We start from the raw sequence: 56568 nt of genomic DNA on the forward strand, positions 1-56568 counted from the left end.
CGAACGAATCCTGGGAGTGGGGCGGGGGCCTGTCAGCGTTGTGCGAGGGGGGAAGACCCCGGCCAGCACCGCCGACACCGTTTCGAAGTGGGCATCGCAGAACTGCGCCAGCAGCCGCGCCAGGGTGGTCTTGCCCACCCCGGGCGGCCCCCAGAAGATCATCGAATGCAGCGCGCCCTGCTCCAGCGCCTCACGCAGCGGCTTGCCGCGGGCCAGCAGGTGCTCCTGGCCGACGTACTCGTCCAGGTTGGACGGACGCAGGCGTGCGGCCAATGGCTGGGCAACAGGTTCGCTTCGAAACAGGTCCATGGTGCCTCTCGTTACTCCTGGATGACGTCAGCGCCTTCCGGGATCTTGAACTGGAACTTGCTCTGGGCGATCGGCTCGTTGGCCTTGACCCCGTTGAACAGGATGTTCGTGCGCTGGCCAACGCCGTCGATCAGTTGCATGTCATTGATCAGGCCGCGGCGGAACGACACGCGTAGCGAGTCGAACAGGGTGTCCTTGGTCTTGGGCTTGAGGGTGAAGTCCATGACTTCCCCCTGCTCCTTGGAGACGATGTCGAAGCTCTGGCTGATTTTCGATACGTCACCGGACAGCAGCAACGCCGGGGTCTGGCTCAGGCGCTCGTCGAGCTTCTTGACGGTGGCCTGCTCCAGGTCCGGGTCCCACAGGGTGACCTTCTGGCCATCGGACACCACCACCTGCTCCTGCGGCGCGTCGGTGTGCCAGTAGAACAGGCCTGGGCGCTTGACCGCCATCTCGCCGCTGGTCTCCTGCAGGCTGGTGCCACCGGCATCCAGGGTCAGCTGGGAGAAGCGGGCGGTGATGGTCTGGGATTTTTCCAGCAATTGGGTCAGGCGCTGGACATCCTGCTCGCCGGCATGGGCAGACAGGCTGGCCGCAGCCAGGGCAGAAACCAACAGCATGCGAATCGCGCGCATGGGAATCCTCATCGAACGTAGAGAAGCCGGGCGCCGCCGTTGGCGCCCAGCAGGAGTTTCATCAATCGCGCGGGCCGCCGGGGGCAATCACTTCGCGCGAACCGTTGCTGTTCATCGGGGTGACCACACCGGCCATTTCCATCGCCTCGATCATGCGGGCAGCCCGGTTGTAGCCGATCTTGAGCTTGCGCTGCACTGCCGAAATCGAGGCGCGGCGGCTCTCCAGCACGAACTGTACGGCTTCGTCGTACAGTGCATCGGTTTCCGCATCGTCGCCGTCACCACCGCCGCCACCGCCGCCCTCGAAGCCACTGCCGGCCTCCTCGACGCCATTGAGGATGTCGTCGTTGTAGTCCGGCGCGCCACGCAGCTTCCAGGCTTCCACCACGCGGTGCACTTCGTCATCGGAGACGAATGCGCCGTGTACACGGATCGGCAAGCTGGTGCCCGGTGGCATGTAGAGCATGTCACCGTGGCCGAGCAACTGCTCGGCGCCGCCCTGGTCGATGATGGTCCGCGAGTCGATCTTGCTCGACACCTGGAACGCCATGCGGGTCGGGATGTTGGCCTTGATCAGGCCGGTGATCACATCTACCGAGGGGCGCTGGGTAGCGAGAATCAGGTGGATACCCGCCGCCCGCGCCTTCTGGGCGATACGGGCGATCAGCTCTTCGACCTTCTTGCCGACGATCATCATCATGTCGGCGAATTCGTCGACCACCACCACGATGGTCGGCAGGGTCTTCAGCACCGGCGGCTCGTCTTCCATGCTCTCGCGGCGGTACAGCGGGTCGTGGATGACCTCGCCGGCCTCCTGGGCGTCCTTGATCTTGCGGTTGAAGCCCGCCAGGTTACGCACGCCCATGGCGGCCATGAGCTTGTAGCGCCGCTCCATTTCCGCAACGCTCCAACGCAGGGCGTTGGCGGCGTCCTTCATGTCAGTGACCACCGGGCACAGCAGGTGCGGGATGCCTTCGTAGATCGACAGCTCGAGCATCTTCGGGTCGATCATGATCAGCCGCGCGTCTTCAGGGCCGGACTTGAAGAGGATCGACAGGATCATCGCGTTCACCCCCACCGACTTACCGGAACCGGTAGTACCGGCTACCAGCAGGTGGGGCATCTTGGCCAGGTCGGTGATCACCGGCTTGCCGCCGATGTCGTGACCCAGGGCCAGGGCGACCGGCGACTTGGCTTCGTCGTACTGGGACGAGGACAGCACCTCGGAGAAGCGCACCATCTGGCGGTTCTCGTTGGGAATCTCGATGCCCACGGTGGTCTTGCCGGGAATCACTTCCACCACGCGCACGCTGGTCACCGCCAGCGAACGCGCCAGGTCCTTGGCCAGGTTGGCGATACGGCTGACCTTGACCCCTGCCGCAGGCTGGATCTCGTAGCGGGTGATCACAGGGCCTGGGTGGATCGAGTCTACCGCCACCTCGACGCCGAACTCCTTGAGCTTGATTTCCAGCAAGTGGCCGACACCGGCCAGGGATTCGGGGGAATACTCGATCTTCTTCTGTTCGGCCGGGTCAAGAATGGAAATGGACGGCAGCGTGCCCTCCACGGCGCTGTCGACGAACAGCGGCGCCTGCTTTTCCTTCATCACCCGCTTGCTGGGCTCAGGCGCCTTCACCGGCGTGGGCATGATCACCGGGGCCGGTTGCGTTTCGCGTTGCACCACGTGCTTGGTCAGCGCTTCGTCGCGCTCGATGATGCGCTCGCGGGCCTTGACCTGCTCGCGTTTGTCCACCACCACCGGGGCGACCACTTCATCGACCTGCTCGTCCACCTCGCGCAGTTGCGCTACCAGGCGCTTGCGCTCGTTGCGTGCCTCCCACCAGCGGTTGGCCGCACCCTGCACCAGCTCGACCAGGTCGAGGGTGATCTTGCCGGTGAGGTCCATCACCTTGAACCAGGACAGGTCGGTGAATACGGTCAGGCCGAACAGGAACAAGGCAATGAACATCAGCGTGCTGCCCTGCACGTTCAACAGGTTGCGCGCCAGGTCGCCAAGGCTCTCGCCCAGAGCGCCACCGGCCGAGAACGGCAAGGTCTCTGGCGGGTGGAAGTGGATGTGCGCCAGGGCCGCACCCGACAACACCAGGAACACCAGGCCGATCAGCCGCCAGGAGAACAGCCAGCCGCTCCACTGCCAGGGCTGGTGGCGTTCGCGGAAGATCTGCCAAGTCTTGATCGCCAGCAGCAACGGGAAGATATAGGCGAAGTAGCCGAGCACCATGAACAGGATGTCGGCGAAATAGGCACCGGCACGACCGGCGGCGTTCTGCACCTGGTCAATATTGCTGGTGTGGCTGAAGCTGGGGTCTTCCTTGTCGTAGGTCAGCAGCGCCATCCACAGGTACAGGCACAGCGCACCGACGGCGATCAGCGCGCCTTCCTTGAGGCGATAATGCAGTTGCTGGCGCCACAACGGCACGGGCAAGGGGGTCGGGGTTGCGGTGGATTTCTTCAAAACGCGTCTATTCCTGCGCTCGCTGCGCGTTAAATAGGGCCCAGGCCAATCGCCGACTGGCGAACCACTACTTTTAACATTACTGCCCACCTGCCGCCATGGCGGTACGCCGCATGGCGTATGAACGGAGGAGCGATTTCCATGGGTGCAATTTGAGCATGCATTTTGTTCTGTGACAAAGGCTTATGCTGTATTTTTGCACAGGTATGACAGCAAATGTCCGGGTTGGTGCCGGATGGTTAATGAATGTGTAGGAAATTGCCTTATTAGCAGTCAGGCCACGCAGTATCTGTCGTCAGAGCGAGCTTAGCCTCGGCACGCCAAGCCCTGCCACACAAGGCCAGGCGTTGACCTGCGCTCCCCCGCGCGCCATGCTGCCCTCTCCCCTCCCCCACCGCACGAAGACCATGCTCACCTGGCTGACCCGCGACTCACTGACCTTCCCGCCCCTGGAAAAAGCCTTGCACGACCCCAACGGTCTGCTGGCTGCGGGTGGCGACCTGAGCGCCGATCGCCTGGTACAGGCCTATCGACACGGCTGCTTTCCCTGGTATCAGGATGGCCAGCCGATCCTGTGGTGGTCGCCCGACCCGCGCACCGTGCTGTTCCCCCAAGAGTTGCACGTCTCGCGCTCCCTGGCCAAGCTGATGCGCCAAGGCCGCTACCATGTGAGTTTCGACACCGACTTCGAAGCCGTGATCGCCGCCTGCGCCGCACCGCGCGACTACGCCGACGGCACCTGGATCACCGACAGCATGCGCAACGCCTACTGCGAACTGCACCGTCGCGGCATCGCCCACTCGGTGGAGGTGCGTGAAGACGGCGAGCTGGTCGGCGGCCTCTATGGCCTGGCCATGGGCCGCCTGTTCTTTGGCGAGTCGATGTTCAGCCGCGCCGACAACGCCTCCAAGGTCGGCTTCGTAACGCTGGTGCAGCACCTGCAACAAGCCGGGTTCGAGCTGATCGACTGCCAGATGCCAACCCAGCACCTGCACAGTTTCGGTGCCCGCGCCATCAGCCGCGAACGCTTTGCCGAGTACCTGACCCGTCACCTCGACACCTCTTGCGACGTCACCTGGGTTCGCTAGGCGAGTTTCTGGAGCTGGCTTACACTTAAGACAAAGTCTCACCGAGGGGTTGATCATGACAGAGCTGGCGCGGTTGAAGTTCTATGCCACTCAGCCCCACTCCTGCAGCTACCTGCCGGACGAGCAGGCGACCACACTGTTCCTCGACCCTAGCCAGCCGATGGACGTGCACGTGTATGCCGACCTGTCGGAAATGGGTTTTCGCCGCAGCGGCGACCACCTGTACCGCCCCCACTGCCAGAACTGCAATGCTTGCGTGCCTGCACGCATCCCCGCCGCGCGCTTCATCCCCAACCGCCAGCAACGGCGCATCCTCAAGCGCAATGCCGACATCGCCGTCAGCGCCGTGCGCCCGGCGTTCAAGGAAGAATACTTCGAGCTGTACCGCCGCTATATCGAGCTGCGCCACGCCGATGGCGACATGTACCCCCCCAGTCGCGACCAATTCTCCACCTTCCTGGTGCGCGACCTGCCGTTCTGCTGGTTCTACGAGTTCCGCCTCGAAGGCCGCTTGCTGGCCGTCGCGGTGTGTGACCTGCTGCCCAACGGCCTGTCGGCGGTCTATACCTTCTACGAGCCCGACGAGGAGCGCCGCAGCCTCGGTCGCTACGCCATTCTCTGGCAGATTACCGAAGCCCTGCGCCAGAACCTCGACGCTGTCTACCTCGGTTACTGGATCAAGAACTGCAAGAAGATGAACTACAAGACCCAGTACCGCCCCATCGAATTGCTGATCAACCAGCGCTGGGTCAGCCTCAACTGAAAGCATTGGCTTGAAACACAATTTTCAGGCATAATCCACGCCACTTTTTTTGCCCGGTGCAGTCGCGCGTCGGGTCATCACTGGATACCGAGGGCTTTACTGCATGTCGAAAGAAGACAGCTTCGAAATGGAAGGCACTGTCGTCGACACCCTGCCCAACACCATGTTCCGCGTGGAGTTGGAAAACGGGCACGTCGTTACCGCGCACATCTCCGGCAAGATGCGCAAGAACTACATCCGTATTCTCACTGGCGACAAGGTCCGCGTCGAACTGACGCCCTACGACCTGAGCAAGGGCCGCATCACCTACCGTGCGCGCTAAGCTCAAGCCATAAAAAAGCCCGGCCAATGTGCCGGGCTTTTTTATGTGATGCACAAAGACAACAAGGGCCGCAAACGCGGCCCTGTTTGTTCAAGCCACCTCTGCCGTAGTCTCGAAGTCGAACACCAGCTCGCCATCGCGCAAATCGACATGCACCACGCCACCGTGCTCGGACAGCTCCCCGAACAGGATCTCTTCGGCCAACGGCCGCTTGATCTTGTCCTGGATCAGCCGCGCCATCGGCCGCGCGCCCATCTGCACATCGTAGCCCGAGGTCGCCAGCCAGCCGCGTGCGGCATCGCTGACTTCCAGCAGTACACGCTTGTCTTCCAGCTGGGCCTGCAGTTCGATGAGGAACTTGTCGACGATACTCTTGATGGTTTCGTGGCTCAGGCGGCCGAACTGGATGATGGTGTCCAGGCGGTTGCGGAACTCCGGCGTGAAGCTCTTGCGAATCACTTCCATGGCATCCGAGGCGTGATCCTGCTGGGTGAAGCCGATCGAGGCCCGCGCGGCGGTTTCAGCGCCGGCGTTGGTGGTCATGATCAGGATCACGTTGCGGAAGTCGGCCTTGCGCCCGTTGTTGTCGGTCAGGGTACCGTGGTCCATGACCTGCAACAGCAGGTTGAAGACTTCCGGATGGGCCTTCTCGATTTCATCGAGCAGCAACACGCAGTGCGGCTGCTTGGTGATGGCCTCTGTCAACAAGCCACCCTGGTCGAACCCAACGTAGCCCGGAGGCGCACCGATCAGGCGCGAGACCGTGTGCCGCTCCATGTACTCGGACATGTCGAAGCGCACAAGCTCCACACCCAGCGCCTTGGCCAACTGCCGCGCCGCCTCGGTCTTGCCCACCCCGGTGGGGCCAGCGAAGAGGAACGAGCCGACCGGCTTGTCCGGCGCCTTGAGGCCTGCACGGGACAGCTTGATGGCCGTAGCCAGCGAATCGATTGCCTGATCCTGGCCGAATACGGTCAGCTTCAGGTCGCGCTCCAGGTTACGCAGCAGCTCCTTGTCGGAACTGGTGACGTGTTTAGGCGGAATACGCGCGATCTTGGCAACGATGTCCTCGACCTGCGGCACATCGATGCGCTTGACGCGATTGGCCTCCGGCTGCAGGCGCTGATAGGCGCCCGCCTCGTCGATCACATCAATGGCCTTGTCAGGCATGTGCCGGTCATTGATATAGCGCGCAGCCAGCTCAGCGGCAGCGCGCAAGGCTTCATCGCTGTACTCGATGTTGTGATGGCTCTCGAAACGGCCCTTCAGCCCACGCAGGATACCGACGGTATCCTCCACTGAAGGCTCGGAAACATCGACCTTCTGGAAGCGCCGCGCCAACGCGCGATCCTTCTCGAAGATGCCGCGGAACTCCTGGAAGGTGGTGGAGCCGATGCAGCGAATGTCACCGGAAGACAGCAATGGCTTGAGCAGGTTGGAGGCATCCATGACACCACCGGAAGCCGCACCGGCACCGATGATGGTGTGGATTTCGTCGATGAACAGGATCGCCTGCGGACGCTTCTTCAGCTCGCCGAGCAGCGCCTTGAAACGCTTCTCGAAGTCGCCGCGGTACTTGGTGCCCGCCAGCAGCGCGCCGAGGTCGAGGGAGTAGACCACACTCTGGGCCAGCAAGTCCGGCACCTGCCCATCGACGATGCGCTTGGCCAGGCCTTCGGCGATGGCGGTCTTGCCGACACCCGCTTCACCCACCAGCAGCGGGTTGTTCTTGCGACGGCGCGCGAGGATTTGCGCAACGCGCTCGACTTCCTGCTCGCGCCCGACCAGCGGGTCGATACGCCCCGCGCGGGCCAGCTCGTTCAGGTTGCTGGCATAAGCATCCAGCGGGTTGCTCGAGGAGGACGCTTCGCCACCCTCCTCGTCCTGCATGTCCTGGTCGTTCTCGCCGTGCGGGCCATGGCCCGGCACCTTGGAAATACCATGGGCGATGTAGTTGACCACATCGATACGGGCCACGCTCTGCTGCTTGAGCAGGAACACAGCCTGGCTTTCCTGCTCGCTGAAGATCGCCACCAGCACGTTGGCGCCGGTCACTTCGCGCTTGCCGGAACTCTGTACATGGAACACGGCACGCTGAAGCACCCGCTGGAAGCCCAGGGTTGGCTGGGTCTCGCGGTCTTCATCGTGCACCGGAATCAGGGGGGTGGTGGAATCGATGAACTCTTGCAGGTCCATTGCCTTGGCCAGTACCGGGCTGATCGGTTTGATCTCGCACGGGGTGTTGAACATCATGTGCAGGAAGTTCTCCGCGTACGACAGGTCGTTGCGCGGGTACATCATCGGCTGGCCCATGGAGTACTTGTAAACCATCGCGGCCAGGGTCGGCATTTTAGCGACCAGGCGCACTGCGGAGATTTCGCGGTGCTGCGGGTTATTGATGTCCAGGGAGTCGTGGTAGAACGCCGACAGGGCGCCGACCACACCGCACATCACCGCCATCGGGTGAGCGTCGCGGCGGAAGCCGTTGAAGAAGGACTTCAGCTGCTCGTGGACCATGGTGTGGTTCTTCACGGTGCTGACGAACTGGGCCTTCTGCTCGGCATTCGGCAGTTCGCCGTTGAGCAGCAGGTAGCAGGTTTCGAGGTAGTCCGATTTTTCGGCGAGCTGTTCGATCGGGTAGCCGCGGTGCAGCAGTACACCCTTGTCGCCATCAATGTAGGTGATCTTCGACTCGCACGAGGCGGTCGCCATGAAGCCGGGGTCGAAGGTGAAGTGACCGGTAGCCCCCAACCCGCGGACGTCGATTACATCGGGACCAACGGTGCCGGTTAAAATGGGCAGCTCTACGGGGGCATTGCCCTCGATGACCAACTGCGCTTTTTTGTCAGCCATGTGGCCTCCTATTAATGCTTGAAATCATCAGACAGACCCCCCACGCAGGGCCCGCACCACTATAGAGGGATAAATTCGAATGTCAATTTGCCTAAAGGCTGCTTGAAACCCTCTGCAAGCCCCGGTTTTCCGTGAATTTTCCGGCCGTTTACGCCTTTTGTTCGCTAAAGGCAATGCGCTATTTGGGCGAGCCCTTCACGTTGTCATAAGCAGCCTAACTGTCTATACTCGGCAGCCGACCGCCAGGGGCTTGCAAGCCCGAACTGCTGGGGGTCGCCGTTCCCGGGTGGTGGGTACCTGACCAGTACACTAACCAACAACCTTGCCCTGTTCGCTAGGGGCTCTTCAGTGTGAAAAAAGCCGTGAAAAGCCAACGACCTGTAAACCTAGACCTAAGGACCATCAAACTCCCGATCACCGCTTATACCTCCATTCTTCACCGTATCTCCGGCGTCATCCTGTTCGTCGGTCTGGCTATCATGCTCTATGCACTGGGCAAGTCGCTGGGTTCGGAAGAGGGGTTTAGCGAGGTCAAAGCGTGCCTGACCAGCCCGCTGGCCAAATTCGTGATCTGGGGCCTGCTGTCCGCCTTGCTGTATCACCTGGTGGCCGGTGTGCGCCACTTGATCATGGACATGGGCATCGGTGAGACGCTGGAAGGCGGCAAGCTGGGCTCGAAAATCGTGATCGTCATCTCCGTGGTGGTGATCGTTCTGGCGGGAGTTTGGGTATGGTAACCAATGTCACGAACCTGTCGCGTTCGGGCCTCTATGATTGGATGGCGCAGCGCGTTTCTGCGGTCGTTCTCGCGGCTTACTTCATTTTCCTGATTGGCTACCTCGTGGTGAACCCGGGCATCGACTACGCCCAGTGGCACGCCCTGTTCTCCAATAACGCGATGCGGATCTTCAGTCTGCTGGCCCTCGTTGCCCTGGGCGCTCACGCCTGGGTCGGCATGTGGACCATCGCCACCGACTACCTGACGCCGATGTCGTTCGGCAAGTCGGCGACTGCGATCCGTTTCCTGTTCCAGGCTGTATGCGGCGTTGCGATGTTCGCTTACTTCGTCTGGGGTGTGCAGATTCTCTGGGGTATCTGATTCATGGCTAACATTCCAACGATTTCCTTCGACGCCATCATCATCGGTGGCGGCGGTGCAGGCATGCGTGCCGCACTGCAGCTGGCTCAAGGCGGCCACAAGACCGCAGTAGTCACCAAGGTCTTCCCGACCCGCTCGCACACTGTTTCCGCCCAGGGCGGCATCACCTGCGCCATCGCTTCGGCCGACCCGAACGACGACTGGCGCTGGCACATGTACGACACCGTCAAGGGCTCCGACTACATCGGTGACCAGGACGCTATCGAATACATGTGCCAGGAAGGCCCGGCTGCGGTCTTCGAGCTGGACCACATGGGCCTGCCGTTCTCGCGTACCGAAACCGGCCGTATCTACCAGCGTCCGTTCGGTGGCCAGTCCAAGGACTTCGGCAAGGGCGGCCAGGCTGCGCGTACCTGCGCGGCGTCCGACCGTACCGGCCACGCCCTGCTGCACACCCTCTACCAGGGCAACCTGAAGGCGGGCACCACCTTCCTCAATGAGTACTACGCCGTCGACCTGGTGAAGAACCAGGATGGCGCGTTCGTCGGTGTGATCGCGATCTGCATCGAAACCGGCGAGACCATGTACATCAAGTCCAAGGCCACCGTTCTGGCCACTGGCGGTGCCGGTCGTATCTACGCCTCCACCACCAACGCCCTGATCAACACCGGCGACGGTATCGGCATGGCCCTGCGTGCAGGCGTGCCGGTGCAGGACATCGAGATGTGGCAGTTCCACCCGACCGGCATCGCCGGCGCCGGTGTGCTGGTGACCGAAGGTTGCCGTGGTGAAGGTGGCTACCTGATCAACGCCCACGGCGAGCGCTTCATGGAGCGTTACGCGCCGAACGCGAAGGACCTGGCAGGCCGCGACGTGGTCGCCCGTTCCATGGTCAAGGAAATCATCGCCGGCAACGGCGTGGGTCCGAACAAGGACCACGTACTGCTGAAGCTGGACCACCTGGGCGAGGAAGTGCTGCACAGCCGCCTGCCAGGTATCTGCGAGCTGTCCAAGACCTTCGCCCACGTCGACCCGGTGGTCGCGCCGGTTCCGGTCGTTCCGACCTGCCACTACATGATGGGCGGCGTTGCCACCAACATCCATGGCCAGGCCATCACCATGGACGCCGACGGCAAGGACCACATCATTCCTGGTCTGTTTGCCGTAGGTGAAGTGGCGTGCGTATCGGTTCACGGTGCCAACCGCCTGGGCGGCAACTCGCTGCTCGACCTGGTGGTCTTCGGTCGCGCCGCCGGCCTGCACCTGGAAAAGGCCCTGAGCGATGGCGTCGAATACCGCGACGCGAGCGACACCGATGTCGACGTTGCCCTGAACCGCCTGAACAAGCTCAACGAGCGTACCAGCGGCGAAGACGTGGCAAGCCTCAAGCGCGAACTGCAAAGCTGCATGCAGAACTACTTCGGTGTATTCCGTACCGGCGAATACATGCAGAAGGGTATCGAGCAACTGGCAGGCCTGCGTGACCGCATCGCCAACGTCAAGATCAACGACAAGTCCCAGGCCTTCAACACCGCACGTATCGAAGCGCTGGAGCTGCAGAACCTGCTGGAAGTCGCTGAAGCTACCGCCATTGCGGCCGAAGCCCGTAAAGAGTCCCGCGGCGCTCACGCCCGTGAAGACTTCGAAGACCGTGACGACGAAAACTGGCTGTGCCACACCCTGTACTACCCGGGTGAGAAGCGCGTCGCCAAGCGCGGCGTCAACTTTGCGCCGAAGACAGTTCCTGCCTTCGAACCAAAAGTCCGGACTTACTAAGGGTGGCTGCTATGTTGAAAGTCGAAGTTTATCGTTACAACCCGGATACCGACTCGGCGCCCAAGATGGAGTCGTTCGACGTCGATACCGGTGGCAAGGACCTGATGGTTCTGGACGTACTGGCGCTGATCAAGGAAAAGGACGAGGGCTTCTCGTACCGTCGCTCCTGCCGTGAAGGCGTGTGCGGTTCCGACGGCATGAACATGAACGGCAAGAACGGCCTAGCCTGCATCACCCCGCTGTCGGGCGTGGTCAAGGGCAACAAGCTGGTGCTGCGTCCACTGCCAGGTTTGCCGGTAATCCGTGACCTGGTCGTCGATATGAGCATCTTCTACAAGCAGTACGAGAAGGTGAAGCCGTTCCTGCAGAACGATACGCCGGCTCCGGCCATCGAGCGTCTGCAGTCGCCGGAAGATCGCGACAAGCTGGACGGTCTGTACGAGTGCATCCTGTGCGCTTGCTGCTCGACCTCCTGCCCATCGTTCTGGTGGAACCCGGACAAGTTCCTGGGCCCCGCCGCTCTGCTGCAGGCCTACCGTTTCCTGGCCGACAGCCGCGACACCAAGACTCAGGAGCGCCTGGCGTCCCTGGATGACCCGTTCAGCGTATTCCGCTGCCGCGGGATCATGAACTGCGTGAACGTTTGCCCTAAGGGTCTGAACCCGACCAAGGCAATCGGCCATGTACGTAACATGCTGCTGCAAAGCGGCACCTGATTCAAAACGCTGTACCTGCAACAAGCCGAGGTGCGGGTGGTGTGCCCGCACTGCGGTAAACCCGAGCAAGGGCCCAAAAAGCCCGCGCTCATTACCTATGAAGATATGAGACCAGCAGGGGCTTCCGGGCTGGTACCCGGAAAATCTGCAGGATCCTCGGTGGCGTGGTCAGTCGCTGTTTTCGGGCTTTCCACCTGTGCTGAGGCGCTTGCCGATCCGTCCCCGAACGAGGGTGACCAAGCATGCAAGAAAGCGTGATGCAGCGCATGTGGGAAAGCGCCCACCTTTCAGGTGGTAACGCTGCATATGTGGAAGAGCTCTACGAGCTTTACCTGCACGACCCTAACGCTGTGCCAGAAGAGTGGCGCACTTACTTCCAGAAGTTGCCCGCCGACGGCAGCACCGCTACCGATGTATCGCACTCTACAATCCGCGACCATTTCGTACTGCTGGCAAAGAACCAGCGCCGCGCCCAACCGGTTTCCGCCGGGAGCGTGAGCAGTGAACACGAGAAGAAGCAGGTTGAAGTTCTGCGACTGATCCAGGCCTATCGGATGCGCGGCCATCAGGCTGCCACGCTCGACCCGTTGGGGTTGTGGCAGCGCCCTGCGCCTGTAGACCTGTCGATCAATCACTACGGCTTGACCAATGCCGACCTTGATACGACCTTCCGTGCCGGCGACCTGTTCATCGGCAAAGAGGAAGCGAGCCTACGCGAAATCTTTGAAGCGCTGCAGAAGACATATTGTCGCACCATCGGCGCCGAGTTCACCCACATCGTCGATTCCGAGCAGCGCAGCTGGTTCCAGCAGCGCCTGGAAAGCGTCCGTGGTCGTCCTGATTTCTCCGTCGACGTGCAAACCCACCTGCTCGAGCGCGTGACCGCGGGCGAGGGCCTGGAGAAGTACCTGGGCACCAAGTACCCGGGCACCAAGCGCTTCGGCCTGGAAGGTGGCGAGAGCCTGATCCCGATGCTGGAGGAAGACAAGCGTTCCGGCTCCTACGGCACCAAGGAAGTCGTGATCGGCATGGCCCACCGCGGCCGTCTGAACGTGCTGGTCAACACCTTCGGCAAGAACCCGCGCGAGCTGTTCGACGAGTTCGAAGGCAAGAAGATGAACGAGCTGGGCTCCGGTGACGTGAAGTATCACCAGGGCTTCTCCAGCAACGTGATGACCACCGGTGGCGAAGTTCACCTGGCCATGGCGTTCAACCCCTCCCACCTGGAAATCGTCTCGCCAGTGGTAGAAGGTTCGGTGCGCGCCCGTCAGGACCGTCGCAACGACACCGTGGGTGACAAGGTTCTGCCGATCTCCATCCACGGCGACGCAGCATTCGCCGGCCAGGGTGTGGTCATGGAAACCTTCCAGATGTCGCAGACCCGCGGGTTCAAGACCGGCGGTACCGTGCACATCGTGATCAACAACCAGGTTGGCTTCACCATCAGCAACCCGCTGGACGCGCGCTCCACCGAGTACGCCACCGACGTTGCCAAGATGATCCAGGCGCCGATCCTGCACGTGAACGGCGATGACCCGGAAGCGGTGCTGTTCGTCACCCAGCTGGCCATCGACTACCGCATGCAGTTCAAGCGTGACGTGGTCATCGACCTGGTCTGCTACCGTCGTCGCGGCCACAACGAGGCCGACGAGCCGAACGGCACCCAGCCATTGATGTACCAGCAGATCTCGAAACAGCGCACCACCCGTGAGCTGTACGCCGAGTCGCTGATCCAGGCCGGTCGTATCGACGCCGAGGGCGCACAGTCCAAGGTCGACGAATACCGCAACGCCCTGGACAACGGCCTGCACGTGGTCAAGAGCCTGGTCAAGGAGCCGAACCGCGAGCTGTTCGTCGACTGGCGTCCGTACCTGGGCCACGCCTGGACTGCGCGTCACGACACCCGCTTCGACCTCAAGACCCTGCAAGACCTGTCGGCCAAGCTGCTCGAGCTGCCGGAAGGCTTCGTGGTCCAGCGCCAGGTCTCGAAGATCTACGAAGACCGCCAGAAGATGCAGGCCGGTGGCTTGCCGATCAACTGGGGTTATGCAGAGACCATGGCCTACGCCACCCTGCAGTTCGAAGGTCACCCGATCCGCATGACCGGCCAGGACATCGGCCGTGGCACCTTCTCGCACCGTCACGCGGTGCTGCACAACCAGAAGGACGCCAGCACCTACGTGCCGCTGCAGAACCTGTTCCCGGGCCAGCCGCGCTTCGACCTGTACGACTCCTTCCTCTCGGAAGAAGCGGTACTGGCCTTCGAATACGGCTACTCCACCACCACGCCGAACGCGCTGGTGATCTGGGAAGCCCAGTTCGGCGACTTCGCCAACGGCGCGCAAGTGGTGATCGACCAGTTCATCACCAGTGGCGAGCACAAGTGGGGTCGTCTGTGCGGCCTGACCATGCTGCTGCCGCACGGCTACGAAGGCCAGGGCCCCGAGCACTCCTCGGCGCGTCTGGAGCGCTACCTGCAGCTGTGCGCCGAGCACAACATTCAGGTGTGCGTACCGACCACCCCGGCACAGATCTGAAATATCCTCAGGCAGGTGGTCGTTGACCTCCGCGTAAGTCAGGTAGCCCTGCTCACGACCGCGGGTGATCAACTCTTTGATACGAGATTGCTGTTGCGCTTTTCCGGACATAACACCCTATCCACTGAAGGTCTTGGCGGGCAAAAAACAAGCCGAGGATTATACCCGAGCATGGACCTCACGCGCCAGATGAGGTCGGGTTTTGTGCGGGAACATTGCGACTCAGCAGGGCAAGTAGCTGAGATTTCTCCTCTGTGCTCAATTCACTTTGACGTGCTTTGCGCATCAGATGTTCCAGGCTGCGCTCGCGCTGGCGAGCGGACAAGCTAGTTATAGTGTCGAAAAACTGTTGTTCAAGGTTATCGGCATCGATCAGCCATTCCTTCTCTGCCAGGGCCCGCAGCAGGCGGCCTTGGTCGGTGCCATGCCAGCGTGCGATCAACTGCATGGAGCTTAGCTGAGGATTCTTCTGCACGGCTTCGATCAGCGCGACCAGCAACTGGCTGTAGACGTGTTCTTCGTCGGCAAAGTGGCTGGCGTCATCCACCTTGCCGGCCAGCAGCGGATGGTGCAGCAGCGTGCGCAAGGCCGAGAGGGTCGGTGGCTCTACCGGTGCCGGAACCCGCGGCGGCGCCTCGCCGCGCTGGCCATCGCGCTGCCAGGGCTTGCCGCCTTTCTTGTCCCACGGCTTGCCGTCCCACTGTTTCTTGCCCCCACCCTTGTTTGGCGTCCATGGTCGTTGCTCTTGCTGAGCAGGGGCGTAGTCGTAGCTTTGTTCGCTGTAGTCGGGCGTGTAGCTGGCCAGGGCGTCGTAGTCCAGGCCGGGGTCGTAGTCCGGCACGCTGGGCGCTGGCGCCTGCTGGGCCAATTGCTCCATCTGCTGCGGGTCGAGCCCGGTAATTTCCCGCAGCCGATTGCGCATCAGTTGACGCAGGTTGGCGCCGGGGACCTTCTCGATCAGCGGTGCCGCCAGGGTCGCCATGTGCGCCTTGCCTTCCAGCGAGCGTGGGTCTGCCTCGTTGCCAAGCTGCTCGAAGAAGTAGTCGGCCAGGGGCTGCGCATGCTGGTTGATGCGGGCCTGGAAGGCATCGGTGCCCTCGGCACGTACCAGGGTGTCCGGGTCTTCGCCTTCGGGCAGGAACAAAAAACGCGCGCGGCGGCCGTCCTGCAGGTTCGACAGGGTGGCCTCAAGGGCACGCCATGCGGCCTTGCGGCCCGCCTGGTCGCCATCGAAGCAGAACAAGACGCTGGGCACCACGCGGAACAGGCGCTTGAGGTGTTCTTCGCTGGTGGCCGTGCCCAGGGTCGCCACGGCATTGCGCAAGCCCTGCTGGGCCAGGGCGATCACGTCCATGTAGCCCTCGACCACGATGATCTCGTCGAGGTTACGGTTGTTTTTGCGCGCTTCGAACAGGCCGTAGAGTTCCTGGCCTTTGTGGAATACCGGGGTTTCCGGTGAGTTCAGGTACTTGGGCTTGTCGTCGCCCAGCACCCGGCCACCGAAGGCGATGACCCGGCCACGGCTGTCGCGGATGGGGAACATCACCCGGTCGCGGAAGCGGTCGTAACGCTTGCCGCTCTCGGCGTTCTCGATCAGCAGGCCGGCGTCGATCATTACCTTCTGTTGCAGGGTGTCGGCGCCCAGGTGCTTGAACAGGTTGTCCCAGCCCGGTGGTGCGAAGCCCAGGCCGAAGTCCCTGGCGATTTCGCCGGACAGGCCGCGGCCCTTGAGATACTCCACTGCCGCTTTACGGGTCGGGTGGCTGCGCAGCGCCTGGCGGTAGAATTCAGCTGCTGCTTCCAGCAGCGGGTACAGCGGTGAATCGGTGGGCTGGCGCGGCTTTTGTCCGCGTCGGCCTTCCTCGCGGGGTACTTCCATGCCGGCTGCGCGGGCCAGTTCCTCGACTGCCTGGGGGAAGTCCAGGTTGTCGTGGTCCATGATGAAGCCCAGGGCGTTGCCGCCGGCGCCGCAGCCGAAGCAGTAGTAGAACTGCTTGTCGGGGCTGACGGTAAAGGACGGCGTCTTCTCCTTGTGGAACGGGCAGCAGGCCGAATGGTTCTTGCCGGCCTTTTTCAGCTGGATGCGCGAACTCACCACGTCGACAATGTCGGTGCGGTTGAGCAGGTCATCGATGAAATTCTGGGGAATCAGCCCGGCCATGGCAGCCTCGTCATCTGGCAACTGGCAAGTCTAAACGCTCGTGTGCGAGTGTGGAGAGGGAAGTTGTTGCGCGAGGGTGTGGCGAAGAAGGTGTGCTCGTCAGCAGCCGCGAAGGGCTCGTCAGAGAAGACGTGCACGTCTGGTCAAAGACCAGTTCTGACGCAGTGTTGCAGCTTGCCCATGGCTTTTGCCGGGGCGCCCCAGGCGCATGGCCAAGGGTTTGAAGCGACCGCTGCCATCTGCCCGGCACAAGGCCGGGCGGGGCAGAAGCTTTGCGTAGAACGCCTGTAATTAGTACAGGCGAACGGCGCGGCGCTGTTCGCGCTGAACTTTCTTGGCGTGACGCTTTACAGCGGCAGCTGCTTTGCGCTTGCGCTCGGCGGTCGGCTTCTCGTAAAACTCGCGGCTACGAACTTCAGCCAGTACACCGGCTTTTTCGCAGGAGCGCTTGAAACGACGCAGAGCTACGTCGAAGGGTTCGTTCTCTTTAACTTTGACGGCTGGCATCCAGGGCTACCTTAATTCATTACCGGGGTAGACGTGCTCCTGGCAAAACATAAGGTGTGCTGGAGAACGTCGGTTTTCAAGGGTTGCGGATGTTAACCCTTAGCTCGCCGGAATGCAAAGCCTCTGATCGAAAACCGCTGGTCGGCACTCGGCACGGGGACTATCATGCGCGGCTTCGAATTCAGCCTCCACAAGGCACGGACCCATGCTAGTACTGGGATTGGAAACATCCTGCGACGAAACTGGCGTCGCATTATATGACAGCGAGCGCGGCCTGTTGGCCGATGCGCTGTTCAGCCAGATCGACCTGCACCGCGTCTACGGCGGTGTGGTGCCCGAGCTCGCCTCGCGCGATCACGTCAAGCGCATGCTGCCGTTGATCCGCGAAGTGCTGGATGAAGCCGGCTGTGTTGCCGGCGATATCGACGCCATTGCCTACACCGCCGGCCCAGGCCTGGTGGGCGCGCTGCTGGTAGGCGCATCCTGCGCCCAGGCGCTGGCGTTCGCCTGGGATGTTCCGGCAATCGGCGTGCACCATATGGAAGGCCACTTGTTGGCGCCCATGCTGGAAGAGCGGCCACCGGAGTTTCCGTTCGTCGCCTTGCTGGTTTCCGGTGGTCACACCCAGCTGGTGCGGGTCGATGGCATCGGCCAGTACCAGTTGCTCGGCGAAAGCCTGGATGACGCTGCTGGCGAGGCCTTCGACAAGACTGCCAAGCTGATCGGCCTCAACTACCCTGGTGGCCCGGAGATCGCGCGCCTGGCTGAACAGGGCGTGCCGGGGCGTTTCGTGTTCCCGCGGCCGATGACCGATCGCCCAGGCCTTGAGTTCAGCTTCAGCGGCCTGAAGACCTTCGCCCTGAACACCTGGCAGCAGCGTCGCGATGCCGGGGACGACAACGAGCAAACCCGTTGCGACCTGTCCCTGGCATTCCAGCAGGCAGTGGTGGAGACTTTGACCATCAAGTGCAAGCGTGCCCTCAAGCAGACCGGCCTCAAGCGCCTGGTCATCGCCGGTGGCGTGAGTGCCAACAAGGCGCTGCGCGCGTCCCTGGAAGACATGCTCGCAAGCATCAATGGCAACGTTTATTACGCAAGGCCGAAGTTCTGTACCGACAATGGCGCGATGATCGCCTATGCCGGGTGCCAGCGCCTGCTGGCTGGACAGAAGCAGGACCTGGCGATCAGCGTGCAGGCACGTTGGCCGATGGAGCAGTTGCCACCGCTGTGAAGTTGAAGGTGTTTCGCCTGCAAGAATCAGAAATGTCTTTCGCGTCCGGCAAACAGGTCGCGTAGATTGCGGCGATGTCGCCAGACGATCAACAGCGTGAGGGCTGTCATCGGCAGCAACGCTGCCGGCTCGCGCCAGGCCAGCAATGGCAGCGTCAGCGGGGTGGCGATCAGTGCCGCCAAGGAGCTGGTACGGGTGAGGTAGAAGGTCAGCAGCCACGCGCCAATGGCCAGCAGTGCCGCCGGAAAGTACAGCCCCATGAGCATGCCGGCGGCGGTTGCGACACCTTTGCCACCCTGGAAGTGGAAGTACAGCGGAAACAGGTGGCCGATTACTGCGCACAGGCCGACCCAGGCTTGCTCTTGCAGGCTGAGGCCAGCCAGGCTGGCCAGCAGCACCGGCAGCAAGCCCTTGCACAGGTCGCCCAGCAAGGTCAGGATCGCCAGCTTGCGGCCCGCCAGGCGTAGCATGTTGGTCGCGCCAGCATTACCCGAACCGCTGGAGCGCGGGTCGGGGCTGCCACTGAGGCGGCTCAGCACGATTGCGAAGGACACGGACCCGAGCAGGTAGGCGAGCATCGCCAGTAACCAAAACATGCGAACTATTCCGGGCGAGGATGCCCTGATTCTAACGGCGCCCGTCGCCCTTGTCGTGCTGTGGAGAGAAGTGCTTGGACAGAGTGTTCATCGAAGGCCTGGAAGTCGAGACCGTCATCGGCGCCTATGACTGGGAGCGAAATATCTGCCAGTGCCTGCGCCTGGACCTGAGTTTCGCCTGGGATAACCGCCCGGCGGCCGCAGGTGACGATTTGAGCCTTGCACTGGACTACGCCACGGTCACGGCCCACATCCTGGCCTTTGCCAAGGACTCGCGCTTCGAGCTGGTGGAAACGTTCGCCGAGCGGCTGGTGGCGAAATTGATGGCGGACTTCGGCATACCCTGGATGCGTTTGAAACTGACCAAGCCAGGTGCAGTGCCAGAGGCGCGTGGTGGTGTGGGCGTGGAGATCGAGCGCGGATGTCTTTGAGTACGGTTTACCTGGGCCTGGGCAGCAATATCGAGCGCGAGAAATACCTGTGCGCCGGGCTCGACGCGCTGGCCAGCCTGCTCAGCGACATGCGTTGCTCAGCGGTGTTCGAGAGTCAGGCGGTAGGCATCAAGAGTGGTCCGTTCTACAACCTGGTGGTCACTGGACAGACCGATTTGCCGCTGCTGGAGCTGGACCGCCGACTGAAGTTCATCGAGGCCGAAAACGGTCGCTACGCGCCAGAACGCAAAGGCCTGCCGCTGGACATCGATGTGTTGATGTATGACGACCTGAATGGCACGTTCAACGGCCTGGTGCTGCCAAGGGCCGAGATCCTGAAGAATGCGTTCGTGCTCTGGCCTCTGTCACTGTTGGCACCCAGCCTGGTACACCCGGGCGAAGGCAAGCCGATTGCGCAACTGTGGCAGGAGGCCAATATCGAGCAGGTGTTGGCGCCGGTCCCGTTCGAGTGGCGTGGGCTGCAACTGACGCCGATCTAGCGCAATACCGGTGCGCTGCTGCGCGGCTCACGCGCTGCCTTGTCGATACGCCTCCAGCGCCAGCAGGCGCTCTGCCTTCAGGGCCTCGCCCAGTGCTTGGCCTCCCAGCCCGCGTGCCACCAGTGGCTGCACGTCCACGGCCCTCGCTGCCGCTGCTGCGCCACGCAGATAGCCTGCCTGTGGATAAGCGTGGCCCTGGCTGTGCATCTCGCAGACGGCGATGAAGTCTTCGAAACGCTGTGGCCGACGATAGATGTCGAATTTTTGCAGCAGTTCGAGCAACTGCACAGGCTGTAGAGCCTGGGCGCGATGGCTCTGCTCCTTGAACTCACCTGCCAACAGGGCCATCTCCTGGCATTCCCGTGGGGCCTTGAAGCGCTGGTTGAGTGCCTTTATTGCCTTGAGGTCGTGCAGGCCGAGCAGCAGGCAGGCCCAGCGGACATGCAGTGGCTGATGGTGCCGGGCAGCCTGTTCCAGTGCCGCCAGGGGAGGGGCCCCCGCGTCTTGCGACGTGCTGAACAGCGCATCCAGTTCGGGCATCAGTGCCTGCAGTGCGTCGCAGTCGCGAAGTACCTGGATGAACACCTGTGGTTGATCTTCCATCAGCGCGCGCTCTATTTCTTTCCAGCTACGTTCAGCGGTCAACGCCAGCAGCTCCCCCGAGGCGCTGATCTGGCGCATCAACGCCAGCGTTTCTTCGGCCACATGAAAGCCCAGTGGCGCATAGCGTGCGGCGAAGCGGGCAACGCGCAGCACACGCAGGGGGTCTTCGGCGAATGCCGGGGAAACATGGCGTAGCACGCGTTGTTCGAGGTCGGCCTTGCCGCCGTAGGGGTCGCACAGAGCGCCGTGCTCGTCTTCGGCCATGGCGTTGATGGTGAGGTCGCGGCGGATCAGGTCTTCTTCCAGCGTGACTTCGGGGCTGGCATGGAAGGTGAACCCGCCGTAGCCGCGGCCGCTCTTGCGCTCGGTGCGGGCCAGGGCGTATTCCTCGCCGCTAGTGGGGTGGATGAACACCGGGAAATCGGCGCCGACTGGGCGAAAGCCCTGGGCCTGCATCTGTTCGACAGTGGCGCCGACCACCAGCCAGTCAATATCGCTGACCGGACGGCCGAGCAGGCGGTCGCGTACTGCGCCGCCGACTTTGTAGATTTGCATGTGGAGCCTCCATTACTGCCGACAGAATACCCTGTCGGCAGCATGGAAGGCGTGGGCCTCAGAGGTGATGGATCACGGCGAGGTCCATGCGGCCGTAGTCGCCGGCCTCGCCATGTTCGCCGCGGGGCGGCATGTGGTGGGTTTTCATCACCTGTTCGCCTTGAACGGTTTCCAGGTGAATATCGAAGCCCCACAGGCGATGCAGGTGCTTGAGCACCTCTTCGGTGGAGTCACCCAGTGGTTTGCGATTGTGCTGTTGGTGGCGCAGGGTCAGCGAGCGGTCGCCGCGGCGGTCGATGCTCCAGATCTGCACGTTGGGTTCGCGGTTGCCCAGGTTGTACTGCGCAGCCAGTTGCTCGCGAATGACGCGGTAACCGGCTTCGTCGTGGATGGCCGGTACCAGCAGGTCGTCGCGTTGGTCATCGTCGAGAATGCTGAACAGCTTGAGGTCGCGGATCACCTTGGGTGACAGGTATTGCAGGATGAAGCTTTCGTCCTTGAAGCTGCTCATGGCGAACTTCACGGTAGAGAGCCAGTCACTGCCGGCAATTTCGGGGAACCAGCGGCGATCTTCCTCTGTAGGGTGCTCGCACATGCGGCGAATGTCGGTGTACATGGCGAACCCCAAGGCGTAGGGGTTGATGCCGCTGTAGTAGGGGCTGTCGAAGCCCGGTTGGAACACCACGCTGGTGTGCGACTGCAGGAACTCCATCATGAAGCCGTCGGTGACCAGCCCTTCGTCGTACAGGTCATTCATCAGGGTGTAGTGCCAGAACGTCGCCCAACCTTCGTTCATTACCTGGGTTTGGCGTTGCGGATAGAAGTACTGGGCGATCTTGCGCACGATGCGCACCACTTCGCGCTGCCAGGGCTCCAGCAGCGGGGCGTGTTTCTCGATGAAGTACAGGATGTTTTCCTGTGGCTCGGCGGGGAAGCGGGCGCCATCCTTCTCGCTGCCTTTCTCGGCCCCCTTGGGAATGGTGCGCCAGAGGTCGTTGATCTGCCGTTGCAGGTGCTCCTCGCGATCCTTCTGGCGGCGGCGTTCTTCTTCTGCAGAAATCGGGTAGGGCCGCTTGTAGCGGTCCACGCCGTAGTTCATCAGGGCGTGGCAGGAGTCGATCAGGTCCTCGACCGCATCGATGCCATGGCGCTCCTCACACTGGGCGATGTACTGCTTGGCGAACACCAGGTAGTCGATGATCGAGCTGGCGTCGGTCCAGGTACGGAACAGGTAATTACCCTTGAAGAAGCTGTTATGCCCATAGCACGCGTGGGCGATCACCAGGGCCTGCATGCAGATGGTGTTTTCCTCCATCAGGTAGGCGATGCAGGGGTCGGAGTTGATGACGATTTCGTAGGCCAGGCCCATCTGCCCGCGGCTGTAGGATTTTTCGGTGCTAAGGAACTGCTTGCCATAGGACCAGTGGTGGTAACCCAGGGGCATGCCGACCGAGGCGTAGGCGTCCATCATCTGTTCGGCAGTGATGACTTCGATCTGGTTGGGGTAGGTGTCCAGGGCGTAGCGCTCGGCCAGGCGGCTGATTTCCCGGTCGTAGGTCTGGATCAGCTCGAAGGTCCATTCGGAGCCAGTGGAAATGGGTTGGCGTCTCTGTGCTCTGGCGGTCATGTGGCTAACCTGCGCTGGAAGAGTTCACGGAAGACCGGGTAGATGTCGCCGGCCGATACCAACTGTTGCTGGGCAAAGGTGTCGGGGAACGCTTCGCCGATGCGCTCGTATTCGTACCACAGCGCCTGATGCTCGCGGGGGGTGATCTCGACGTAAGTGTAGTACTGCACATGCGGCATGATCTGCTTGGTCAGGATGTCGCGACAGATCGGCGAGTCGTCGTTCCAGTTGTCGCCGTCCGAGGCCTGGGCGGCATAGATGTTCCAGTCACTGGCAGGGTAACGCTCGCTCATGATCTCCTGCATCATCTTGAGCGCGCTGGAAACGATGGTGCCGCCGGTTTCCCGGGAATAGAAGAACTCTTCCTCGTCAACCTCGCGGGCACTGGTGTGGTGGCGGATGAACACCACCTCGATGCGGTCGTAATTACGCTTGAGGAACAAGTACAGGAGGATGAAGAAGCGCTTGGCGATGTCCTTGGTGGCCTGGGTCATGGACCCGGAAACGTCCATCAGGCAGAACATCACCGCCTTGGAGCTGGGGTTGGGCTGTTTGACCAGCAGGTTGTACTTGAGGTCGAAGGTATCGAGGAAGGGCAGGCGGTTGATGCGTGCCTTCAGCCGATCGATTTCCGCCTCTACCGCTTGAATGTCGGTGAAGTTGTCGGGCTCCTCGACCTTCAACCGCGCCAGCTCTTTTTGCGCTTCGCGCAGCAGGCCGCGGCTGCTGCCGGTCAGGGCGATGCGCCTGGCGTGGGCCGAGCGCAAGGTGCGCACGATATTGATGCGCGACGGGTTGCCCTCGTTGGCGATGCCCGCCCGCACCGTCTTGAAGGTGTCGGCGCCGGTGAGGTGGCGTTTCACCAGGTTGGGTAGCTCGAGGTCCTCGAACATGAATTCGAGGAATTCTTCCTGGGTGATCTGGAAGACGAAGTCGTCCATGCCGTCGCCGGAGTTACCGGCCTTGCCACGGCCGCCGCCACCGCCGCCGCCCTGGGGGCGTGCAATGTGTTCGCCAGCGGTGAATTCCTTGTTGCCCGGGTGGACGATGGTCTGCTTGCCGCCACGACCATGGTGCAGCACCGGCTCGTCGATATCGCGGCCCGGGATGCTGATCTGTTCGCCGTGCTCCATGTCCATGATGGAGCGGCGGCTCACGGCCTCTTCGACGGCTTTCTTGATGTGGTCACGGTACCGCCGCAGGAAACGCTGGCGGTTGACCGTGCTCTTGTTCTTGCCGTTCAGGCGTCGGTCGATTACGTAGCTCATGGGCCCTCCGGTGACTGGGTGCAGCTGCAAGCGCAAGCTCAAAGCTGCAAGAAAGAGCAGCCACCGCTGCTGCAGGCTGTAGCGCAGGAACGAGCCCTGCGCCGAGCAACTTGCAGCGTGCGGCTTGTAGCTTGCCGCTTATTGCGATTTCCTGACCCGCAGGTACCATTCCGACAACAGGCGCACCTGCTTGTCGGTGTAGCCACGCTCCACCATCCGGGTGACGAAGTCGTTGTGTTTCTGTTGGTCCTCCTTGCTGGCCTTGGCATTGAAGCTGATGACCGGCAGCAGGTCTTCGGTGTTGGAGAACATTTTCTTCTCGATCACCACCCGCAGCTTCTCGTAACTGAGCCAGCTGGGGTTCTTGCCGTTGTTGTTGGCGCGAGCGCGCAGCACGAAGTTGACGATCTCGTTGCGGAAATCTTTCGGGTTGCTGATGCCGGCCGGTTTCTCGATCTTTTCCAGCTCCTCGTTGAGGGCGATGCGGTTGAGGATTTCTCCCGTTTCCGGGTCGCGGTATTCCTGGTCCTGAATCCAGAAGTCGGCGTACAGCACATAGCGGTCGAAGATGTTCTGGCCGTATTCGCTGTAGGACTCCAGGTAAGCGGTCTGGATTTCCTTGCCGATGAACTCGATGTAGCGCGGCGCCAGGTATTCTTTCAGGTAGCGCAGGTAGCGTTCGCGCACTTCGGCGGGGAACTGTTCCTGCTCGATCTGCTGCTCCAGCACGTACAGCAGGTGCACCGGGTTGGCGGCCACTTCGTGAGGGTCGAAGTTGAACACCTTGGAGAGGATCTTGAAGGCGAAACGTGTCGACAGGCCGTTCATGCCTTCATCGACCCCGGCCGAATCACGGTATTCCTGGATCGACTTGGCTTTCGGGTCGGTGTCCTTGAGGTTTTCGCCGTCGTACACCCGCATCTTCGAGTAGATGTTGGAGTTTTCTGGCTCCTTCAGGCGCGACAGTACGGTGAACTGGGCCAGCATCTTCAGCGTGTCCGGTGCGCAATGCGCCTTGGCCAGGGAGCTGTTGATCAGCAACTTGTCGTAGATCTTGATTTCATCGCTGACCCGCAGGCAATACGGCACCTTGACGATGTAGATACGGTCGATGAACGCCTCATTGTTCTTGTTGTTGCGGAAGGTGTGCCATTCCGATTCGTTGGAGTGGGCCAGCAGGATCCCGGAATAAGGGATGGCCCCCAGGCCCTCGGTGCTGTTGTAGTACCTTCCTGGGTAGCAGTGAGCAAGGGGTGCAGGACCTTGATCGGCGCCTTGAACATCTCGACGAATTCCATCAGGCCCTGGTTGGCCCGGCACAGCGCGCCCGAATAGCTGTAGGCGTCGGCGTCGTTCTGTGGGAATTCCTCGAGCTTGCGGATATCCACCTTGCCCACCAGGGCCGAGATGTCCTGGTTGTTCTCGTCGCCAGGTTCGGTCTTGGCGATAGCGATCTGGTTGAGGATGGACGGGTAGAGCTTGACCACCTTGAACTTGCTGATGTCGCCGCCGAACTCCTGCAGGCGTTTGGTAGCCCAGGGCGACATGATGGTATTCAGATAGCGCCGGGAAATGCCGTACTCCTGTTCGAGGATTTCACCATCCTCTGCGGGGTTGAACAGGCCGAGCGGGGATTCGAACACCGGCGAGCCCTTGATGGCATAGAAGGGCACCTTCTCCATCAACTGCTTGAGCTTTTCGGCCAGGGACGACTTGCCGCCGCCCACCGGGCCGAGGAGGTAGAGGATCTGTTTCTTCTCTTCCAGGCCCTGCGCAGCATGGCGGAAGTAGGAGACGATCTGGTCGATGCACTCTTCCATGCCATGGAAGTCGGCAAAGGCCGGATAGCGGCGAATCACCTTGTTGGAGAAGATTCGCGAGAGTCTGGAGTTGGCTGAGGTGTCGATCAGCTCCGGTTCGCCGATGGCCAGCAACAGGCGTTCGGCCGCCGAAGCGTAGGCACTGCGATCCTCTTTGCACAGCTCGAGGTACTCCTGCAGCGAGAGTTCTTCCTGGCGGGTTGACTCGAAACGTTGTTGGAAGTGGCTAAAAATGCTCATGACGTCACCTCGCTCGATACGTGGAGCCGACGCCGGATCAGTCAGCTGATGCTGGCATGCAACCGGGCTGGCCGATTGCTGTATACCCCCCAGAACACCCGTAGAAACGCTACCGATGACCCGCACGCCGGTGTACCGGCTCTCCCCTTTTTGGATGGCCTGGGCTTAAGGATAGTTGGTTCTACGCAAGGTCAAGGGCGCAAGGCCGAGAAGATGCGCCCGACCGTTCGTCAGGTGGGGCGCGAGCCCGCTCAGGGCGCGGGCTGCAGTAAAAATGAAAAAATTATTCGCTGGTGCCTTGGGCCGTTTCTGCCGGGTAGGTAGTGCGCCACAGTTCGAAGCCGCCATCGACGCTGTAGACGTCGGAGAAGCCTTGACCGACCAGGTAGGCGGCAGCGCTCTGGCTGGAATTACCGTGGTAGCACACGACCAGCGTGGGGGCATCGAGGTCGGCGTTGCGGATGAACTCGGCGACCGAGTGGTTATCCAGGTGCGTGGCGCCGCTGATGTGGCCGGCGGCGAAGGCTTGCGGGTCGCGAATATCGACCACGACCGCACCTTTCGCGCGCAGGGCCAGGGCCTGCTCGGGAGGGATGCGTTTGAATTCGCTCATGGTGCGGTTTCCTTCAGGGTTGGTCGTTCATTCTAGCGGGTTGTGTTGCAGGACGTAGGCTGCCGTCTTCAGCGCAGTCGCAGCGGTGGAATTCGCCGCTGTCGACATTGTACAGCGTCATGGCACCGCCCCAGACGCAGCCGGTGTCGAGGGCGATCACACCGGGCTCGTGGACCTTGCCTTCAAGGGCGGCCCAGTGACCGAAGATGATCTTCACGTGGCGTGCACGGCGGTCCTTGTGGGCGAACCAAGGCTTGTAGCCCCTCGGTGCGCTGTCCAGGCCTTCCTTGCTCTTGAGGTCAAGCTTGCCGTCGGCGGTGCAGAAGCGCATGCGGGTAAAGTAGTTGGTGATGACCCGCAGACGCTCGATGCCGGTCAGGTTCTTGCTCCACTTGCTCGGTTCGTTGCCGTACATACCATCGAAATAAAGCTTGAAGCGGCTGTCGTCGCGCAGCACTTCCTCGACCTCAGCGGCCAGCTCCAGCGCCTTGCCCAGCGTCCACTGCGGGGGAATGCCGGCGTGTACCAGGGCGACACTGCGGGCCTCGTCGTAGTGCAGCAGCTTTTGCTGGCGCAGCCAGTCGAACAGCTGGTCGGCATCGGGCGCTTCGATGATCTCGCGCAGGGTGTCGCTTTTCTTCAGGCGTTCGACATTGTGCCAGGCGGCCATCAGGTGCAGGTCGTGGTTGCCCAGCACGCAGACCAGCGAGTCGCGGATCGAGTAGAGGTAGCGCAGGGTTTCCAGGGATTCTGGGCCACGATTGACTAGGTCGCCCACCAGCCACAGGCGATCGACGGCGGGGTCGAAGCGCACCCGGTCGAGCAGGCATTTGAGTGGTTGCAAGCAGCCCTGCAGGTCGCCGACAGCGTATACCGCCATCAGTGCAGGGCCCCGGGAACGGCCAGGCGGAAGGGGGCGATAGTCGCGTCGAAGCGCTTGCCGTCTTCGGCGAGCATCTGGTAGCTGCCTTGCATGGTGCCCACACGGGTCGCGATGACCGCGCCGCTGCTGTAGGTGTGGCTGTTCCCCGGCTCGATGGTCGGTTGCTGGCCGATGACCCCGGCGCCACGCACTTCCTCTACTTCGCCATCACCGTTGGTGATCAGCCAGTGGCGGGACTGCAACTTGGCGTTCAGCGTGCCGTTGTTTTGCACGGTGATGGTGTAGGCGAACGCGAAACGACTGTTTTCGGGGTCGGATTGATCTTTGAGGTAACGGGTCACGACGCTGACGTCGATCTGGTAACGGGGATCTGACATGCAAAGGCCTTGGACGAACGGACGCTTAGGAAGGCAACGTTTGCAGTCTAGGTCATTGGCGGGGGGCAGGGCCAGCGGTGTTCGCGGGTTGGAACGCATTGCGGGGGCAGCTTGCAGCGCCAGTGTGGCGCTGCAAGCTGCCCCCGCAATGAGTGGCGCGAGTGATGTCAGGCCTGCTGGGCGGCCAGTTGGTCCGCAAGGCGCACGAATGCCGCCATGTCCAGTTGTTCCGGGCGCAGGCTGCCGTCGACACCGGCCGCCTCGATGGCCTGGCTGTCCAGCAACCCCTTGAGGGTATTGCGCAAGGTCTTGCGGCGCTGGTTGAACGCTTCACGCACGACGCGCTCCAGCAGGCTTGGGTCCTTGGCAGGATGCGGCAGGACTTCATGGGGTACCAGGCGCACGATTGCCGAGTCGACCTTCGGTGGCGGGTTGAAGGCGCCAGGGCCGACGTTGAACAGGTGTTCGACCCGGCAATGGTACTGCACCATGATCGACAGGCGGCCCCAATCGCCACCGCCTGGGCCTGCGGCCATGCGCTCGACCACTTCCTTTTGCAACATGAAGTGCATGTCGCGGATCAGCCCGGCGTGATCGAGCAGGTGGAAGATCAGCGGGGTGGAGATGTTGTAGGGCAGGTTGCCCACTACCTTGAGGCTGCGCGCTGGCACGCCGAGTTGGTTGAAGTCGAATTTCAGGGCATCGCCTTGATGCAGGCGGAAGTTGTCGCGACCGGCGAACTTGTGCTGCAGGATCGGCACCAGGTCTTTGTCCAGCTCGACCACGTCCAGCTGTGCTCCGCTGCCCAGCAGGCCCTCGGTCAGTGCGCCTTGGCCCGGGCCGATTTCCAGCAGGTGCTCGCCGGGCTTGGCGTTGATGGCGCGCAGGATGCGGTCGATGACGCCGGCGTCATGCAGGAAGTTCTGGCCGAAGCGCTTGCGCGCCCGGTGTTGGTATTGCTCGTTCATGGTCGGTTCTCGGCCATCTGGTAGGCGGTTTCCAAGGCGACGCGCAGGCTGCCGGTGTCGACCTTGCCGCTGCCGGCAAGGTCCAGGGCCGTACCGTGGTCAACCGAAGTACGGATGATCGGCAGGCCGAGGGTGACGTTGACGGCGGCGCCGAAGCCCTTGTACTTGAGTACGGGCAGGCCTTGGTCGTGGTACATCGCCAGCACTGCGTCGCAGTGCTCCAGATATTTAGGGGTAAACAGGGTATCGGCGGGCAAGGGGCCGCGCAGGTCCATGCCTTCGTTGCGCAGGCGCGCCAATGCAGGTTCGATGATGTCGATTTCTTCGCGGCCCAGGTGGCCGCCTTCGCCCGCGTGTGGGTTGAGGCCACACACCAGGATGCGGGGCTGGGCGATGCCGAACTTGTCGCGCAGGTCGGCATGCAGGATGCGTGTGACCCGCTCCAGGCGCTCCCCGGTAATGGCGTCGGCAATGTCGCGCAGTGGCAGGTGCGTGGTCACCAGGGCAACGCGCAGGCCATGGGTGGCCAGCATCATTACCACCTGTGACGTGTGGGTCAGCTCGGCGAGAAATTCAGTATGCCCGGAGAAGGCGATACCGCTTTCGTTGATCACACCCTTGTGCACGGGGGCAGTGATCATGCCGGCGAAGTCGCCGTCGAGGCAGCCTTGGCCAGCCCGGGTCAGGGTGTTCAGCACGAACGCGGCGTTGGCCGGGTTCAGTGTGCCTGCCTGGACATTGGCGGTCAGGGGGGTGTCCCAGACATATAGGCAGCCAGCGGCGGCGGGCTGTTCGGGCCATGCGTCAGGGGTGACCGGTAGCAAGGTGACCGAAAGCCCCAGCTGCGTGGCCCGCTCGGCGAGCAGGTCACGGCTGGTGATGGCGATCAGGGAGTGAGGCTGGGGCTGCTCGGCGAGCAGCAGGCACAGGTCGGGGCCTATGCCGGCCGGCTCGCCGGGAGTGACGGCGAAACGCAGGGGTTTCACTGCGCGGCCTGGTCGGCGCCAGGCAGCTTGATTTCAACGTAGGCTTCGTCGCGGATCTGACGCAGCCAGGTCTGCAGCTCTTCGTCGTACTTGCGGTTGCGCAGCGTGCTCAGTGCCTGCTGCTCGCGCGCTTGCTCGGTGCTGTCGGTCGCGCGGCGGCCGAGTACTTCGAGCACGTGCCAGCCGTACTGGGTCTTGAACGGGCGGGTGACCACGCCTTGCTGGGCGTTGGCCATCTGGTCGCGGAACTCTGGCACCAGGCTCTCGGGGTCGATCCAGTTCAGGTCGCCGCCGTTGAGCGCGGAGCCTGGGTCTTCCGAGAAACTTTTCGCCAGGGTGGCGAAGTCTTCGCCGTTCTGGATGCGGTCGTACAGGCGTTCGGCCAGTTGCTCGGTCGCGGTTTCGCTGCGGATCTCGCTGGGCTTGATCAGGATGTGGCGCACGTGTACTTCGTCACGCAATACACTGTTCTCGCCGCCGCGTTTTTCCTGAACCTTGAGGATGATAAAGCCGTTGGGAATGCGGATAGGCTGGGTGACGTCGCCGATCGCCATGCTGCTCAGCATCCGGGCGAAGTCTGGTGGCAGTTGGCCGGCGCTGCGCCAGCCCATTTCGCCGCCTTCCAGGGCGTTCTCGCTGGCGGAGCGGGCAATGGCCAGTTGGGCGAAGTCCGCACCCTGGCGCAGTTGCTGGTAGACATCACCAGCCTGGCGGGCTGCCGCCTGGATTGCGTCAGAGCTGGCGCTTTCCGGGGTAGGAATCAGGATATTGGCCAGGCGGTACTCTTCCGACATCTGCATCTTGCCCTGGTCGGAGTTGAGGAAGTTCTTCACTTCCTGCTCGGACACCTGGATACGCTCGGCCACACGACGCTGGCGCACGCGGCTGATGATCATCTCACGCTTGACCTGCTCGCGTGCATCATCGAACGACAGGCCATCCTGGGCCAGGGCTGCGCGGAACTGCTCCAGCGACATGCCGTTGCGCTGAGCAATGGTGCCGATGGCCTGGTTCAGCTCTTCGTCGGTGATGCGAATGCCTGAGCGCTCGCCGATCTGCAATTGCAGGTTCTCGACGATCAGGCGCTCCAGCACCTGTTGCTCCAGTGCGCCGGTTGGCGGCACGCCACCGCCACGTTTGGCGATGGTTTGCTGCACTTCGTGAACGCGCTGGTTCAGTTGGCTTTGCATGACGACGTCGTTGTCGACGATGGCCACGACGCGGTCCAGGGGCTGTACCGCGGCATGTACCGCGCCACTCAGCAATGCGGCGCCCAGCAACACTGGGCGCAGACGATCAATAAGCTTGGTCTTCACGTGTACGGTAACCTTGAATGCCTTTGTCGAGGAACGATTCGACCTTGCTGCCCACTACGCCGCCGAGGCCCTTGAGGACGACCTGCAGGAAGACGCCATGGTCGCCTTTTTCGTTCGCGGGAATAGCCTGGCTGAAGTCGTCGTAGTCGATCCAGTAGCGGTTGATCAGGCGCAGCTTCCAGCAGCAGCTGTCGTACTCGAAGCCGCCGAAGGCTTCCAGGGTACGGTTGCGGTTGTAGTCGTGCTGCCAGCGTGCGATTGCGTTCCACTGTGGCACGATCGGCCAGATGACCGAGAAGTCGTGCTGCTGGATCTTGTAGTAGTCCTTGATGTAGTTCGGGTCGCCCGGTGTGCCGTAGTCGCCGCTGCCCACTTTCCAGGTACCGGTCAGCGAGTCGTAGGTGACCAGGTCGTTGCGATAGCGATAACCGAGGTTGACCACCTTGTTCGGGTTGTCTTCAGGCTGGTAGTGGAACATCGCGCTGCCCGAGCGGGTGCTGCGGCTGTCCGGGTCCCAGTTGAAGTCCGAGTTGAAGCGCCAGTCGCGGTTGAAGTTGTACTCGTACTCCAGTGCGTATGGCGAGACATCCGAGGTGGCATCCTGGCGGGTGCGGTAGTCGATGCCTGGCAGTTGCACCTTGCGATCGGCGAAGTAGTAGGCCTGGCCGATGCTGAAGCGCTGGCGCTCGAAGCCGTTTTCCTCGATCCAGCGGGTGGTCACGCCCAACGACAGCTTGTTCTCGTCGCCGATGCGGTCGATCCCGCTGAAGCGGTTGTCGCGGAACAAGGAGTTGTAGTTGAAGGTGTTCTCAGACGTATCGAAGATCGGGATGTCCTTCTGACCCTCGTTTGGAACATAGAGGTAGAAGAGGCGTGGTTCGAGTGTCTGGTTGTAGTTGGTGCCGAACAGTTGGGTCTGGCGATCGAAGTACAAGCCGCTGTCGACGCTGAGGACCGGAATGTCGCGGCTCAGCGAGCTACGGTAGTCACCGTAGCCAGGCAGCGAAGCCTGGGTAAGTGCTTGTGCCTTGCCCTGGCCGTCCAGGTCGAGATCATAGTTGGTGTAGACGTACTTGAGCTTGGGCGTGACGTAGCCGTAGGCGGCTTCCATCGGCAGGCTGATGGCGGGGGCCAGGTTCAGTCGGGTGCCGTTGGCGCGCGCGATACCGGTTACGTTCTCGTCCAGGCGGCGGCCGGGAATACCGAGGCTATCGTCTGGCAGTCCGTCTTTGTTGAGTACGAAATCGTCCTTCAGGTCGCGCTCGAAGCGAACCGCTTCGGTCTGGTAGGTGAAGTCGAGACCGCCCGGGTGGTACGGCAGCATGCCATTGAAGGTGACCTGCGGCAGCTTGTCATACGGGGTGATCTGCGAAATGGTCGCCAGCTCGTAGGCATGCACATTCAGGCGTGCCTGGTAACCGTTGCCACGGTAGGTCAGGGCGCCTTGCTGGTCGATGTAGTCCTTGGTATCGACACCGAGCTGGTCGGTCTCGAGATCCTGGAAGTAGAACGGGTCGCTGATGTCGGTGTAGTTCACCTCGGTCAGCAAGCGATCATCCAGGCCGCCCTTGTGCTGCCAGTTGATCATCCAGCGTTCTTTCTTGTAGTCCGTCTGCTTCTCGCGGTCGTTGTCCTCGTCATTGAGGTACGCGCCGCCGAGTTGGCCTTCGCTGGACTTGGTCAGGTAGCGGAATTCGCCTTCCATGAGCAAGCCGCGTTTGGCCATGTAGCGCGGATACAAGGTGGCGTCGTAGTTCGGCGCCAGGTTGAAGTAGTACGGGGTGACCAGCATGAAGCCGGTGTCGCTGCTGGTGCTGAACGACGGCGGCAGGAAGCCGGATTGGCGGCGGTCGTCGATCGGGAAGTAGATGTACGGTGTGTAGAACACCGGGAAATCCTTGACCCGCAGGGTGACGTTGGTCGCGGTGCCGAAGCCGGTGGCGGGGTTCAAGGTGATGTTGTTGCCCTTGAGCTGCCACGCGTTGCTGCCCGGCTCACAGGTGGTATAGGTACCGTCCTTGAGGCGGATGATGGCGTTTTCCGCGCGCTTGGCGTACAGCGCGTTGCCGCGGATGTTCGACTTGTGCATCACGTATTCGGCGTTCTCGACCTGGGCTTCGCCGGTGTCGAGCTGGATCTGTGCCTCGTCGCCCACCACCAGGGTGCCGTTGTCGCGGATCTTGACGTTGCCCTTGAGCTCGCCGCGGTTCTCGGTCTGGTAGAGGTTGGCCTCGTCGGCCTCGACCTGCATGCTGCCCTGGCGCATGACCACGTCACCGGCGAGGGTGGCGATCTGCTGCTCCTGCTGGTACTTGGAGACCTTGGCGTTGATGTAGGTGGGCGACTCGTCCTTGGGCGTGGTGTCGTTCATGCCCGGGCGAACCGGCTCGACATAGGCGCCAGCGCAGTATGGGCCGGTCTCGGCCAGCTGCGCCGGGGTGAGCTGGTCACGTGGGACCCAGTCCAGGTGGCTGTAGTCTTCGCTGCGCGACTTCAGGCCGCGGCCCTTGCTCTCGGTGACCAGCACCGGCTTGGGCTCCTGCTCGCCAGAGACCTCGGCGGCCTGCTCCGACGTGCCGGCGCTGAGCGCAGCACCGGCATGCACCGGGCGTGGCGGCAGGTTCTGTCCTGCCGTCTTGGGCTTGCAGTCCCAACCACCAGAGGCGGAAACTTGGCAATCGAACTGCTCGGCCGCCACCACGAAGGGGGTGGTCAGGGGTTGCAGGGCCAAAAGGCCACCAGTCACCAGCAATGGAAACTTTCTACGAAACGCGGGGGATTTCAATGCCATCTTATTAGTCCGGGCTTCCTGCGTGCCATCTGCCCGCGTGTGGGGCCGCACGCCTCTCGATGGTCTGAAAAAGATGCTGGATAATAAAGCATGACCCGCTTGACGGCTAGGGCCGTCGGAGAACCCTTGCAATGCCCGATCACGATGCACGCCTGCAACAACTGACCGTCTGGCTCGATGAGCAGCTCGATCTTCTTTTCAAAGACAACGCCTGGGGCAGCGTACCCAGCGCCAGCCTGACCGCCGCCAGCAGCGATGCGAGCTTTCGCCGCTATTTCCGTTGGGAAGGCGCAGGCCACAGTTTCGTGGTCATGGATGCACCGCCGCCCCAGGAAAATTGCCGGCCTTTCGTCGACATCGACCATCTGCTGGCCCGTGCCCAGGTAAATGTACCGGTCATCCATGCCCAGGATCTGGAACGTGGCTTCCTGCTGTTGAGTGACCTGGGGCGCCAGACATATCTGGATATCATTACCCCCGACAATGCCGACGCGCTGTTCGTCGATGCCATCGATGCCCTGCTGGCCTTTCAGCGCCTGCCGCTGGACGCCCCCCTGCCAAGCTACGACGTCGCCCTGCTGCGCCGCGAGCTCGAACTGTTCCCCGAGTGGTACGTTGGCCGCGAACTGGGCCTGACCCTCGACGACAGCCAGCAGCAGGCCTGGCAGCGGGTCAGCCAGTTGCTGATCGACAGTGCCCTGGCCCAACCCAAGGTGCTGGTGCACCGCGACTACATGCCGCGCAACCTGATGCGCAGCGAGCCCAACCCCGGCGTGCTGGACTTCCAGGACGCTGTCTACGGCCCGGTCACCTATGACATCACCTGCCTGTTCAAGGACGCCTTCCTCAGCTGGCCCCAGGCCCGTGTCGAGGGTTGGCTGCGCGATTACTGGCAAAAGGCGCGCGCCGCAGGCATCCCGGTGCAGGACGATTTCGACGCCTTCCAGCGCGCCAGCGACCTGATGGGTGTGCAGCGCCACCTCAAGGTCATCGGCATTTTCGCGCGTATTTGCCACCGCGATGGCAAACCGCGTTACCTCACCGATGTGCCGCGCTTCTTTGCCTATATAGAGGAAGTGATCTCGCGCCGTCCGGAGCTGGCAGAGCTGGGCCAGCTGATTGCCAGCCTCAAAGGCGAGGCGAAATAAATGAAGGCGATGATCCTGGCGGCGGGCAAGGGCGAGCGCATGCGCCCGCTGACCCTGCATACCCCCAAACCCTTGGTGCCGGTGGCTGGCCAGCCGCTGATCGAGTACCACCTGCGAGCCCTGGCGCGGGCGGGGTTCACCGAGGTGGTGATCAACCATGCCTGGCTGGGCCAGCAGATCGAGGACCACCTGGGTGATGGCAGCCGTTTCGGCCTGACGATCCATTACTCGCCGGAGGGCGAGCCGCTGGAAACCGGCGGTGGGATCTTCAAGGCCCTGCCACTGCTGGGTGACGCGCCATTTTTGCTGGTCAACGGTGATATCTGGACCGACTTCGATTTCGCCGGCCTGCGCAGTCCACCGCAAGGGCTGGCCCACCTGGTGCTGGTCGACAACCCTGGGCACCACGGGCGAGGGGATTTCCGCCTGGATGCCGGGCAAGTGGTCGATGGCGACGGCGCTCCGGGCACCTTGACCTTCAGCGGCATTTCGCTGCTCGACCCCGCGCTGTTCAAAGGCTGTCAGCCCGGCGCGTTCAAGCTGGCGCCGCTGCTGCGTCAGGCGATGGCCAGCGGCCAGGTCAGCGGCGAGCACTACCGGGGCCGCTGGGTGGACGTCGGGACCCTCGAACGCCTGGCTGAGGCCGAGCGTCTGATCGGCGAGCGCCTCTGACATGTGGTGGCCGAGCACGTTGATTGGGGCCGGGGCCGGTTTCGTGGTGGCCAGCATTCCCGGCGCATTGCTGGGGGCTTTGCTGGGCCAGGCCATGGACCGCCGCCTGCGCTTGCAAGGATGGGACGATGTGCGGGAACGCCTGGGCGGGCGCCCGGCGCTACGTGACGAAGAGCTGCTGTTCGTGCTGCTCGGGCGCCTGGCCAAGAGCGACGGACGGGTGTTGGAGGGGCATATCTACCAGGCGCGCCAGGAGATGTCCCGCCTGGACATGGCCGAGCCCGCGCGTTTGCGGGCGATTGCTGCGTTCAACCGCGGCAAGGCGGGCAAGGACCGCCTGGGTCGCTACCTGCAGCGTATCGGGCGGCAGCCCCATGGTGCCGAGGGGGCACTGCGCGCCTGCTGGCGCATGGTCTGGGCCGATGGCAAGGCCGGGCGCCAGGAGCGTGAGCTGCTGCTCGACTGGGGCCAGCGCCTGGGCCTGAGCCGAACCCAGGTGCAGGCGCTGTCACAGGAGTACGAGCCAAGCCGTGCGGCGGTCGAGGGCAATGCGATGACCTACGCCACCGCGCTGCGTGTGCTGGGCGTGGGTGCCGACACCGAGGCCGTGCAGGTCAAGCAGGCCTATCGTCGCCTGCTCAGCCGCCATCATCCGGACAAGCTGGCCGGCACGGGTGCCAGCGAGGCGATGGTGCGCGATTCAACCGAGCGCACCCGCGAGCTGCACCAGGCTTATGCCTTGGTGCGCAAGCGGCGGGGGCTGTAGTTCACTCCTGAGGCATCATCCAGCCACGTACGCGGCGGAACAGTTGCTCCTGTTCTGCCGCTTTGTTGCCAGGCATGGCAATCAGCGACAACTGCCGGTACTGGCTGTCCTTCTGCCGCTTGCTGGCTTGCAGACGCAGTTCGGCAGCCTGGCGGTCCTGGGCGCGCGTGACGTAGTAGATATCCGCAGCTGGCACCTTCAGGGTTGGCGTCAGGCTTTCCAGGTCGTGCTCAACGCGAGCGGGCGTCTGTGCGGCGATCATCACCAGTTTCTGCACCAGCGGTGGTTGCTTTTCGCTGAGGTAACGCGCGGCCCAGTAGGCGCCGCTGCCATGACCGACCAGCACGATGCTGTGGGCATTTTGTTGTTGGGCGTGGGCCACCGCCGCATCGAGGCGGGCGAAGATGCGCTCGGCATCGGCCTGGTCGCTCTGCTCGCTGGCTTGTACCGCGTCGGTGCCTTGGGCGACGTCAGGGTCGCCGGCAGTGGCCTGGGCGACGTTGGCGTTGGCATCGTCCGGGGTATCTTTGGCCGGTGCCGTTTCGCCTGCGCCTTTCGCTGGGGCAGGCTGTGCTGCGGGCGTGGCTTCGACGCGTGCCTGCGGGCTGTCGGCCAGCAGGTCGGGGAGGGTGAGGCTCAGGCTGTGCCAGCCGTTGTCGGGAAACTTGCGACGCAGCGGGCCGATCGCAGTGGGCCAGTCGGCATTTTCGCCAGCGCCCGGCACCAGGATCACGGCGCCTTTGGGGTCGGCATCGTTGGCCGGCTTCCACAAGGCCAGGAAGGTATCCGGCCCGGCTTGCAGGCTTAGCTGCTCGGCCTTGGGCACCAGGCGCTCCAGGGCCTGCGCGTCCTCCTGGCTGCGTTCGAGCAGCGGCGGGCGGGGCGCGCTGGCGGCGGCCGCCTCGCTGGCCGGTTTTTCCGGGTCGGCGGCGTGTGCCGCCAGTGGGAGGGTCGTGGCCAGGCAGAACATGGCCAGCGTCGTGCGATAAAGTAGGAACATGGATCAACCCAAGGCCAGAATGATACCGGCAGCCTAATAGTATTTGTCCGCGACGGCCACGCAGTGGCGGTCTTTGCCAAGACGAGTGTGTCGATGAAGCGATTGCGTTGCCTGTTGGTTATCGGCTGGTTGTGCCTGCCCTTGATCGCGTTGGCCAAGCCCGAGGGGCCATCGCCTGTAACACTGGAGCCTGCGCAGCAGCAATGGCTCGACAGCCACCGAAGCCTGCGGGTAGGGCTGGTTCTGCAAGCGCCCTACGCTCAGTTCGACCGGCGCCTGCAACAGCTGTATGGGGCGAACGTCGAGCTGGTGGGCTGGCTGGCGCGTGCGCTCGGGCTGGACCTGACCTGGCGCAACTTCAGCGACCAGGCAGCGTTGGAGCACGCCCTGCAAGCGGGCGAGGTCGATTTCGCGCCAGGCCTTACGCAAACCCCGGCCAGCCTGCGCCTGTGGTTGTTCAGCGACCCCTACATGCGGGTTCCGCAGCTGGTAGTGGGCCCGCGCAGCGGGGCACTGGCGGTCGACCTGGAACAACTGGGCGCCAGCGATCGCGTGGTGGTACGTATGCCCAGCGGCTTGGCCGACTACCTGCGCGGCAACTACAGCAACCTCAACCTGCACGGCGTGCCCAACGAGCGCGAGGCCTTGCAGTTATTGGTGGCCGGCCAGGCGAGCTACGCGGTGCTGGACGAGGCGCAACTGAGCCGACTGTCGCGCGAGAGCGAGTTCGGCGAGCTGGCGGTGGTCGGTGATATCGGCCTGCCGCAATTGCTGCGCATCGGTTCGCGCAAGGACTGGCCGCTGTTGGTCGAGGTGCTCGAGCGCGGCCTGCAGGCCATGCCGGCCAAGGAGCTGGAGCAATTGCATCAGCGCTGGCTGCAACCCAAATACCCACGCCTGAGCGAGTCGCCGGGCTTCTGGCAGAACCTCGCCCTGTTGTTCGGCCTGTTGCTGATTTGCGCCTTGCTGACCCTGACGATGCAGCGTCGACAGCAGCGCCGCCTGGAGCGTAGCCTGCTGGCGGCCCGCGAAAGCCTGGTAGAGCGGCAAACCCGCGAAGAGGCTTTGCGCCTGAGCCAGTTCTCCATCGACCAGAGCACCGTGGGCATCTTCTGGGTGCACTGGGACAGCCACGTACGCTATGCCAACCATGCCGCCGAGCGCATGCTGGGGTACGGCGAGGGCGAGCTGCTGGAGCGCCCGCTGATCGACATCGAGCCCAACCTGCACATGGACCGCTGGCTGGAGTTGTGGAAGCGCGCCAGGTCCGGTGAGGGCGGTACGGAGCCTTTCGAAACCCTCTGTCGCCGCGCCGACGGCAGCCTGCTGCCGGTGGAGCTGTCGCTGAGCTTCCTGCGCTTTCGCGATGCCGAGTACCTGGTGGTGTTCCTCACCGACATCACCGAGCGCCGCCGCGCCCTGGCGGCGCTGCGTGAGAGCGAGGCACGCTTGAAGGGCATTGCCGGAAACGTGCCCGGGCTGGTGTTCCGCCTGGAGCGCGACCCCAGCGAAGGTGGCCTGGAGTTCCCCTATATCAGTGAAGGCAGCGAGGCGTTGGTGGGCTATACGCCCGCCGCGATCCAGCACCCGGACATGGGCCTGCGCAACCTGGTGCACCCCGACGACCGAGCCGACTACCACCACGTGCAGGACCTGGCCCTGGCCAGCGACCAGGACTGGTCCTGGCAGGGGCGTATCGTCACCCGCCAGGGCGAGCAGCGTTGGGCCGACATCAAGGCCAGCACCCGGCGCCTGGCCGATGGGCGGATGGTCTGGGACGGCGTGGTCTGGGACATCACCCAGGGCAAGCGCGCCCAGTTCGAACTGGCACGCTCCCAGGAGCAACTGCGCGAGCTGTCGGCACACCTGGAAAGCGTGCGCGAGGAAGAGAAGGCGCGTATCGCCCGCGAGGTGCATGACGAACTGGGGCAGATGCTCACGGTGCTCAAGCTGGAAGTGTCGATGTGCGAGCTGGCGTTTGCCGAACTCGACCCTGGCTTGAACGAGCGCCTGTCGAGCATGAAGCGCCTGATCGCCCAACTGTTCCAACTGGTGCGTGATGTCGCCACGGCCCTGCGCCCGCCCATTCTCGATGCGGGTATCGCTTCGGCCATCGAGTGGCAGGCCCGGCGCTTCGAAGCACGCACGCAGATACCCTGCCTGGTGCAAGTGCCGGATAATCTGCCAGCATTGAGCGAGGCCAAGGCGACCGGCCTGTTCCGTATCCTCCAGGAGGCGCTGACCAACGTGATGCGCCATGCCCAGGCGCACACCGTGCAGATCGAGCTGGCCGACGAAGGTGGCCAACTGCGCCTGACGGTGATCGACGACGGCGCCGGCTTCAGCCCTGAGCAGGCCCGGCCGAGCTCCTTCGGCCTGGTGGGCATGCGCGAGCGGGCGTTGATGCTCGGCGGCAGCGTAGTCCTGGACAGCGAACCCGGCGAGGGCACCAGCCTGAGCGTGACCATTCCTTTGAAGCAGGAGACTCAGCGTGATCCGAGTGCTGGTGGCTGAAGACCACACCATCGTCCGTGAAGGCATCAAGCAGTTGATTGGCCTGGCCAAGGACATGCAGGTGGCGGGCGAGGCCGGCAATGGCGAGCAGTTGCTCGACACCTTGCGCCACACACCCTGCGAGGTGGTGCTGCTGGACATCTCGATGCCGGGGGTGAACGGCCTGGAGGCGATCCCGCGGATTCGCGCCCTGACCAACCCGCCGGCGATCCTGGTGTTGTCGATGCACGACGAAGCGCAGATGGCTGCCCGCGCGCTGAAGGCCGGCGCCGCCGGCTACGCCACCAAGGACAGCGACCCGGCGCTGTTGCTCACTGCCATTCGCCGGGTGGCGGGCGGCGGGCGCTACATCGACCCGGCGCTGGCCGACCGCATGGTCTTCGAAGTTGGTCTGACCGAGACCCGGCCACTGCATACGCTGCTGTCGGAGCGCGAGTTCTCGGTGTTCGAGCGCCTGGCCCAGGGCGCCAACGTCAACGACATCGCCCAGCAACTGGCGCTGTCGAGCAAGACCATCAGCACCCACAAGGCGCGGCTGATGCAGAAGCTCAAGGTCAACTCGCTGGCGGAGCTTGTGAAGTACGCCATGGAGCACAAGCTGGTGTGACCATCCCGGCAACGACAACCCCTGTGGGCGCGGGCTTGTCCCGCGATAGCGACAGATCAGGCGCTACAGGTGGTTTGGCTGGCGCTATCGCGGGGCAAGCCCGCTCCCACAGGGACGCTGCATATCTGAATGCGCCATCCTTGTAGGGCGATCCCTACAAACAATCTTCCATCTGGATGATGGCATTCTCTCAGCACCCCCGATTTGCGGGTGCTCGCAGTTTTTCTACGCTTTGCCTACGCAGTCATTCCAACAAGAAGGTGCAGGCATGAGCGAGGTGAATTCGAACGCTGCCAGCGAGACGCTGGTCAGTTTTCGTGGCGTGCAGAAGAGCTACGACGGCGAATCGCTGATCGTCAAGGATCTGAACCTGGACATCCGCAAGGGCGAGTTCCTCACCCTGCTTGGCCCGTCCGGCTCGGGCAAGACCACCAGCCTGATGATGCTGGCTGGCTTCGAGACCCCTACCGCTGGCGAGATCCAGCTGGGTGGGCGCTCGATCAACAACGTGCCGCCGCACAAGCGTGACATTGGCATGGTGTTCCAGAACTACGCGCTGTTCCCGCACATGACCGTGGCCGAGAACCTGGCCTTTCCCCTGACTGTGCGCAACCTCAGCAAGACCGACATCAGCGAGCGGGTCAAGCGCGTGCTGAACATGGTCCAGCTCGATGCCTTCGCCAAGCGCTACCCCGGCCAGCTGTCCGGTGGCCAGCAGCAACGCGTGGCCCTGGCCCGCGCACTGGTGTTCGAGCCGCAGCTGGTGCTGATGGACGAACCGCTCGGCGCGCTCGACAAGCAGCTGCGCGAGCACATGCAGATGGAGATCAAGCACATCCACCAGCGCCTAGGCGTGACCGTGGTGTACGTGACCCACGACCAAGGCGAAGCACTGACCATGTCTGACCGCGTGGCAGTGTTCCATCAGGGCGAGATCCAGCAGATCGCCGACCCGCGCACCCTCTACGAAGCGCCGTGCAACACCTTCGTCGCCAACTTCATCGGTGAGAACAACCGCCTCAACGGCACCTTGCTGTCGCACAACGGCGAGCGTTGCCTGGTACAGCTGGCCCGCGGCGAGAAGGTCGAGGCGCTGGCGGTGAACGTCGGCCAGGCCGGCGAGCCTGTGACCTTGTCCATCCGCCCTGAGCGCGTACGCCTCAATGGCCACAGCGAACATTGCGTGAACCGTTTCTCCGGCCGCGTGGCCGAGTTCATCTACCTGGGCGACCATGTGCGTGTGCGCCTGGAGGTTTGCGGCAAGGCCGACTTCTTCGTGAAGCAGCCGATCGCCGAGCTCGACCCGGCCCTGGCCGTGGGTGATGTGGTACCGCTTGGCTGGGAGGTGGAGCACGCTCGCGCGCTCGATCCGATTGCTCAAGCCCATTGATGGTGTGCTTCACCAACCCTGTACTGTGGAGAGAATAAGAATGCGCAAGCAGTTGAAACTGACCGCCCTGGCACTGGGGCTGTTCGCGGCAGGCCAAGCCATGGCTGCGGACCTCACCGTAGTGTCGTTCGGCGGTGCCAACAAGGCGGCCCAGGTCAAGGCGTTCTACGAGCCTTGGGAAAAGGCCGGCAAGGGCAAGATCATCGCCGGGGAATACAACGGCGAGATGGCCAAGGTGAAAGCCATGGTCGATACCAAGAGTGTGTCGTGGGACCTGGTGGAGGTGGAGTCGCCAGAGTTGGAGCGCGGTTGCCAGGAGGGCATGTTCGAGGAACTCGACTCTGCGCCGTTCGGCAACGCAGCCGACTATGTACCTGGTGCGATCCAAGGCTGTGGCGTGGGCTTCTTCGTGTGGTCCACGGTACTGGCCTACAACGCCGACAAGCTCCAGACCGCACCGACCAGCTGGGCCGATTTCTGGGACACCAAGAAATTCCCCGGCAAGCGCGGCCTGCGCAAGGGCGCCAAGTACACCTTGGAATTCGCCCTGATGGCCGACGGCGTAGAGCCTAAGAAAGTCTACGAGGTGCTGAGTACCAAGGCGGGTGTAGACCGCGCCTTCAAGAAACTCGACGAGCTCAAGCCGAGCATCCAGTGGTGGGAAGCCGGCGCCCAGCCGCCGCAGTACCTGGCCTCGGGTGACGTGGTCATGAGCTCGGCCTACAACGGCCGTATCGCTGCGGTGCAGAAGGACAGCAACCTGAAGGTGGTGTGGAACGGCGGCATCTACGACTTCGACGCCTGGGCCATTCCGAAGGGCGCGAAGAACGTGGAAGAGGCGAAGAAGTTCATCGCCTATACCGTCCAGCCTGAGCAGCAGAAGACCTACTCCGAGAACATCGCCTACGGCCCGGCCAACGCCAAGGCCATCGACTTGCTGTCGGACGAGGTGAAGAAGGACATGCCGACCACACCTGAGAACATCAAGAACCAGGTGCAGATCGACGTGGCCTTCTGGGCCGACAACAGCGAGCAGTTGGAGCAACGCTTCAACGCCTGGGCTGCGAAGAAGTAACGCGCCTCAAAGGAGCGCCGGGCGGTAGCCGGCGCTCCCTCGCTTTCTGTGTTTTTCGGAGTTCGCCATGGCCATTGCAGTGCCCCTGAATGAAGGCGCAGGTCCAAGTCTCAAGCAGCGCCTCAAGCGCGCCGAACGGGTCAACCGCTGGAAGGCCCAGGCGTTGATCGCGCCGCTGGCGCTGTTCCTGCTGCTGGTGTTCCTCGTGCCGATCGCAGCGCTTCTGTACAAGAGCGTCGAAAACCCCGAGGTGGTCGCGGGGCTGCCGCGTACTGTCGAGGCGGTGTCGCAGTGGGACGGCAAGAGCCTGCCCGGCGAGGCGGTGTACAAGGCCCTCAGCGAGGACCTGGCCGAATCGCGCAAGAACCAGACCCTGGGCGAGCTTTCCAAGCGCCTGAACATGGAACTGGCCGGTTACCGCAGCCTGCTGTCCAAGACAGCACGCGCGCTGCCGTTCAAGACCGAACCGGCTTCCTATAAAGAAGCCTTGCAAACCCTCGACGAGCGCTGGGGTGACCCGGCCTACTGGCAGGCTATTCGCCGTAACACCAGCGAGGTGACACCTTTCTACCTGCTGGCTTCGCTGGATCATCGTATCGATGACCTGGGCGAGCTGGCCAAGACCACCCCGGACCAGGCCATCTACCTGGACATCTTCGCCCGCACCTTGTGGATGGGCGTGGTGATCACTGCGATCTGCCTGTTGCTGGCCTACCCGCTGGCGTACCTGTTGGCCAACCTGCCGACCCGCCAGAGCAACCTGTTGATGATCCTGGTGCTGTTGCCGTTCTGGACGTCGATCCTGGTGCGGGTGGCGGCGTGGATCGTGCTGTTGCAATCGGGCGGGTTGATCAACAGTGCGCTGATTGCCATCGGCATCATCGATGAGCCGCTGGAGCTGGTGTTCAACCGCACCGGTGTGTACATCTCCATGGTCCACATCCTGCTGCCGTTCATGATCCTGCCGCTGTACAGCGTGATGAAGGGCATCTCGCCCAGCTACATGCGTGCGGCGATCTCCCTGGGCTGTCATCCGTTCGCCAGCTTCTGGCGGGTGTACTTCCCGCAGACCTATGCCGGTGTTGGCGCGGGTTGCCTGCTGGTGTTCATCCTGGCCATCGGCTACTACATCACCCCGGCGCTGCTTGGCAGCCCCAACGACCAGATGGTCAGCTACTTCGTCGCCTTCTACACCAACACCAGCATCAACTGGGGCATGGCCACCGCACTGGGCGGGCTGTTGCTGCTGGCGACCGTATTGCTGTACCTGATCTATAGCTGGCTGGTCGGCGCCAGCCGCCTGCGCCTGAGCTGAGGAGCCTTTGTCATGCTGAGCCCTTACATGTCGCCCGTGGAGCGGGTCTGGTTCTACAGCCTGCGCATTCTCTGCGGTTTGATCCTGTTGTTCCTGGTGCTGCCGGTGCTGGTGATCGTGCCGCTGTCGTTCAACAGCGGCAGCTTCCTGGTGTACCCGCTGCAAGGCTTCTCGCTGCAGTGGTACCAGGACTTCTTTGCCTCGGCCGAGTGGATGCGCGCCCTGAGGAACAGCATCATCATCGCCCCGGCGGCCACCGTGCTGGCCATGATCTTTGGCACCCTGGCAGCGATCGGCCTGACCCGTGGCGACTTCCCCGGCAAGTCGCTGGTGATGGCCCTGGTGATTTCGCCGATGGTGGTGCCAGTGGTGATCATCGGTGTTGCCAGCTACCTGTTCTTCGCGCCGCTGGGCATGGGCAACAGCTTCATTTCGTTGATCCTGGTGCATGCGGTGCTGGGCGTGCCGTTCGTCATCATCACCGTGTCGGCTACCTTGCAGGGCTTCAACTACAACCTGGTGCGCGCGGCGGCCAGCCTGGGTGCGTCGCCGTTGATGGCCTTCCGACGGGTGACCTTGCCGCTGATCGCCCCTGGGGTGATCTCCGGGGCGCTGTTCGCCTTTGCGACCTCGTTCGACGAGGTGGTAGTGACGCTGTTCCTCGCCGGCCCCGAGCAGGCGACCCTGCCACGGCAGATGTTCAGCGGTATTCGCGAGAACCTCAGCCCCACCATCGCTGCTGCGGCCACCTTGCTGATCGCGTTTTCGGTGGTACTGCTGCTGACCCTGGAATGGCTGCGCGGGCGTAGCGAGAAGCTGCGTACCCAGCAGCCTGGTTGAGCCAGCACTGTTGACACCAATCAGCCCCGATCCATTCGCCTGGGGTACAATGCGCGCCACCGTGATTCTGCCAACAGGTGCGCCATGCAGCCCTACGCTATTGCCCCCTCGATTCTTTCCGCCGATTTCGCCCGCCTGGGCGAGGACGTCGACAAGGTGCTCGCCGCTGGCGCCGACATCGTCCACTTCGATGTGATGGACAACCACTACGTGCCTAACCTGACCATCGGCCCGATGGTCTGCACCGCCCTGCGCAAGTACGGCGTCACCGCGCCCATCGACGTGCACCTGATGGTCAGCCCGGTCGACCGCATCATCGGCGACTTCATCGAGGCCGGCGCCACCTACATCACCTTCCACCCGGAAGCGTCCCAGCACATCGACCGCTCGTTGCAGTTGATTCGCGACGGCGGCTGCAAGGCGGGGCTTGTGTTCAACCCGGCCACCAGCCTGGACGCCCTGAAGTATGTGATGGACAAGGTCGACATGGTCCTGCTGATGAGCGTCAACCCAGGCTTCGGCGGGCAGAAGTTCATCCCCGGCACCCTCGACAAGCTGCGCGAAGCCCGCGCGCTGATCGACGCCAGTGGCCGGGATATCCGCCTGGAAATCGACGGCGGCGTGAACGTCAACAACATCCGCGAGATCGCTGCCGCAGGCGCCGACACCTTCGTGGCCGGCTCGGCGATCTTCAACGCCCCCGACTACCAGGAAGTCATTGCCAAGATGCGTGCCGAGTTGGCCCAGGCCCGCCCATGAGCGGCTTCGAGCAGCTGTTCCCCGGGGCGCTGCCTAGGTTGGTGATGTTCGATCTGGATGGCACTCTGATCAACTCGGTCCCCGACCTGGCCGCTGCGGTCGACCGCATGCTGCTCGAACTCGGTCGCCCCGCCGCAGGCCTGGAGGCCGTGCGCCACTGGGTCGGCAATGGCGCCCAGGTGTTGGTGCGCCGGGCGCTGGCCGGCGGCCTCGAGCACGACCAGGTCGATGACGAGCTGGCCGAGCGCGCACTGGCGCTGTTCATGGAGGCCTACGCCGAAAGCCACGAGCTCACCGTGGTCTATCCCGGCGTGCGCGACACCCTGCGCTGGCTGCGCAAGCAGGGGGTGGAAATGGCGCTGATCACCAACAAACCCGAGCGCTTCGTCGGCCCGCTGCTGGACCAGATGAAGATCGGTCGCTACTTCCGCTGGATCATCGGCGGCGACACCCTGCCACAGAAAAAGCCCGACCCCGCCGCGCTGCTGTTCGTCATGAAAATGGCCGGCGTGGCCCCCGAGCAGGCGCTGTTCGTCGGCGACTCGCGCAGCGACGTGCTGGCGGCGCAGGCGGCGGGGGTCAAGTGCGTGGGCTTGAGCTATGGCTACAACCATGGGCGGCCGATCCACGAGGAATCGCCGAGCCTGGTGCTGGATGATTTGCGCCTGCTGTTGCCCGGTTGCGTCGTTACCGACACTGGGATAACGTTGGCGCACCTTCAAGCCTCACAAAGCAGAGAGCCCGCTGTGGTGGTTACCGGCAAATTCTGGATGAAAGTCATCAAGGCCCTGGCCCGCTGGCGCTGGCGCGCCTGACTCCCGCTTGCCGGCCTCTCTGCCGGTCCGTCCGCTTGCCCAACCCCATTGCTGCTTGCCACGAGGCTACCCATGACCCGCGAAGAATTCCTGCGCCTGGCCGCTGCCGGCTACAACCGCATTCCCCTGGCCTGTGAAACCCTGGCCGACTTCGACACGCCGCTGTCGATCTACCTGAAGCTTGCCGACCAACCCAACTCCTACCTGCTCGAGTCCGTGCAGGGCGGCGAGAAGTGGGGCCGTTATTCGATGATTGGCCTGCCGTCGCGCACCGTGCTGCGGGTGCATGGCTACCAAGTGAGCATTCTTCAGGATGGCGTCGAAGTAGAGCACCACGACGTCGAAGACCCGCTGGCTTTCGTCGAAACCTTCAAGGACCGCTACAAGGTCGCCGACATTCCCGGCCTGCCGCGTTTCAATGGCGGCCTGGTGGGCTACTTCGGCTACGACTGTGTGCGCTACGTGGAAAAACGCCTGGGCGCCAGCCCAAACCCCGACCCGCTGGGCGTGCCGGATATCCTGCTGATGGTTTCCGATGCCGTGGTGGTGTTCGACAACCTGGCCGGCAAGATGCACGCGATCGTGCTGGTCGACCCGGCTGACGAGCAGGCGTTCGAGCAAGGTCAGGCGCAACTGGAAAGCTTGCTCGACAAACTGCGCCAGCCAATCACCCCTCGTCGCGGCCTTGACCTGGGCGGACCGATGCCTGCGGAGCCGGCGTTCCGCAGCAGCTATACCCGCGAGGACTACGAGGACGCGGTAGGCCGCATCAAGGAATACATCCTGGCGGGCGACTGCATGCAGGTGGTGCCGTCGCAGCGCATGTCCATCGACTTCAAGGCCGCGCCCATCGACCTGTACCGGGCGCTGCGCTGCTTCAACCCAACGCCCTACATGTACTTCTTCAACTTCGGCGACTTCCATGTAGTCGGCAGCTCGCCCGAAGTACTGGTGCGCGTCGAGGACAACCTGGTCACCGTTCGCCCGATTGCCGGTACGCGCCCGCGCGGTGCCACCGAAGAAGCCGACCGCGCGCTGGAAGACGACCTGCTGTCGGACGACAAGGAAATCGCCGAGCACCTGATGCTCATCGACCTGGGCCGCAACGACGTGGGCCGGGTCTCGGCCACCGGTAGCGTGCGCCTGACCGAGAAGATGGTGATCGAGCGCTACTCCAACGTGATGCACATCGTCTCCAACGTCACCGGCCAGTTGGCCGAAGGCCTGACTGCGATGGACGCGCTGCGGGCGATTCTTCCGGCGGGTACGTTGTCGGGCGCGCCGAAGATCCGCGCGATGGAAATCATCGATGAGCTGGAGCCGGTCAAGCGTGGTGTCTACGGCGGTGCCGTGGGCTACTTGGCCTGGAACGGCAACATGGACACCGCGATTGCCATTCGCACCGCGGTGATCAAGGACGGCGAGTTGCATGTGCAGGCCGGTGGCGGCATCGTTGCCGACTCGGTGCCGGCGCTGGAATGGGAAGAAACCATCAACAAGCGCCGCGCGATGTTCCGCGCGGTGGCACTGGCGGAACAGACGCCACGTGGTTGATGAATGAACAAACGGCGCTCCAGGTGAGCGCCGTTTGTTTTTGCAGCGAGGGTACCGGTTAGAAGTCCAGGCTCACCGCCAAGCTGACCCCCTGTTGCTTCAGCTCATCGCTCTTGCGCCAGTTGTAGTTGCCCCGAAGGCTCACCCCGGGTGCCAGCTCGTGGGTCAACCCCAGGCTGGCGCGGGTCAGGTTGCTGTTCGGCGTATAGCCGGTCAGGGTGAAGTCGTTGCCCGGCAGGCTGGTCAGGTGCATCGTCAGGTCCTGGCGCTCATCCTCGAACTCGTGTTCGCGTGCCACTTCGGCAAACAGTCGGGTGGCCTGGGTCACCTGCACACTGCCCAGCAGCCCTGCGCCCAGGCGACGTGACGTGCGCTTCTGGTGATCGAAGCCCAGGGCCGTGGCGCGGTCGCTGTCCTCGTTGTATCCCTTCACCTTGACCCGGGCGTAGTCGGCGCTGATGAACGGCGCCAACTGCCAACGGCTGTCCTCGGCCGCGAGGTTGTATCCCAGCCGGCCACTCAGCGCCCAGGCATCGCCGTCGGTGTCGCCTTTCTCGCTGCGCTCGTTCACCCCCAGGGCGAAGGTACGCTCGAGGTCGTGGTAGTCCAGGTAGCCCGCGGTCAACGCGGCGTCTGCCCACCAGCGCTGCTGGCGAAACTGTACGAAGGCACTGGCCAGGTAGCTGTCGAGCTTGTAGTCCGAGTCGTATTGGCCTATTTCAAGTTTTTGCCGGTACACCCCGCCTGCCAGGCCGACGCGCCAGGCATCATCGAGGCGGTAGCTGCCGCCCAAGGTGAGGTTATAGCCGCGGCCATCGCCGCTGCTGGCACTGCGCTGGCCTTCGAAGTCCAGGTCCTGTGCGCCAGTGGCGACGAAGGCCTGCCACTGGCCGGTCGCCTGCCAGGGCGCTTGCCACTGATTGCGCAGTTCGTCCTGGTGCGCACGCAGGCTGGCGTGGGCAATTTCCGGTAGCAGCGTCAGTTCCCAAGGCGCGGCGAGGATCGAATAGCCATAGTCGGCAATCAACAGCTGGCCGGCGATGGTGGGGTGCACGGAGTCGTTGAACAGCAGCTTGGTCGGGTCGGGTGTCGTGCCATTGATGCCGTAGACTGGGTTCTCCACGCAGCTGTCGCCGCTGTAGCAAGTGCCCACCAGGTTTTGCCCGGTGGCGAGGCCGAACTGGGCCGGGTCGGCCAAGGCCTCGTTCAACAGCATGGGGATGTTGAGCGGGATGATCTGTGCATCGATCTGCCCGAGCTGGTTCACCAGCGACTGGTTGAACACGCTCGACAGTTGCGACAACGGGCCTTGTTGCGGCGTGCCGTTGAAGTTCGGTGTCTGCCCAAGGTCGGGCAGCAGCCAGACCATGATGTAGCGCGCACCCCCCTGTTGCAGGGCCTGGGCGCTGGCCGCCAGGCGCGCGCCTGCGGCGGCGGCGGTCGCTGGGCTGGTGACCAGGCCCTGGAGGAAGTCGTTGCCGCCACCGGTGATGTAGTAGAGGGCGTTCGGGTCGGCGCGCATGCCGTTGGCCAGGTAGCCGGGGCGGTCGCGCAGGACCAGCCCGGCAAAGGGTTGCCCTGGGGGGATGACCGTTTCAGAGGTGGTGGTGATCGAATCAAGGATCTGCTGGGTGGTGTAGCCCCCAACCGCCCAGTTGTTGCCGTCTGGCAGGCCCAATGCAGGGTTGCCCAGTGATGTGGACGGCCCCAGTTCGGTTCCGGAAACACCCAGCCTGCCACCGAGAATCATCGGCGAGACCGGCGCGAAGTTGCCGTTGGCATCGCGGTTGGTGAAACGCATGCCAGGCGTACCGCCGGTCAGGTCGGGAAATTGTCCGGCATCGCTCAGGCTGTCGCCGAAGACGATCAGTGAGGAGTAGGGCGAGGGGGCAGCGATGGCCTGGCTACAGGCCAGGGCGAGGATGCAAAAAGCAGAGCGCAGCAATGGTGGCTGTCGCATGTCTTGAAATTCCTTTTCGTTGTTTTTATCAGGTTCAGCCGATTGACCTTATCAAAAATACGGGAATGCGTGCCAAGTCAGTTCGTTACCCCGTATTTACGGCCATATTGCGCCTACGGGCGCGGTAGGCTACTGTGCCGGGACGTACAAGCGAGAACCTCCCCCGTGTTGATCGTCAGCAAACTCTTGATGCGCGTTATCAAGGCTCACGCCCGTTGGCGTTGGCGCGCCTGACTTTATCCCTTGCCGGCCTGCCCGGCCCGCCCCCGTTTGCCTTCTTCAGTTGTTTCATTCACCCCGCACGGCCTCGTCGCGCCTGGGGTGGCTTGGAAGGCTCGAAATCAAAGTCAGTAGATTCAAGAGGTTGAACCCAGATGTTACTGATGATCGACAATTACGATTCCTTCACCTACAACGTCGTGCAGTACCTCGGCGAGCTGGGTGCAGAGGTCAAGGTCATTCGCAACGACGAGCTGACCATCGCCCAGATCGAAGCCCTGAACCCCGAGCGCATCGTCGTTTCGCCCGGCCCCTGCACGCCAAGCGAGGCCGGGGTCTCCATCGAGGCTATCCTGCATTTCGCTGGCAAGCTGCCGATCCTCGGCGTATGCCTGGGCCACCAGTCCATCGGCCAGGCCTTTGGCGGTGATGTGGTACGCGCCCGCCAGGTCATGCATGGCAAGACCAGCCCGGTGTTCCATCACGACCTGGGCGTGTTCGCCGGCCTCAACAACCCGCTTACCGTTACCCGCTACCATTCGCTGGTGGTCAAGCGCGAAACCCTGCCAGAGTGCCTGGAAGTCACCGCCTGGACCGCTGGCGCCGATGGCTCGGTCGACGAGATCATGGGTCTGCGCCACAAGACGCTGAATATCGAAGGGGTGCAATTCCACCCCGAATCCATCCTGACCGAGCAGGGCCACGAGCTGTTCGCCAATTTCCTCAAGCAGACCGGCGGCCACCGCTAAGGATCGAACATGGATATCAAGAGCGCGTTGAGCCGTATCGTCGGCCACCTGGACCTGTCCACCGAGGAAATGCGCGACGTCATGCGCCAGATCATGACCGGACAATGCACCGAGGCGCAGATCGGCGCTTTCCTCATGGGCATGCGCATGAAAAGCGAGAGCATCGACGAGATCGTCGGCGCCGTTTCGGTCATGCGTGAGCTGTGCGACAAGGTTGAGCTGAAGAACCTCGATGGCGTGGTCGACATTGTCGGCACTGGCGGTGATGGCGCGAACATCTTCAACGTCTCCACCGCCTCGGCCTTCGTCCTGGCAGCGGCCGGTTGCACGGTCGCCAAGCACGGCAACCGCGCGGTCTCCGGCAAGAGCGGCAGTGCCGACCTGCTGGAAGCGGCGGGCATCTACCTGAACCTGACCCCGGTGCAGGTTGCTCGCTGCATCGACAGCCTGGGCATCGGCTTCATGTTCGCGCAGTGCCATCACAGCGCAATGAAACACGCCGCCGGCCCGCGTCGCGACCTGGGGTTGCGCACGCTGTTCAACATGCTCGGCCCGCTTACGAATCCGGCCGGTGTGAAACACCAGGTGGTCGGCGTGTTCACCCAGGCGCTGTGCCGCCCGCTGGCCGAGGTGCTGCAACGCATGGGCAGCAAGCATGTGCTGGTGGTGCATTCGAAAGATGGCCTGGACGAGTTCAGCCTGGCCGCCCCGACCTTCGTGGCCGAACTCAAGAATGACCAGATCACCGAGTATTGGGTCGAACCCGAAGACCTGGGCATCAAGAGCCAGAGCCTGCATGGCCTGACCGTCGAAGGCGCGCAGGCTTCCCTGGAACTGATTCGCGATGCCTTGGGCCGACGCAAGACTGAAAATGGCCAGAAGGCTGCGGAAATGATCGTGCTCAATGCGGGCGCGGCGCTCTACGCGGCCGACCATGCCATGAGCCTGAAGTCGGGCGTCGAACTGGCCCATGATGTGCTGCACACCGGCCTTGCCTGGGAAAAGATGCAAGAGCTGGGTGCATTTACCGCCGTATTCAAGCAGGAGAACGAAGCATGAGCGTGCCGACGGTGCTGGAAAAGATCATCGCCCGCAAGGTCGAGGAAGTGGCCGAGCGCAGCGCCCTGGTCAGCCTTGCCGAGCAGGAACGCCTGGCCAAGGCTGCCGATGCGCCTCGCGGTTTTGCCAATGCCCTCATCGAGCAGGCCAAGCGCAAGCAGCCGGCGGTGATTGCCGAAATCAAGAAGGCTTCGCCGAGCAAGGGCGTGATCCGCGAGCACTTCGTGCCGGCGGAAATCGCCGTCAGCTATGAGAAGGGTGGGGCTACCTGCCTGTCGGTGCTGACCGATGTCGACTACTTCCAGGGCGCCGATGCCTACCTGCAACAGGCCCGTGCGGCGTGTGCACTGCCGGTCATTCGCAAGGACTTCCTGATCGACCCCTATCAGGTGGTCGAAGCCCGCGCCCTGGGCGCTGACTGTGTGCTGCTGATCGTCGCCGCGCTGGATGACGTGCGCATGGCCGAGCTGGCCAGCGTGGCCAAGGACGTCGGCCTCGACGTGCTGGTCGAGGTGCACGATGGCGATGAGCTGGAGCGTGCGCTGAAGACCCTCGATACCCCGCTGGTCGGCGTCAACAACCGCAACCTGCACACATTCGAGGTCAGCCTGGAAACTACCCTTGACCTGTTGCCGCGTATCCCGCGCGACCGCTTGGCCATCACCGAGAGTGGCATTCTCAACCGGGCCGATGTCGAGTTGATGGAAATCAACGAGGTCTACTCGTTCTTGGTCGGCGAGGCCTTCATGCGGGCCGAGCAACCGGGGCTGGAGCTACAGCGGTTGTTCTTCCCCGAACAGGTGAAGAAGACTGTTCAGCAACTGGACTGATCAAAAAAGCCGGCGTTTGCCGGCTTTTTTGTCTTTGAAAAGGTATGGAAATCGATGACCGAGCAACCCCTGGCCCTCACCGTCGAACAAGGCTTGCATGCCGAACAGGAGCTACTCGCGGCTGTATGCCGTGGCGAGCGTGAAGCCGGCGTGCTGTTCTGGCGCCCGACCGATCATGCCTTGGTCATGCCGCGCCGCATGAGCCGCCTGGACAACTTCGAGGCGGCCTGCGCGGAGCTGGCAATCGCGGGGTGGCCGGTGCTATTGCGCGAAACCGGCGGTGAGCCGGTGCCGCAGTCCCATGCCACGGTCAACGTCGCGTTGGTCTACGTGGCCCCGCGCAGCGAAGGCGACCAGGGCCGCATCGAGAACGCCTACGAACGGCTATGCATGCCGCTGTGCGAGGTCTTGCGCGAATGGGGAGGCGTGGCGTCGGTGGGCGAGATCGATGGCGCTTTCTGCGATGGCCGTTACAACGTCAACCTGAACGGCCGCAAACTGGTCGGCACCGCCCAGCGCTGGCGCCAGGGCCTGGCGGGCAAGCGCCCGGTGGTGCTGGTGCATGGCGCGCTGCTGCTGGATAACGAGCGTGAATCGATGGTGGCGTCGGTCAACCGCTTCAACGAGCTCTGTGGCCTCGAGCAGCGCTGCCGCGCCGACAGTCATATCGCCCTGCACGAGGTGGTGCCACAGGCGCCGTGGTTCGAGCGCTTGTCCTCGGCCTATGCCCAGGTGCTGGCGGCTCTGCCGAAGGATTAACGCGTGCCGTAGACCACCATGGTCTTGCCCTTCACCTGAACCAGGCTGCGCTCTTCAAGGTCCTTGAGCACGCGGCCGACCATCTCCCGCGAACAGCCGACGATTCGCCCGATTTCCTGGCGGGTGATCTTGATCTGCATGCCATCCGGGTGGGTCATGGCGTCGGGCTGCTTGCACAGTTCGAGCAGGCAGCGTGCGACACGCCCGGTCACGTCGAAGAACGCCAGGTCGCCGACTTTTTGCGTGGTGTTGCGCAGGCGCTGGGCCATCTGGCTGCCCAGGGCGTAGAGAATGTCCGGGTCCTGGCGCGACAGCTCGCGGAACTTGTCGTAGCTGATCTCGGCCACTTCGCATTCGGTCTTGGCGCGAACCCAGGCGCTGCGTTGATGTTCCTGGCCAGAGGGGTCGAACAGCCCGAGTTCGCCGAAGAAATCGCCGTTATTGAGGTAGGCGATGATCATCTCGTGGCCTTCGTCATCCTCGATCAGGATGGTCACCGAGCCCTTGATGATGAACGACAGCGTCTCGGCTCTGTCGCCGGCGCAGATGATGTTGCTTTTAGCGGCGTAGCGACGGCGCTGGCAGTGGGCCAACAGCTTGTCGATGTTCTTTATCTTGGCCGCAAGGGCGGAGGCTACCATCACGAAATCCTGTTCGGTGCGAAGCGGAGGCTTTTTTTGTAATAAATATCTGACGAAGGCGCCAGTGATTTGGCGTCAGCTTATCAGACACTTCCCGATATCGGCACGCAAGCTCATCGTCTTGAGCTTTTCCGACGGAGCGACAAGGTCTAAGCTGACGGCCTTTTACGAAATCAGGGAGTCCGGATAGATGAAGGCACGCATCCAGTGGGCCGGTGAAGCCATGTTCCTCGGCGAATCGGGGAGTGGCCATGTCGTGGTCATGGATGGCCCACCTGACGCAGGCGGGCGCAACCTGGGCGTTCGCCCGATGGAAATGCTGCTGCTGGGGTTGGGCGGTTGCAGCAGCTTCGACGTGGTGAGCATCCTGAAGAAGTCGCGCCAGGCGGTGGAAAGCTGCGAGGCATTCCTTGAGGCTGAGCGTGCGAGCGAAGACCCGAAGGTGTTCACCAAGATCCACATGAACTTCGTGGTCAAGGGCCGTGGCCTCAAGGAGGCGCAGGTCAAGCGGGCGGTAGAGCTGTCGGCGGAGAAATACTGCTCGGCATCGATCATGCTCGAGCGCGCCGGGGTGGAAATCACCCATGGTTACGAGATCGTCGAGCTGGGCTGATTGCCCGGCCAACCCATGATTGGCCGGGGCTACTGCATAGCCCCGGCTCGCTCAGTTGCGCAATGCGGGTAGTGCATCCTGTAGCCATTGCGGCAGGTTGGCGCGCATTGAGTTGCTCAACTGCTCCCTGCGCTTCTGGTACACCAGCCCCAACCCGATCACGCCCAGCCCTATCAGCGTGAGCACCACCGGGAACAACAGCGACTCGGCGAACACCTCGTGGGACAAGTACCCCAGGTAAGCCGCCACACCGAGCGCGCCAAACACCATGAACAATGGCCGGCGCAGCAGCACCGCCAAGCCCATCAGCACCAGGTTGATCAGGCAGTACAGGGCCTTGCCCACTTCGCTGTCGCTGTTTATCAGCGTCAAGCCGCCCCAGAACGCTATGAGCCCCGCCAGGTAACCCCAGAAGGCGTAATCACGTCGGGTGCGTCCATCCACCAGCAGGAATACCAGTAGCAGGCCCAAGCCGAACCACAGGGATACCTCGCGGCGTTGCTCCCAACTGAACACCTCGCCATGGAACCACTCGCTGAGGTCCATGGACATGAACCACAGGGCGACGGCAATCGGCATGACGATGAACGGGAAGGGCACCAGGCGCAGCATCAACACGCCCGCGAGCACGGTGGCTGCCTCCATCAACAGCCAGCCGCCTTGCACTTGGGTGTAGTACTCGTGGTAGTCCGATTGCGTGTCTTGCAGTGGCCACCAGCCGAAAATACGTTCGAGGGCGAATACCGCTAGCGGCACGATGCTCACTGCCACCGCTGCAAGTACACCTGCCGCGATGGCCTGCCCGCGTCGTTGCAGCGACAGGGCGAACAGGGTAATTGCCACAATGTACGTCAGAGCAATGGCCAGCAATGCCCCGTCGCCGATGCGCATCCAGGCTTGCGTAAGCAGCCAGCCCATCGCGCCCATGATCAGCAGCGCGCCGAAGTAGAACGCCACGTGCGCCAGCTGGAAGCCGCCTTGCGCTTGTGGCTGTTGGCGCAGGAAGGCCAACAGGGCCTGGTCCTGGCCCGGTTGCAGTACGCCGGCGTTCACGGCCTTTGAGAGGTCCTTGGCGTCGAAGCGTTCCGTCATGTGCTTACCCTAGATGCGGTAGGTGCTCTTGGTCATTACCTTGGCCAGCACGCTCATGCCCAGGCGCACGGGGGCGGGGAAGCGGTAGCCGCCTGCCTCGAGGGCCGATTCGGCATGCTGCTCCTCGTCGATACGCATCTGTTC

General features: G+C 62.9%; 48 protein-coding genes and 5 pseudogenes (1 of these 53 only partly in view). 28 read left to right on the plus strand and 25 right to left on the minus strand.

Annotation, left to right across the window (positions count from 1 at the left end; all coding sequences use genetic code 11):
* The 3 genes from ACQKPE_RS09405 to ftsK form a co-directional block, all read right to left on the minus strand.
* A partial coding sequence (locus ACQKPE_RS09405; protein WP_427665204.1) for an AAA family ATPase occupies positions 1–309 on the minus strand: 309 nt, incomplete at its 3' end.
* A gap of 11 nt (positions 310–320) precedes the next feature.
* The gene (lolA, locus tag ACQKPE_RS09410; protein WP_427665206.1) at positions 321–944 is read right to left on the minus strand and encodes an outer membrane lipoprotein chaperone LolA; all 624 of its coding nucleotides are present in this window, start codon (positions 942–944) and stop codon (positions 321–323) included.
* 61 nt (positions 945–1005) lie between these two features.
* Positions 1006–3420, minus strand: coding sequence for a DNA translocase FtsK (ftsK, locus tag ACQKPE_RS09415; protein WP_427665207.1), 2415 nt, complete (start codon positions 3418–3420; stop codon positions 1006–1008).
* Positions 3421–3827: 407 nt separating this feature from the next.
* Here ftsK and aat point away from each other — a divergent pair, with 407 nt between their 5' ends.
* The 3 genes from aat to infA all read left to right on the plus strand — a co-directional run bounded on the left by aat (position 3828) and on the right by infA (position 5593).
* Complete coding sequence (gene aat / locus ACQKPE_RS09420) at positions 3828–4508, plus strand: leucyl/phenylalanyl-tRNA--protein transferase (RefSeq protein WP_427665209.1); 681 nt, start codon at positions 3828–3830, stop codon at positions 4506–4508.
* 55 nt (positions 4509–4563) lie between these two features.
* The gene (locus tag ACQKPE_RS09425) at positions 4564–5271 is read left to right on the plus strand and encodes an arginyltransferase (RefSeq protein WP_427665211.1); all 708 of its coding nucleotides are present in this window, start codon (positions 4564–4566) and stop codon (positions 5269–5271) included.
* Between the two features lie 103 nt (positions 5272–5374).
* Complete coding sequence (infA, locus tag ACQKPE_RS09430; RefSeq protein ID WP_002553999.1) at positions 5375–5593, plus strand: translation initiation factor IF-1; 219 nt, start codon at positions 5375–5377, stop codon at positions 5591–5593.
* A 90-nt stretch (positions 5594–5683) separates the two neighbouring features.
* Here infA and clpA read toward each other — a convergent pair.
* Both clpA and ACQKPE_RS09440 read right to left on the minus strand, forming a co-directional pair.
* Positions 5684–7786 (minus strand): annotated as a pseudogene (gene clpA / locus ACQKPE_RS09435) (ATP-dependent Clp protease ATP-binding subunit ClpA); the annotation flags it as partial.
* Positions 7784–8446, minus strand: a pseudogene (locus ACQKPE_RS09440) (citrate/2-methylcitrate synthase); the annotation flags it as partial. The pseudogenes clpA and ACQKPE_RS09440, both read right to left, overlap by 3 nt.
* Before the next feature lie 350 nt (positions 8447–8796).
* Between ACQKPE_RS09440 and sdhC the strand changes: the two are divergent.
* From sdhC to ACQKPE_RS09465, 5 genes and pseudogenes are all read left to right on the plus strand, one after another.
* Positions 8797–9183 carry a succinate dehydrogenase, cytochrome b556 subunit gene (gene sdhC / locus ACQKPE_RS09445; RefSeq protein WP_427665213.1) on the plus strand — a complete coding sequence of 129 codons (387 nt, stop codon included), beginning with the start codon at positions 8797–8799 and terminating at the stop codon, positions 9181–9183.
* On the plus strand, positions 9177–9545 hold the full coding sequence (gene sdhD / locus ACQKPE_RS09450; protein WP_375100948.1) for a succinate dehydrogenase, hydrophobic membrane anchor protein: 369 nt from the start codon (positions 9177–9179) through the stop codon (positions 9543–9545). Before sdhC ends, sdhD begins: the two co-directional genes overlap by 7 nt.
* Positions 9546–9548: 3 nt before the next feature.
* Complete coding sequence (gene sdhA, locus ACQKPE_RS09455; RefSeq protein WP_275639268.1) at positions 9549–11321, plus strand: succinate dehydrogenase flavoprotein subunit; 1773 nt, start codon at positions 9549–9551, stop codon at positions 11319–11321.
* Positions 11322–11332: 11 nt separating this feature from the next.
* A complete protein-coding gene (locus ACQKPE_RS09460; protein WP_012315348.1) occupies positions 11333–12037 on the plus strand; it encodes a succinate dehydrogenase iron-sulfur subunit in 705 nt (234 codons plus the stop codon).
* A 242-nt stretch (positions 12038–12279) separates the two neighbouring features.
* A pseudogene (locus ACQKPE_RS09465) lies at positions 12280–14571 on the plus strand (2-oxoglutarate dehydrogenase E1 component); the annotation flags it as partial.
* Here the strand turns inward: ACQKPE_RS09465 and ACQKPE_RS09470 are convergent.
* From ACQKPE_RS09470 to rpsU, 3 genes and pseudogenes are all read right to left on the minus strand, one after another.
* Positions 14569–14685 (minus strand): annotated as a pseudogene (locus ACQKPE_RS09470) (RNA polymerase sigma factor region1.1 domain-containing protein); the annotation flags it as partial. The pseudogenes ACQKPE_RS09465 and ACQKPE_RS09470 overlap by 3 nt on opposite strands.
* A gap of 67 nt (positions 14686–14752) precedes the next feature.
* Positions 14753–16735, minus strand: coding sequence for a DNA primase (dnaG, locus tag ACQKPE_RS09475; RefSeq protein WP_427665215.1), 1983 nt, complete (start codon positions 16733–16735; stop codon positions 14753–14755).
* Between the two features lie 291 nt (positions 16736–17026).
* On the minus strand, positions 17027–17242 hold the full coding sequence (gene rpsU, locus ACQKPE_RS09480) for a 30S ribosomal protein S21 (RefSeq protein WP_003255575.1): 216 nt from the start codon (positions 17240–17242) through the stop codon (positions 17027–17029).
* 205 nt (positions 17243–17447) lie between these two features.
* Here rpsU and tsaD point away from each other — a divergent pair, with 205 nt between their 5' ends.
* Complete coding sequence (gene tsaD, locus ACQKPE_RS09485) at positions 17448–18473, plus strand: tRNA (adenosine(37)-N6)-threonylcarbamoyltransferase complex transferase subunit TsaD (protein WP_427665217.1); 1026 nt, start codon at positions 17448–17450, stop codon at positions 18471–18473.
* A gap of 26 nt (positions 18474–18499) precedes the next feature.
* Here tsaD and plsY read toward each other — a convergent pair whose 3' ends face one another.
* Positions 18500–19069: a glycerol-3-phosphate 1-O-acyltransferase PlsY gene (gene plsY / locus ACQKPE_RS09490; protein WP_427665219.1), complete on the minus strand. Its 570-nt coding sequence runs from the start codon at positions 19067–19069 to the stop codon at positions 18500–18502.
* A 74-nt stretch (positions 19070–19143) separates the two neighbouring features.
* Between plsY and folB the strand changes: the two genes are divergently transcribed.
* Together folB and folK are read left to right on the plus strand one after the other, a co-directional pair.
* Complete coding sequence (gene folB / locus ACQKPE_RS09495) at positions 19144–19500, plus strand: dihydroneopterin aldolase (RefSeq protein WP_427665221.1); 357 nt, start codon at positions 19144–19146, stop codon at positions 19498–19500.
* On the plus strand, positions 19491–20000 hold the full coding sequence (gene folK / locus ACQKPE_RS09500) for a 2-amino-4-hydroxy-6-hydroxymethyldihydropteridine diphosphokinase (protein ID WP_427665222.1): 510 nt from the start codon (positions 19491–19493) through the stop codon (positions 19998–20000). The genes folB and folK overlap by 10 nt, the downstream gene beginning before the upstream one ends.
* A gap of 27 nt (positions 20001–20027) precedes the next feature.
* Here the strand turns inward: folK and ACQKPE_RS09505 are convergent, their stop codons facing one another.
* The 11 genes and pseudogenes from ACQKPE_RS09505 to ACQKPE_RS09555 form a co-directional block, all read right to left on the minus strand.
* The gene (locus ACQKPE_RS09505; protein WP_427665224.1) at positions 20028–21158 is read right to left on the minus strand and encodes a multifunctional CCA addition/repair protein; all 1131 of its coding nucleotides are present in this window, start codon (positions 21156–21158) and stop codon (positions 20028–20030) included.
* Positions 21159–21216: 58 nt separating this feature from the next.
* Positions 21217–22785: a SpoVR family protein gene (locus ACQKPE_RS09510; protein WP_427665226.1), complete on the minus strand. Its 1569-nt coding sequence runs from the start codon at positions 22783–22785 to the stop codon at positions 21217–21219.
* Positions 22782–24053: a YeaH/YhbH family protein gene (locus tag ACQKPE_RS09515; protein WP_427665228.1), complete on the minus strand. Its 1272-nt coding sequence runs from the start codon at positions 24051–24053 to the stop codon at positions 22782–22784. The genes ACQKPE_RS09510 and ACQKPE_RS09515 overlap by 4 nt, the downstream gene beginning before the upstream one ends.
* Positions 24054–24191: 138 nt before the next feature.
* Positions 24192–26113 (minus strand): annotated as a pseudogene (locus tag ACQKPE_RS09520) (PrkA family serine protein kinase).
* Between the two features lie 283 nt (positions 26114–26396).
* On the minus strand, positions 26397–26726 hold the full coding sequence (gene glpE, locus ACQKPE_RS09525; RefSeq protein WP_427665230.1) for a thiosulfate sulfurtransferase GlpE: 330 nt from the start codon (positions 26724–26726) through the stop codon (positions 26397–26399).
* A 13-nt stretch (positions 26727–26739) separates the two neighbouring features.
* Entirely contained in the window at positions 26740–27606 is an 867-nt protein-coding gene (locus ACQKPE_RS09530; protein ID WP_427665232.1) for a symmetrical bis(5'-nucleosyl)-tetraphosphatase, read from the minus strand.
* Complete coding sequence (gene apaG / locus ACQKPE_RS09535) at positions 27606–27986, minus strand: Co2+/Mg2+ efflux protein ApaG (RefSeq protein ID WP_427665234.1); 381 nt, start codon at positions 27984–27986, stop codon at positions 27606–27608. Before apaG ends, ACQKPE_RS09530 begins: the two co-directional genes overlap by 1 nt.
* Before the next feature lie 167 nt (positions 27987–28153).
* Entirely contained in the window at positions 28154–28954 is an 801-nt protein-coding gene (rsmA, locus tag ACQKPE_RS09540) for a 16S rRNA (adenine(1518)-N(6)/adenine(1519)-N(6))-dimethyltransferase RsmA (protein WP_427665235.1), read from the minus strand.
* A complete protein-coding gene (pdxA, locus tag ACQKPE_RS09545) occupies positions 28951–29940 on the minus strand; it encodes a 4-hydroxythreonine-4-phosphate dehydrogenase PdxA (protein WP_427665236.1) in 990 nt (329 codons plus the stop codon). The genes rsmA and pdxA overlap by 4 nt, the downstream gene beginning before the upstream one ends.
* Positions 29937–31256 carry a peptidylprolyl isomerase gene (locus ACQKPE_RS09550; protein WP_427665238.1) on the minus strand — a complete coding sequence of 440 codons (1320 nt, stop codon included), beginning with the start codon at positions 31254–31256 and terminating at the stop codon, positions 29937–29939. The genes pdxA and ACQKPE_RS09550 overlap by 4 nt, the downstream gene beginning before the upstream one ends.
* Positions 31237–34047, minus strand: a complete 2811-nt coding sequence (locus tag ACQKPE_RS09555) for an LPS-assembly protein LptD (protein ID WP_427665240.1) — start codon at positions 34045–34047, stop codon at positions 31237–31239. Before ACQKPE_RS09555 ends, ACQKPE_RS09550 begins: the two co-directional genes overlap by 20 nt.
* Before the next feature lie 131 nt (positions 34048–34178).
* Here ACQKPE_RS09555 and ACQKPE_RS09560 point away from each other — a divergent pair, with 131 nt between their 5' ends.
* The 3 genes from ACQKPE_RS09560 to ACQKPE_RS09570 are packed head-to-tail and all read left to right on the plus strand — an operon-like array spanning position 34179 to position 36633.
* Positions 34179–35195: an aminoglycoside phosphotransferase family protein gene (locus tag ACQKPE_RS09560; protein WP_427665242.1), complete on the plus strand. Its 1017-nt coding sequence runs from the start codon at positions 34179–34181 to the stop codon at positions 35193–35195.
* Positions 35196–35867 carry an N-acetylmuramate alpha-1-phosphate uridylyltransferase MurU gene (gene murU / locus ACQKPE_RS09565; RefSeq protein WP_427665244.1) on the plus strand — a complete coding sequence of 224 codons (672 nt, stop codon included), beginning with the start codon at positions 35196–35198 and terminating at the stop codon, positions 35865–35867.
* 1 nt (position 35868) lies between these two features.
* The gene (locus ACQKPE_RS09570; RefSeq protein ID WP_427665246.1) at positions 35869–36633 is read left to right on the plus strand and encodes a TerB family tellurite resistance protein; all 765 of its coding nucleotides are present in this window, start codon (positions 35869–35871) and stop codon (positions 36631–36633) included.
* Between the two features lies 1 nt (position 36634).
* Here ACQKPE_RS09570 and ACQKPE_RS09575 read toward each other — a convergent pair whose 3' ends face one another.
* Positions 36635–37633 carry an alpha/beta hydrolase family protein gene (locus tag ACQKPE_RS09575; protein WP_427665248.1) on the minus strand — a complete coding sequence of 333 codons (999 nt, stop codon included), beginning with the start codon at positions 37631–37633 and terminating at the stop codon, positions 36635–36637.
* Between the two features lie 93 nt (positions 37634–37726).
* Here ACQKPE_RS09575 and ACQKPE_RS09580 point away from each other — a divergent pair, with 93 nt between their 5' ends.
* From ACQKPE_RS09580 to trpE, 9 genes are all read left to right on the plus strand, one after another.
* Positions 37727–40147, plus strand: coding sequence for a PAS domain-containing sensor histidine kinase (locus ACQKPE_RS09580; RefSeq protein ID WP_427665250.1), 2421 nt, complete (start codon positions 37727–37729; stop codon positions 40145–40147).
* Positions 40125–40754, plus strand: a complete 630-nt coding sequence (locus ACQKPE_RS09585) for a response regulator (RefSeq protein WP_427665252.1) — start codon at positions 40125–40127, stop codon at positions 40752–40754. The genes ACQKPE_RS09580 and ACQKPE_RS09585 overlap by 23 nt, the downstream gene beginning before the upstream one ends.
* A 268-nt stretch (positions 40755–41022) precedes the next feature.
* A complete protein-coding gene (locus ACQKPE_RS09590; RefSeq protein ID WP_427665254.1) occupies positions 41023–42144 on the plus strand; it encodes an ABC transporter ATP-binding protein in 1122 nt (373 codons plus the stop codon).
* Positions 42145–42184: 40 nt separating this feature from the next.
* Positions 42185–43219, plus strand: a complete 1035-nt coding sequence (locus tag ACQKPE_RS09595) for an ABC transporter substrate-binding protein (protein WP_427665256.1) — start codon at positions 42185–42187, stop codon at positions 43217–43219.
* A gap of 67 nt (positions 43220–43286) precedes the next feature.
* A complete protein-coding gene (locus ACQKPE_RS09600; RefSeq protein WP_375099613.1) occupies positions 43287–44534 on the plus strand; it encodes an ABC transporter permease in 1248 nt (415 codons plus the stop codon).
* Positions 44535–44546: 12 nt separating this feature from the next.
* A complete protein-coding gene (locus ACQKPE_RS09605; RefSeq protein ID WP_427665258.1) occupies positions 44547–45374 on the plus strand; it encodes an ABC transporter permease in 828 nt (275 codons plus the stop codon).
* A gap of 84 nt (positions 45375–45458) precedes the next feature.
* On the plus strand, positions 45459–46133 hold the full coding sequence (gene rpe, locus ACQKPE_RS09610) for a ribulose-phosphate 3-epimerase (protein WP_136912648.1): 675 nt from the start codon (positions 45459–45461) through the stop codon (positions 46131–46133).
* Complete coding sequence (locus ACQKPE_RS09615) at positions 46130–46948, plus strand: phosphoglycolate phosphatase (protein WP_427665259.1); 819 nt, start codon at positions 46130–46132, stop codon at positions 46946–46948. Before rpe ends, ACQKPE_RS09615 begins: the two co-directional genes overlap by 4 nt.
* A 72-nt stretch (positions 46949–47020) precedes the next feature.
* The gene (trpE, locus tag ACQKPE_RS09620; RefSeq protein WP_427665261.1) at positions 47021–48502 is read left to right on the plus strand and encodes an anthranilate synthase component I; all 1482 of its coding nucleotides are present in this window, start codon (positions 47021–47023) and stop codon (positions 48500–48502) included.
* A gap of 58 nt (positions 48503–48560) precedes the next feature.
* Here trpE and estP read toward each other — a convergent pair whose 3' ends face one another.
* Positions 48561–50462, minus strand: a complete 1902-nt coding sequence (gene estP, locus ACQKPE_RS09625) for an esterase EstP (RefSeq protein ID WP_427665263.1) — start codon at positions 50460–50462, stop codon at positions 48561–48563.
* A gap of 374 nt (positions 50463–50836) precedes the next feature.
* Between estP and ACQKPE_RS09630 the strand changes: the two genes are divergently transcribed.
* Genes ACQKPE_RS09630 through ACQKPE_RS09645 form a run of 4 tightly spaced genes read left to right on the plus strand, consistent with a single transcriptional unit; the run spans position 50837 to position 54078 of the window.
* Positions 50837–51430 (plus strand): aminodeoxychorismate/anthranilate synthase component II, encoded by a 594-nt coding sequence (locus ACQKPE_RS09630; RefSeq protein WP_427665265.1) that lies wholly within the window; start codon positions 50837–50839, stop codon positions 51428–51430.
* 9 nt (positions 51431–51439) lie between these two features.
* On the plus strand, positions 51440–52489 hold the full coding sequence (gene trpD / locus ACQKPE_RS09635; RefSeq protein WP_427665266.1) for an anthranilate phosphoribosyltransferase: 1050 nt from the start codon (positions 51440–51442) through the stop codon (positions 52487–52489).
* Complete coding sequence (gene trpC / locus ACQKPE_RS09640) at positions 52486–53319, plus strand: indole-3-glycerol phosphate synthase TrpC (RefSeq protein ID WP_427665268.1); 834 nt, start codon at positions 52486–52488, stop codon at positions 53317–53319. The genes trpD and trpC overlap by 4 nt, the downstream gene beginning before the upstream one ends.
* Before the next feature lie 54 nt (positions 53320–53373).
* Positions 53374–54078 (plus strand): lipoate--protein ligase family protein, encoded by a 705-nt coding sequence (locus tag ACQKPE_RS09645; protein ID WP_427665270.1) that lies wholly within the window; start codon positions 53374–53376, stop codon positions 54076–54078.
* Here ACQKPE_RS09645 and crp read toward each other — a convergent pair.
* Positions 54075–54719: a cAMP-activated global transcriptional regulator CRP gene (gene crp / locus ACQKPE_RS09650; RefSeq protein WP_427665272.1), complete on the minus strand. Its 645-nt coding sequence runs from the start codon at positions 54717–54719 to the stop codon at positions 54075–54077. The two genes, ACQKPE_RS09645 and crp, sit on opposite strands and share 4 nt — an antisense overlap.
* A 190-nt stretch (positions 54720–54909) precedes the next feature.
* Between crp and ACQKPE_RS09655 the strand changes: the two genes are divergently transcribed.
* Positions 54910–55332, plus strand: a complete 423-nt coding sequence (locus ACQKPE_RS09655) for an OsmC family protein (protein ID WP_410952078.1) — start codon at positions 54910–54912, stop codon at positions 55330–55332.
* A 51-nt stretch (positions 55333–55383) separates the two neighbouring features.
* Here ACQKPE_RS09655 and ACQKPE_RS09660 read toward each other — a convergent pair whose 3' ends face one another.
* Positions 55384–56424 carry a DUF2157 domain-containing protein gene (locus ACQKPE_RS09660; protein WP_427665273.1) on the minus strand — a complete coding sequence of 347 codons (1041 nt, stop codon included), beginning with the start codon at positions 56422–56424 and terminating at the stop codon, positions 55384–55386.
* Positions 56425–56433: 9 nt separating this feature from the next.
* Positions 56434–56568, minus strand: the final stretch of a protein-coding gene (gene coq7 / locus ACQKPE_RS09665; RefSeq protein WP_427665274.1) for a 2-polyprenyl-3-methyl-6-methoxy-1,4-benzoquinone monooxygenase. The gene runs 513 nt beyond the window's last position; the window shows 135 of its 648 coding nt (coding positions 514–648); its start codon lies off the right edge, out of view; its stop codon occupies positions 56434–56436.

Origin of the sequence: Pseudomonas sp. NPDC089554 (genome assembly GCF_050280645.1) — a bacterium.
Taxonomy (GTDB): Bacteria; Pseudomonadota; Gammaproteobacteria; order Pseudomonadales; family Pseudomonadaceae; genus Aquipseudomonas.

Bases quoted from the DNA above. Each gene is read 5' to 3' on its own strand.
- apaG (WP_427665234.1), bottom strand. From the start codon at position 27,986: ATGTCAGATCCCCGTTACCAGATCGACGTCAGCGTCGTGACCCGTTAC.
- ACQKPE_RS09580 (WP_427665250.1), top strand. From the start codon at position 37,727: ATGAAGCGATTGCGTTGCCTGTTGGTTATCGGCTGGTTGTGCCTGCCC.
- infA (WP_002553999.1), top strand. From the start codon at position 5,375: ATGTCGAAAGAAGACAGCTTCGAAATGGAAGGCACTGTCGTCGACACC.
- ACQKPE_RS09600 (WP_375099613.1), top strand. From the start codon at position 43,287: ATGGCCATTGCAGTGCCCCTGAATGAAGGCGCAGGTCCAAGTCTCAAG.
- estP (WP_427665263.1), bottom strand. From the start codon at position 50,462: ATGCGACAGCCACCATTGCTGCGCTCTGCTTTTTGCATCCTCGCCCTG.
- ACQKPE_RS09605 (WP_427665258.1), top strand. From the start codon at position 44,547: ATGCTGAGCCCTTACATGTCGCCCGTGGAGCGGGTCTGGTTCTACAGC.
- ACQKPE_RS09655 (WP_410952078.1), top strand. From the start codon at position 54,910: ATGAAGGCACGCATCCAGTGGGCCGGTGAAGCCATGTTCCTCGGCGAA.
- dnaG (WP_427665215.1), bottom strand. From the start codon at position 16,735: ATGGCCGGGCTGATTCCCCAGAATTTCATCGATGACCTGCTCAACCGC.
- ACQKPE_RS09425 (WP_427665211.1), top strand. From the start codon at position 4,564: ATGACAGAGCTGGCGCGGTTGAAGTTCTATGCCACTCAGCCCCACTCC.
- sdhD (WP_375100948.1), top strand. From the start codon at position 9,177: ATGGTAACCAATGTCACGAACCTGTCGCGTTCGGGCCTCTATGATTGG.
- crp (WP_427665272.1), bottom strand. From the start codon at position 54,719: ATGGTAGCCTCCGCCCTTGCGGCCAAGATAAAGAACATCGACAAGCTG.
- ACQKPE_RS09460 (WP_012315348.1), top strand. From the start codon at position 11,333: ATGTTGAAAGTCGAAGTTTATCGTTACAACCCGGATACCGACTCGGCG.
- ACQKPE_RS09510 (WP_427665226.1), bottom strand. From the start codon at position 22,785: ATGACCGCCAGAGCACAGAGACGCCAACCCATTTCCACTGGCTCCGAA.
- ACQKPE_RS09630 (WP_427665265.1), top strand. From the start codon at position 50,837: ATGTTACTGATGATCGACAATTACGATTCCTTCACCTACAACGTCGTG.
- ACQKPE_RS09595 (WP_427665256.1), top strand. From the start codon at position 42,185: ATGCGCAAGCAGTTGAAACTGACCGCCCTGGCACTGGGGCTGTTCGCG.
- trpE (WP_427665261.1), top strand. From the start codon at position 47,021: ATGACCCGCGAAGAATTCCTGCGCCTGGCCGCTGCCGGCTACAACCGC.
- lolA (WP_427665206.1), bottom strand. From the start codon at position 944: ATGCGCGCGATTCGCATGCTGTTGGTTTCTGCCCTGGCTGCGGCCAGC.
- folK (WP_427665222.1), top strand. From the start codon at position 19,491: ATGTCTTTGAGTACGGTTTACCTGGGCCTGGGCAGCAATATCGAGCGC.
- ACQKPE_RS09645 (WP_427665270.1), top strand. From the start codon at position 53,374: ATGACCGAGCAACCCCTGGCCCTCACCGTCGAACAAGGCTTGCATGCC.
- sdhA (WP_275639268.1), top strand. From the start codon at position 9,549: ATGGCTAACATTCCAACGATTTCCTTCGACGCCATCATCATCGGTGGC.
- trpD (WP_427665266.1), top strand. From the start codon at position 51,440: ATGGATATCAAGAGCGCGTTGAGCCGTATCGTCGGCCACCTGGACCTG.
- murU (WP_427665244.1), top strand. From the start codon at position 35,196: ATGAAGGCGATGATCCTGGCGGCGGGCAAGGGCGAGCGCATGCGCCCG.
- ACQKPE_RS09555 (WP_427665240.1), bottom strand. From the start codon at position 34,047: ATGGCATTGAAATCCCCCGCGTTTCGTAGAAAGTTTCCATTGCTGGTG.
- rpsU (WP_003255575.1), bottom strand. From the start codon at position 17,242: ATGCCAGCCGTCAAAGTTAAAGAGAACGAACCCTTCGACGTAGCTCTG.
- aat (WP_427665209.1), top strand. From the start codon at position 3,828: ATGCTCACCTGGCTGACCCGCGACTCACTGACCTTCCCGCCCCTGGAA.
- trpC (WP_427665268.1), top strand. From the start codon at position 52,486: ATGAGCGTGCCGACGGTGCTGGAAAAGATCATCGCCCGCAAGGTCGAG.
- ACQKPE_RS09590 (WP_427665254.1), top strand. From the start codon at position 41,023: ATGAGCGAGGTGAATTCGAACGCTGCCAGCGAGACGCTGGTCAGTTTT.
- ACQKPE_RS09615 (WP_427665259.1), top strand. From the start codon at position 46,130: ATGAGCGGCTTCGAGCAGCTGTTCCCCGGGGCGCTGCCTAGGTTGGTG.
- rsmA (WP_427665235.1), bottom strand. From the start codon at position 28,954: ATGAACGAGCAATACCAACACCGGGCGCGCAAGCGCTTCGGCCAGAAC.
- plsY (WP_427665219.1), bottom strand. From the start codon at position 19,069: ATGTTTTGGTTACTGGCGATGCTCGCCTACCTGCTCGGGTCCGTGTCC.
- ACQKPE_RS09570 (WP_427665246.1), top strand. From the start codon at position 35,869: ATGTGGTGGCCGAGCACGTTGATTGGGGCCGGGGCCGGTTTCGTGGTG.
- rpe (WP_136912648.1), top strand. From the start codon at position 45,459: ATGCAGCCCTACGCTATTGCCCCCTCGATTCTTTCCGCCGATTTCGCC.
- ACQKPE_RS09575 (WP_427665248.1), bottom strand. From the start codon at position 37,633: ATGTTCCTACTTTATCGCACGACGCTGGCCATGTTCTGCCTGGCCACG.
- ACQKPE_RS09530 (WP_427665232.1), bottom strand. From the start codon at position 27,606: ATGGCGGTATACGCTGTCGGCGACCTGCAGGGCTGCTTGCAACCACTC.
- ACQKPE_RS09560 (WP_427665242.1), top strand. From the start codon at position 34,179: ATGCCCGATCACGATGCACGCCTGCAACAACTGACCGTCTGGCTCGAT.
- tsaD (WP_427665217.1), top strand. From the start codon at position 17,448: ATGCTAGTACTGGGATTGGAAACATCCTGCGACGAAACTGGCGTCGCA.
- glpE (WP_427665230.1), bottom strand. From the start codon at position 26,726: ATGAGCGAATTCAAACGCATCCCTCCCGAGCAGGCCCTGGCCCTGCGC.
- ACQKPE_RS09660 (WP_427665273.1), bottom strand. From the start codon at position 56,424: ATGACGGAACGCTTCGACGCCAAGGACCTCTCAAAGGCCGTGAACGCC.
- ACQKPE_RS09515 (WP_427665228.1), bottom strand. From the start codon at position 24,053: ATGAGCTACGTAATCGACCGACGCCTGAACGGCAAGAACAAGAGCACG.
- ACQKPE_RS09505 (WP_427665224.1), bottom strand. From the start codon at position 21,158: ATGCAAATCTACAAAGTCGGCGGCGCAGTACGCGACCGCCTGCTCGGC.